The following is a 57,671-nucleotide window of genomic DNA, read 5'->3' on the forward strand; positions in this document are numbered from 1 at the left end:
AACCCTGGCCCGATCTGATTCTGCTTGACTGGATGTTGCCCGGCGGCTCCGGACTGCAGTTTATCAAACATCTGAAGCGTGAAGCGCTGACCCGCGACATCCCGGTGGTGATGCTCACGGCGCGCGGAGAGGAAGAGGATCGCGTGCGCGGTCTGGAGACCGGCGCGGACGATTACATTACCAAGCCTTTCTCCCCGAAAGAGCTGGTTGCCCGCATTAAGGCCGTCATGCGCCGTATTTCCCCGATGGCGGTCGAAGAGGTGATCGAGATGCAGGGCCTCAGCCTTGACCCAACGTCACACCGCGTGATGACCGGCGAAAATCCCCTCGACATGGGGCCTACCGAATTTAAACTCCTGCACTTCTTTATGACCCATCCGGAACGCGTTTACAGCCGCGAGCAGTTGCTGAATAACGTCTGGGGAACTAACGTGTATGTCGAAGACCGGACGGTTGACGTACATATTCGCCGCCTGCGAAAAGCGCTGGAACTGAGCGGTCACGATCGCATGGTACAGACGGTCCGCGGTACGGGTTATCGTTTCTCGACCCGTTTCTGAATAATGACAGGAGTGTGACGCGTGCTGGAACGTCTGTCATGGAAAAGGCTCGTCTTTGAACTGATCTTATGCTGTATTCCGGCCCTTCTTCTGGGGGCCTTACTTGGACATCTGCCGTGGTTTCTGCTGGTGGCGGTCACCGGGCTCTTAGCCTGGCATTTCTGGAACCTGCTGCGTCTCTCCTGGTGGCTGTGGGTGGACCGCAGTATGACCCCGCCGCCGGGAAGCGGCAGCTGGGAGCCGCTGCTGTACGGCCTGCACCAGATGCAGATGCGTAATAAAAAGCGTCGCCGCGAGCTGGGAAGCCTGATCAAACGCTTTCGCAGCGGCGCAGAGTCGCTGCCGGATGCGGTGATCCTGACGACAGAAGAAGGAACTATTTTCTGGTGTAACGGGCTTGCGCAACAGCTGCTGGGCCTGCGCTGGCCGGACGACAATGGTCAGAACATCCTTAACCTTCTGCGTTATCCCGAGTTCACGCTGTATCTGAAAAAGCGTGATTTCACCCGTCCCCACAATCTGAAGCTGAATAACGGTCGCCATCTGGAAATCCGCGTGATGCCCTACAGCGATCGCCAGTGGCTGATGGTGGCGCGCGACGTGACCCAGATGCATCAGCTGGAAGGGGCGCGTCGTAACTTCTTCGCCAACGTCAGCCATGAGCTGCGAACCCCGTTGACCGTGCTGCAGGGCTACCTGGAGATGATGCAGGAGCAAACCCTGGAAGGCGCGCCGCGTGAAAAAGCGCTGCATACGATGCGCGAGCAAACGCACCGTATGGAAGGGCTGGTGAAGCAGCTGCTGACGCTGTCAAAGATTGAAGCGGCGCCTTCTCTTGCGCTGAATGACACCATTGATGTGCCAATGATGCTGCGCGTCGTCGAGCGTGAAGCGCAGACGTTAAGCCATAAAAAACATCAGCTGACCTTTGACGTCGACAACACGCTGAAGGTGCTGGGCAGCGAGGATGAACTGCGTAGCGCCATCTCCAACCTGGTGTACAACGCGGTAAACCATACGCCGGAAGGAACGGATATCGTGGTGCGCTGGCAGCATACGCCGGCAGGCGCCGAGTTTAGCGTTGAGGATAACGGGCCGGGGATCGCCCCGGAGCATATTCCGCGCCTGACCGAGCGCTTCTACCGGGTGGATAAAGCGCGATCGCGGCAGACGGGCGGAAGCGGCTTGGGGCTGGCGATTGTGAAACACGCGGTGAATCACCATGAAAGCCGTCTTGATATCCAGAGTACCCTGGGTAAGGGAACCCGCTTTAGTTTCGTTATCCCGGAACGATTAATTGCCAAAAAGAGCGCCTGACGGCAGGCGTGTCATTTTACCTTTCCATGGGTCAGCCATCGCTGGCCCGTTTGCTTTGCAGTCAAGCGAAACGCGTGTGAATTTTATACGGCTGGCTGTTTTTTGTTCGCATGATTAGCCATGGGTTTTTCCTATAATTAGCGCATTGTTCTGGTGCGCGTTTTCATACTGGCATATTGTTCTGGTTTTGCGATCCCTCCTTGCCTTTAAACGTTATAAGCGTTTAAATTGCCCCCCAGATACTGTCAGACCGACTGTATTTGCGTGGTAAATCGAAAAACTATTCTTCTCCACGCCAGGACGGGAGCATTTCCCGCTAAAATTGAGCAAATTTTCGGCTGTATCGTCCCGTCAGGGACAGCGAAAATCTCAATGTTTTCAACACCACATCCACAGGCAGTAAGGTTTTATGACCCATCACTTAAAATCGCGTGACATCATCGCGCTGGGCTTTATGACATTTGCGCTGTTCGTTGGCGCAGGCAACATCATTTTCCCTCCAATGGTTGGCTTACAGGCGGGTGAACACGTCTGGACAGCCGCGTTCGGTTTCCTGATTACTGCCGTGGGCCTGCCGGTACTGACCGTTATCGCACTGGCGAAAGTCGGTGGCGGCGTGGATAGCCTTAGCACCCCGATTGGCAAAGTGGCTGGCGTTCTGCTGGCTACCGTCTGCTATCTGGCCGTTGGTCCGCTGTTTGCCACTCCGCGTACCGCGACTGTTTCCTTCGAAGTGGGCATCGCCCCGCTGACCGGCGACGGCGCGATGCCGCTGTTCATCTACAGCCTGATTTATTTCGCCATCGTGATTCTGGTTTCCCTCTATCCGGGTAAGCTGCTGGACACGGTAGGTAACTTCCTGGCGCCGCTGAAAATTGTAGCGCTGATCGTGCTGGCCGTGGCGGCCATCATCTGGCCAGCCGGCCCGATTAGCGACGCGATGGATGCCTATAAAAACGCCGCGTTCTCTAACGGCTTTGTGAACGGCTACCTGACGATGGATACGCTGGGCGCGATGGTGTTTGGTATCGTTATCGTTAACGCCGCGCGTTCCCGCGGCGTGACCGAAGCGCGTTTGCTGACCCGTTATACCATCTGGGCTGGCCTGATGGCCGGTGTGGGCCTGACGCTGCTGTATCTGGCGCTGTTCCGCCTGGGCTCTGACAGCGCGATGCTGGTTGATCAGAACGCGAACGGTGCGGCTATCCTGCACGCTTACGTTCAGCACACCTTCGGTGGGGCGGGCAGCATGCTGCTGGCGGCGCTGATCTTCCTGGCGTGTCTGGTAACCGCGGTTGGCCTGACCTGCGCCTGCGCAGAGTTCTTTGCGCAGTATCTGCCGCTCTCTTACCGTACCCTGGTGTTTATCCTCGGTATCTTCTCGATGGCGGTGTCTAACCTCGGTCTGAGCCACCTGATTCAGGTCTCTATTCCGGTGCTGACGGCGATCTATCCGCCGTGCATCGTGCTGGTGGTGCTGAGCTTCACCCGTCCGTGGTGGCATAACTCCTCACGAATTATTGCGCCAGCCATGTTTATCAGCCTGATTTTTGGTATCCTTGACGGGATTAAAGCATCAGCGTTCGCTGAAATTCTGCCAGCCTGGACACAGCGTCTGCCGCTGTCCGAGCAGGGCCTGGCCTGGCTGATGCCTACCGTTGTTGCACTGGTTCTGGCGGTTATCTGGGACCGTGCTGCAGGGCGTCAGGTTACATCGAACGCTCATTAATCAACGGCAACAAACTGTTTAACCACGGGGCTTAAGGCCCCGTGGTTTTTTGTTTTTTTCGTGTTGAATGGCAAGATTTAAATGGAAAGCACTAACAAACTTAAACGTGGATTGAGCACGCGCCACATCCGCTTTATGGCGCTGGGCTCTGCTATCGGCACCGGTCTTTTTTATGGCTCGGCAGATGCCATCAAAATGGCCGGTCCAAGCGTGCTGCTGGCCTACATCATCGGCGGTGTGGCGGCGTATATCATCATGCGCGCGCTGGGTGAGATGTCGGTTCACAACCCGTCTGCCAGCTCCTTCTCCCGCTATGCGCAGGAAAACCTCGGCCCGCTGGCCGGGTTTATCACCGGCTGGACCTACTGCTTCGAAATTTTGATTGTGGCGATTGCCGACGTAACCGCATTCGGCATCTACATGGGCGTCTGGTTCCCGGCGGTGCCGCACTGGATCTGGGTGCTGAGCGTGGTGTTGCTCATTTGCGCCGTCAATCTGATGAGCGTGAAGGTGTTCGGCGAGCTGGAGTTCTGGTTCTCCTTCTTCAAGGTCGCGACCATCATCATCATGATTGTGGCGGGTTTCGGGATCATCATCTGGGGGATTGGCAACGGCGGCCAGCCGACCGGCATCCATAACCTCTGGAGCAACGGCGGCTTCTTCAGCAACGGCTGGCTCGGGATGGTGATGTCGCTACAGATGGTAATGTTCGCCTACGGCGGCATCGAGATTATCGGCATCACCGCCGGGGAAGCGAAAGATCCGGAGAAATCCATTCCGCGCGCCATCAACTCGGTGCCGATGCGTATTCTGGTGTTCTACGTGGGTACGCTGTTCGTGATTATGTCCATCTACCCGTGGAACCAGGTGGGCACTAACGGTAGCCCGTTTGTCCTGACCTTCCAGCATATGGGCATTGCCTTTGCTGCCAGCATTCTGAACTTTGTGGTGCTGACCGCGTCGCTTTCGGCCATCAACAGTGACGTCTTTGGCGTGGGCCGCATGCTGCACGGCATGGCGGAGCAGGGCAGCGCGCCGAAGGTGTTCGCCAAAACTTCACGCCGCGGCACGCCGTGGGTGACGGTGGTGGTGATGACCGTAGCGCTGCTGTTCTCGGTTTACCTGAACTACATCATGCCGGAGAACGTCTTCCTGGTGATTGCGTCCCTGGCGACCTTCGCGACCGTGTGGGTGTGGATCATGATCCTGCTGTCGCAGATTGCCTTCCGCCGCCGTCTGTCGCCGGATGAGGCGAAAGCGCTGAAGTTTAAGGTGCCGGGCGGGGTGGCGACGACCGTGGTCGGGCTGATCTTCCTGGTGTTTATCATTGGCCTGATTGGCTACCATCCGGATACCCGCATTTCCCTGTACGTGGGCTGTGCGTGGATCGTTCTGCTGCTGATCGGCTGGGTGTTTAAGTGCCGCCGTGACCGTCAATTGGCAGAAGCACAGTAATATTTTTATCCCCCCTCCCTCGCGGGAGAGGGGATTTTTGCCTCCTCCCCCGTCCTCCTCCCCCAATAAATCTCGTCATGGTGAGCTATCCTTAACCACCCTGTGGCAAGGTGACGTCAATTTCATCAGAGGGGATTCGTGATGTTAAACGCCTGGCACCTTCCGGTTGCCCCATTTGTTAAGCAAAACAAAGACAACCTTGTGATTACGCTCTGGCTGGCGGGTGAAAATCAGCCGGAACGCGTGACGCTCCGCGCCGAAATTGATAACGAAGAGACCGGGCTGAAAATGCACAAACTGCGCAGCCAGCCGCAGCCGGGGATTACGGCGTGGCGGGCGAATATCGATTTGCGCACCGGGCAGCCGCGCCGTCGCTATAGCTTTAAGCTTTTATGGAACAACCGCCAGCTGTGGTTTACCCCGCAGGGGTTTAGCCGTTTCCCACCGGCCCGGCTGGAGCAGTTCGCCGTCGATTACCCGGATAACGGCCCGAAGTGGGTTAACGATCAGGTCTTTTATCAGATTTTCCCGGACCGCTTTGCGCGCAGCAAAAAACGCACCGCCGGCCAGGACAAGGTCTATTACCATCATGCCGCGGGTCACGACATCATCCTGAAAAAATGGGATGAACCGGTGACGGCGCAGGCGGGCGGCTCGACGTTCTACGGCGGCGATCTCGACGGCATCAGCGAAAAGCTGCCGTACCTGAAAAAACTCGGCGTGACGGCGCTGTACCTCAACCCGGTGTTTAAAGCCCCGAGCGTACACAAATACGATACCGAAGATTATCGTCACGTTGACGCGCAGTTTGGCGGTGACGAGGCGCTGCTGCGCCTGCGTAAGAACACCCAAAAAGAAGGCATGCGCCTCATTCTGGACGGTGTGTTCAACCACAGCGGAGATTCGCACGCGTGGTTTGACCGTCATAACCAGTCGATGGGCGGGGCATGTCATAACCCGGATTCGCCACAGCGCGACTGGTACAGCTTTAGCGAGGAGGGCCGCGCGCTGGACTGGCTGGGCTACCCGAGCCTGCCGAAGCTGGATTTCCAGTCGCCGTCACTGGTGAACGAGATTTACGGCGGGGAAGACAGCATCGTGCGTCACTGGCTGAAGGCACCGTGGAATATGGACGGCTGGCGTCTGGATGTAGTGCATATGCTCGGTGAAGCGGGCGGGGCGCGAAATAACCTTCAGCACGTGGCCGGGATCGCGCGTTCGGCGAAAGCGGCCCAGCCGGAGGCGTTTGTCTTTGGCGAACACTTTGGCGACGCGCGCCAGTGGCTGCAAAACGATGCCGAAGATGCGGCGATGAACTATCGCGGCTTTACCTTCCCGCTGTGGGGATTCCTGGCTAACACCGATATCTCCTACGATCCGAACCATATCGACGCCGAAACCTGTGCCGCGTGGATGGATAACTATCGCGCTGGCCTGTCGCATCAGCAGCAGCTGCGGATGTTTAACCAGCTCGATAGCCACGACACCGCGCGCTTTAAATCCCTGCTCGGCAAGGATGTGGCGCGTCTGCCGCTGGCGGTCACCTGGCTCTTCACCTGGCCGGGCGTACCGTGCATTTACTACGGAGACGAAGTGGGGCTGGACGGCAACAACGATCCGTTCTGCCGCAAAACCTTCCCGTGGGCACCAGAGAAGCAGGACAAAGTGCTGTTCAGCCTGTATCAGCGGCTGGCGAAGCTGCGCAAACAGAGTCTCGCCCTGCGCTACGGCGGTTGTCAGGTGGTGTACGCCCACGATAACGTGGTGGTGTTTGCTCGCGTCTATAACCAGCAGCGCGTGCTGGTGGCGATCAACCGGGGCGAGGCCTGCGAAGTGGTGCTGGATGATTCGCCGCTGCTTAAGGTGGCGACGTGGACGAACAAAGAGGGTAAGGCGACGATACAGGATGGCGTGCTGGCGCTGCCTGCGGTATCCGCGACGGTCTGGCTCGGCAGCTAATGCGCTAAAGTTTCCCCTTTTAAGATGGCGCAAATGCAACGATTTGTGTCAATCTTAACAGATCGTTTACGGTGAAGGTGGAAACATGGACGAGCTTTACATCCTTGGCTGTTTATTCCTGGTTTTTGCGCTGCTGGTTGCGCCCGTGCTTGCGGTTATCGGGTTTAATCGAAGCACGGCGGCGCAGCAGGAGATCGCCCGGCTACGCCAGCGCATTGAGGTGCTTGAGCAGCGCGGTGCAGCTCAGGTAGCGCCGGAGACAGAACAGGTGCAAGCGGTCACTCCGGCTGTCGTGACCGCGCCGGTGGCTGAGGACGCGCCCGCGCCTGTCGATCCCTGGCGTCCCGACATTCCTACAGCCGAGGCAAAACCCGCTCCGGCCCCTGAGCCTGCGGCTAAACAGCCTTCTGCCTTTGGTGGCATAGTGACGTCGCTGACGCGCTGGTTTATGCAGGGTAATCCCCTGGCGAAGCTTGGCATTCTGCTGCTCTTCCTCGGCCTCTCTTTCCTGCTGCGCTATACCGTTGAACACTCCCTGTTCCCGCTTGAGCTGCGCCTGGTGGCGACGGCGCTGTTTGCCATCGTGCTGCTGGCGGTTGGGTGGCGGCTGCGGCACAAGCAGCCGATCTACGCGCTTATCTTACAGGGCGGGGCGACGGGCATTCTCTACCTGACGGTCTTCGGCGCCTTCCGGCTCTGGCAGATGCTGCCGATGACGCTGGCCTTTGCGCTACTGGTGGTGATTTGCGCCGCGAGCGTTGGGCTGGCCGTGCTGCAGAAAGCGCTGAGCCTTGCCATGCTGGCGAGCCTCGGCGGGTATCTTGCGCCGCTGCTGCTATCTACCGGGGGCGGCAGCTTTGTGGCGCTGTTTTCCTTCTATCTCCTGCTTTCCATCGGCATTCTCGCCATCAGCATCTGGCAGCACTGGCGCGAGCTCAACCTGCTCGGGCTGCTGTTTACCTTTGGCGTGGGCGGCCTGTGGGGGCTAAGTGAGTACCAGCCTGAAGACTATTGGATCTGCCAGCTGTTCCTGATTGCCAATACGCTGATATTCGGCGTGCTGAGCGTGGCGCTGTCGCTGCGGGCGCAGGAGAAAGGAAAGCAGATTATTGACGGCGTGCTGCTGTTTGCCCCGCCGCTGATAGGCTTTGGGATGCAGTACGGTATGACCCGGCACTGGGAATATGGTCCGGCCCTGAGCGCTTTGGGATACGGCGCATTTTATCTTGCCCTCGCTTTCCTTGCGCTGCGCCGCTATCCGTCCATCGGGCGACCGCTGGTGATGGCGGCGCTGGCGATCGGCGGCGGGTTTGCCACGCTTGCGATTCCGCTCGCGCTCTCCGCGCGGTGGACGGCGATGGCCTGGGCGCTGGAGGGGCTGGGCATCCTCTGGCTGGGCGTGCAGCAGCACCAGCGGCGCATGAGCTATAGCGGGACGGCGCTGCTGGTGCTGGCGCTCGGCAGCGCGCTGTGGGCGCAGATGAATGGCGTTGCGCCGCTGAGCCTGCTGCTTATCTTCGCCATCCTTAGCCTTTGCTGGCTGGCTGCGGCCTGGCTGTGGCGGAACCTCTTTCTGCCGGTTAGCTGGGCGCTGCTGGCAGGCGGGCTGCTGTTCTGGCTCGTGGCGCTATTTGGCGCGTCGCGGCTGGTGTTGAAGCAGGAACTGCCTGTTCTGGCGGGCGTGCTGGCGCTGACGGCGGCGTCGGCCTGGGGCTGGCGGCAGGCTGCCGCTCGTCTGGCGTGGCGGGAGCTGGATGCCAGCAAATGGCTGCTGTGGCCGCTGATGCTGGTGATGGTGGGCTATCAGCTCTCGCACCAGCAGATGTTTGCCGCCGGCTGGTCAAATCTGGCCTGGGGTATTGCGCTTCCCGCCGCGCTAATGCTGCTGCGGCGCGACGGCGCCCGTTTAGCGCCGCGCATCTCTATGGGGCTGCATCTGGCGCTGTTCTGGATGATATTACTGGCGTTGGCGGCGGAGCTTTACTGGTTTGCCCGGTCGCTGCCGTGGGGCATGGCGGCCTGGGGCAGCGGGCTGGCGATGGCCGCAGGCGGCGGGGTGATTATGGCGCTCTCTGCGGCGGTGCGCCGTCGCGGGTGGCCGTTCCGGGAGTGGCCCGCGCTCTACGCGTGCATAGCACCGATCCCCGTGCTCGCGGCGCTGCTGGTATTGCTGGTGGTAACCAATTTCCAGGACGGCGTGGTTTATCGTCAGACCTGGCTGCCGCTGGTGAACCCGCTTGAAGAAGGCGCGGCGTTTGCGCTGCTGGGGCTGGTGGTCTTTTACCGGGCGGTGGATCGCTACTACCCGACGCAGCTCTTGCAGGCCCGTCCGTGGCCTGCCGTCGCGATTATGGCGTTTGGCTTCTGGTGGCTTAACGGTGCGCTGATGCGCGCTCTGGCCTGGTACGGCGACGTGGCCTGGAATATGGCGTCGCTGTGGGATTCGCGGCTGATCCAGACCACGTTTGCCCTGTTCTGGATGCTGAGCGCGCTGATGATCATGGTCCACGCCACCCGTAGGGCTTCCCGTCAGGAGTGGCTTGGCGGTGCCGCGCTGCTGGGCGTGGTGATGGTTAAACTGATGCTGGTGGACAGCGCGGGTGGAGGCGGTCTGTCGCGTGCGGTGGCGTTTATCGGCGTGGCAATACTGGTGCTGATCGTGGGGTATTTCTCGCCGCTACCGCCCAAAACAGGAGATGAAAAATGAAATGGATGAAAGCGGTAGCTTGTACCGCTCTGCTGGCGCTTGCAGGCCCGGCGTTCTGCGACGAGGTACAAACGGAATCGCCCCGGGACTATGCCTTTGGCCGCTCGCTGGATACGTCTGTCCCTTCCCAGTGGTATCGGGTGACGCTGCCGCTCGCCGTCTATACGCAGAGCACGTCGCCGGATCTGCATGACGTTCGCGTCTTTAACCAGTCGGGCGAGCCGGTTCCTTTCAGCCTGGTCACCGCGACGCGCCCGCAGGTGGCAGCGCAATCCACGGCGCTGCGCCTCTTTCCTCTGGACGCCTCACCGCTTGCGCCTGCGCGTGGGGATGAGGGCAGCGATAAGATCCTGCTCCGTTCCGGAAACGGCGTAGAGATTGTGCTGGAGGGGCAAAAAGCCGCCGCAGCCGGGCAGCATTATCTGCTGACCCTGCCGGAAAAGGCGTCGGAGGAGGTGGAAATATCCCAACTGCAACTGCTCTGGAATACCCCTCAGGCGCCGTGGCAGGGAACGGCGTCGGTCTACTACAGCGAGGATCTTAAGCGCTGGTATACCCTGCGCGAGGATATGCCGCTGCTGGACGTGATGAGCGGGCAGGATCGTCTTAAGCTCGATCGGATCGATACCGATATCGTTTTGTCTCCCGATACGAACCGCTATCTCCTGGTTGTGCTGAATGCTCAGAGCCAGGGGGTGACCTTAACCGGCGTTAACGCGATTAGCGCTCCTGCGCGGGCGACGCCGGACGCGATAGCTCTTGAGGGGATAGGGGAGCAGCTATCGACAAGCGAAGCGCAGTGGCACTGGGCGCAGCCGCAGCCGCTGAGTGCTATCAGCATTTTACTGAATGGCGACGGCGTCCTTCCCGTGGAGATAGCGTGGCGGAGTACGGAAAAAGACACATGGCACCCCCTGAAAAAAGAGGTGCTTTACCGTCTGGAGGGCAAAACGTCTTCACCGGTTTCGCTTAGCGGAGGCCTGGTGCAGGCGGTGAAAATCACGACGCTGAATGCGCGCCTGCCGGAATACCTGCCAGGCGTCACCGGGCATCGTGACCGCTATGATCTGGTGTTCAACGCGCAGGGAAAAGCGCCATACGTGCTTGCCTGGGGTAATGGCGCTGCAAAGCCTGCCAGCGTGGAGCCTGACATGCTGATCCCCGCCGATCTGCGCAAAACCTATGATATGGAGCACCTGCCGCAGGCCGACATTCTGGATGATGTCGCGTTAGGCGGCGAGGGGCGTCTGACCGCTACCTCTGCGTCTGAGCGGGAGAGCCGGATGAACGCGCTGCTGGTGTGGGGCGTGCTAATTGCGGGCGTAATTCTGCTGGCGGGAATGGCCTGGCGCATCTGGCGAGAGACGCAGCGTAAGGCATAAAAAAAGGCCCGCATAAGCGGGCCTTCTTCGTAAACCGTGCCGATTACAGGCTGGATACGTTCTCAGACAGGTATTTAGCAACGCCGTCTGGGGACGCAGCCATACCTTCTTTACCTTTTTCCCACTGAGCCGGGCACACTTCGCCGTGCTCTTCGTGGAACTGCAGCGCGTCAACCATGCGCAGCATTTCGTCGATGTTACGACCCAGCGGCAGATCGTTCACAACCTGGTGACGAACGATGCCGTTTGCGTCGATCAGGAAGGAACCGCGCAGCGCAACGCCAGCGTCCGGATGTTCGATACCGTAAGCCTGCTGGATTTCGCGTTTGATGTCCGCAACCATTGCGTATTTCACCGCACCGATGCCGCCGTTTTCGACAGGGGTGTTACGCCATGCGTTGTGTACAAATTCAGAGTCAAAGGAGACGCCAACCACTTCCACGCCACGCTTCTGGAATTCTTCATAACGTTTGTCGAACGCGATCAGCTCAGACGGGCAAACGAAAGTGAAGTCCATTGGCCAGAAGAACAGAACGGTCGCTTTACCGTTGGTGTGCTGTTTGAAGTTGAAGTTTTCAACGATTTCACCGTTGCCCAGAACTGCTGCAGCTGTAAAATCCGGAGCCGGACGAGTTACCAGAACCATATGATTCTCCTGTAGATACTAAGGTTATTTGGAACGCAACGCGAGCCAGTATAGAGAGTGTTCGTGGATAAGACAAAGAGGTGGTGACAATCGTTCCGCCAGCTTTTACCTATCAATGATCGTGCTGTCAGAGCTGCTTGTTTTTCGCCTGCGCCATCATGCGCGGATAGAACTGCCAGAATTGGCTCTCCAGCGCATCGTAATGCTCATCCAGGTCGTACCAGGAGTCGCGCAGCGCATCCAGCCGCGGGCGACGGCTCGCCATGCCATTCAGGACATTCTGGATAAAGTCCATCTCGCGATAGCGCTCCAGCCAGCGTTCCGACCACAGGTAGTTATTCAGATTCACAAAGCGCGGCGGCGAATCGGGCAGAATGATCGACACCTGCTGGTGGGCATAGCGCACAAACGCCGGCAACGGCATCTCCGGCGAGAGCTGTTCCCAGTGGCGAGACAGGAAGTGGTCCCACATTACGTCGAGCGTGATCGGCGCAACGCGGCGCGTTTCAGGGCGAAACCACGCTTTCGCTTCCGTCACCTCGGGCAGATTATCAGTGATGACATCAATGCGGCGGTGCATAAAAATCCCGTCGACAACCTCGGGAGAATACGCTTCAGCGGGGTTGCCGCGCACGAAATCGGCCAGCAAATTGCCGGAAAGGGAGCTGTCAGCGAGGTGAGCGAGATGCAGGTGAGCGAGAAAATTCATGCGTTTTATTTGTCCAGTGGCGGCTAGTTGTTGCAGCAAAAGGGTGTGAGCACTAGACTATGCCGCCTGTTTTTAAGTCACGAGTATACGTCATGCGCGTCGCCGATTTCTCCTTTGAACTACCTGAATCCCTGATTGCTCACTATCCCATGCCTGAGCGCAGCAGCTGTCGCTTACTGTCACTGGATGGGCCAACGGGCGAGCTGACGCACGGAACCTTCACCGATTTGCTCGACAAGCTCAACCCTGGCGATCTGCTGGTCTTTAATAATACCCGCGTGATCCCGGCGCGCCTGTTTGGCCGTAAGGCCAGCGGCGGCAAGATTGAAGTGCTGGTCGAACGTATGCTCGATGATAAACGTATTCTGGCACATATTCGCGCTTCCAAAGCGCCGAAGCCCGGCGCGGAGCTGCTGCTGGGTGATGACGAAAGCATCAAGGCGACCATGACCGCGCGCCACGACGCGCTGTTCGAGGTGGCGTTCGACGACGAGCGCACGGTGCTCGACATCCTGAACGCTATCGGCCATATGCCGCTGCCGCCGTACATTGAGCGCCCGGACGAAGAGGCCGATCGCGAGCTGTACCAGACCGTCTACAGCCAGAAGCCTGGCGCGGTCGCGGCGCCAACCGCAGGTCTGCACTTTGATGAACCGCTGCTGGAAAAGCTGCGCGCGAAGGGCGTTGAGATGGCGTTTGTGACGCTGCACGTCGGCGCGGGCACCTTCCAGCCGGTGCGTGTGGACAGCATTGAAGACCATATCATGCACTCCGAGTATGCCGAAGTGCCGCAGGATGTGGTGGACGCGGTGCTGGCGGCGAAAGCGCGCGGTAGCCGCGTCGTGGCCGTCGGTACGACGTCCGTGCGTTCACTGGAAAGCGCCGCGCAGGCAGCTAAAAACGGTCTTATCGAGCCGTTCTTTGGCGATACGCAGATCTTTATCTACCCGGGCTACCAGTACAAGGTGATTGACGCGCTGGTGACCAACTTCCATCTGCCTGAATCGACGCTGATTATGCTGGTCTCTGCATTTGCGGGTTATCAGCATACGATGAATGCGTACAAGTCTGCGGTAGAACAAAAATATCGCTTTTTTAGCTACGGGGACGCGATGTTTATCACGTACAATCCGCTGGCTTTGAATGAGCGTGTCGGGGAATAAGTCCGCGGCACCGTATGACAACGTTGGACTGTTTTTCTGACGTCGGAGAAAAAATGAAATTTGAACTCGATACCACCGATGGCCGCGCGCGTCGCGGTCGCCTGGTGTTTGATCGCGGCGTGGTGGAAACCCCCGCGTTTATGCCTGTGGGCACGTACGGCACCGTAAAAGGGATGACGCCGGAAGAAGTTGAAGCCACGGGCGCACAGATTATCCTCGGTAATACCTTCCACCTGTGGCTGCGTCCGGGTCAGGAGATCATGAAGCTCCACGGCGATCTGCACGATTTTATGCAGTGGAAAGGTCCGATCCTGACCGACTCCGGTGGCTTCCAGGTCTTCAGCCTGGGCGATATCCGCAAGATCACCGAGCAGGGCGTACACTTCCGTAACCCGATCAACGGCGATCCGATTTTCCTCGATCCAGAAAAGTCGATGGAGATTCAGTACGATCTCGGCTCCGACATCGTGATGATCTTCGACGAATGTACGCCGTACCCGGCAGACTGGGACTACGCGAAACGCTCTATGGAGATGTCTCTGCGCTGGGCGAAGCGCAGCCGCGACCGTTTTGACTCCCTGCAGAACAAAAATGCGCTGTTCGGCATCATTCAGGGCAGCGTTTACGAAGATTTACGCGATATCTCTGTTAAAGGTCTGGCAGAGATAGGTTTTGATGGCTACGCTGTCGGCGGTTTGGCTGTGGGTGAGCCGAAGGAAGACATGCACCGCATTCTGGAGCACGTCTGCCCGCAAATCCCGGCGGATAAACCACGATACCTGATGGGTGTGGGTAAACCCGAAGATCTGGTGGAAGGCGTACGTCGCGGCATTGATATGTTCGACTGCGTGATGCCAACCCGCAACGCGCGTAACGGTCATCTGTTCGTTACCGATGGCGTGGTGAAAATCCGTAACGCGAAGCATAAGAGTGACACCAGCCCGCTCGATTCCGAGTGCGATTGCTATACCTGTCGCAATTATTCTCGCGCGTATCTGCATCATCTCGATCGTTGTAATGAGATTTTGGGCGCGCGTCTCAATACGATTCATAATCTTCGCTACTATCAGCGCTTAATGTCTGGTTTACGCAAGGCTATCGAAGAGGGTAAATTAGAGAGCTTCGTGACCGATTTTTACCAACGTCAGGGGCGGGATGTTCCGCCGTTGAACGTTGATTAATATTAATAATGAGGGAATTTGAATGAGCTTTTTTATTTCTGATGCGGTAGCGGCAACAGGTGCTCCGGCGCAGGGCAGCCCGATGTCTCTGATCCTGATGCTGGTTGTGTTCGGTCTGATCTTCTACTTCATGATCCTGCGCCCACAGCAGAAGCGTACCAAAGAGCACAAAAAGCTGATGGACTCCATCGCGAAAGGCGATGAAGTGCTGACCAACGGTGGTCTGGTCGGTCGCGTAACCAAAGTGGCTGAAAGCGGCTACATTGCTATCGCCCTGAACGACACCACTGAAGTGGTTATCAAACGTGACTTCGTAGCTGCCGTTCTGCCGAAAGGCACCATGAAGGCGCTGTAATCCCAACTTTTCCCAAAGGGAACTGCCGTGTTAAACCGTTATCCTTTGTGGAAGTACATCATGCTGGTCGTCGTGATTATCGTCGGCCTGCTGTACGCGCTTCCCAACCTGTATGGTGAGGATCCGGCCGTTCAAATCACTGGCGCGCGCGGTGTCGCCGCCAGTGAGCAAACGCTGATCCAGGTCCAGAAAACGTTACAAGAAGAAAAAATTACCGCTAAGTCTGTGGCTCTGGAAGAGGGTGCAATTCTTGCTCGCTTCGACACCACCGACACGCAGCTCCGCGCTCGCGAAGCGCTGATGGGCGTGCTGGGTGACAAATATGTCGTGGCGCTTAACCTTGCTCCTGCAACCCCTCGCTGGCTGGCTGCGCTGAACGCAGAGCCAATGAAGCTGGGTCTTGACCTGCGTGGCGGCGTTCACTTCCTGATGGAAGTGGATATGGATACCGCGCTCGGCAAGCTGCAGGAACAGAATATCGACAGCCTGCGCAGCGATCTGCGCGACAAAGGCATCCCATACACTACCGTGCGTAAAGAAGATAACTACGGCATGAGCATCACGTTCCGCGACAGCGCGGCGCGCGATCAGGCTGTAGATTACCTGACCCAACGTCACCGTGACCTGGTGATCTCCTCGCAGGGCAGCAACCAGCTGCGTGCGGTGATGACCGATGCGCGTCTGAAAGAAGCGCGTGAATATGCCGTTCAGCAGAACATCAACATTCTGCGTAACCGTGTAAACCAGCTGGGCGTGGCTGAGCCGCTGGTACAGCGCCAGGGTGCTGACCGTATCGTGGTTGAACTGCCGGGTATCCAGGATACCGCGCGTGCGAAAGAGATCCTCGGTGCGACCGCGACGCTGGAATTCCGTCTGGTGAACTCCAATGTCGATCAGTCTGCCGCGGCGTCTGGCCGTATTCCGGGTGACTCCGAAGTGAAACAGACCCGTGAAGGTCAGCCGGTTGTGCTGTACAAGCGCGTGATCCTGACCGGTGACCACATCACCGACTCCACTTCAAGCCAGGATGAGTACAACCAGCCGCAGGTTAACATCTCGCTGGATAGCGCGGGTGGTAACATCATGTCTAACTTCACCAAGGACAACATCGGCAAACCGATGGCGACCCTGTTCGTGGAGTACAAAGACAGCGGTAAGAAAGATGCAAATGGTCGTGCGGTGCTGGTGAAAGAGGAAGAGGTGATTAACATCGCCAACATCCAGTCTCGTCTGGGTAACAGCTTCCGTATTACCGGTATTAACAACCCGAACGAAGCGCGTCAGCTCTCGCTGCTGCTGCGTGCCGGTGCGCTGATTGCGCCAATTCAGATTGTTGAAGAACGTACCATTGGTCCAACTCTGGGTATGCAAAACATCCAGCAGGGTCTGGAAGCGTGTCTGGCCGGTCTGGCGGTCTCTATCCTCTTCATGATCTTCTTCTATAAGAAGTTCGGTCTGATTGCGACCTCCGCGCTGATCGCAAACCTGGTGCTGATCATCGGCATTATGTCCCTGCTGCCGGGGGCGACGCTGACCATGCCGGGGATTGCGGGTATCGTTCTGACCCTTGCGGTGGCGGTCGACGCCAACGTACTGATTAACGAACGTATCAAAGAAGAATTGAGCAACGGTCGCTCTGTCCAGCAGGCGATTGACGAAGGTTATAAAGGCGCGTTCAGCTCTATCTTCGATGCGAACGTAACAACACTGATTAAGGTTCTTATCCTGTATGCAGTGGGTACTGGCGCGATCAAAGGCTTTGCGATTACCACCGGTATCGGTGTCGCAACGTCAATGTTTACCGCTATTGTCGGCACCCGTGCCATCGTGAACCTGCTGTACGGCGGCAAGCGCGTCAAAAAGCTGTCTATCTGAGGAGTGCGTTGTGGCACAGGAATATACTGTTGAACAATTGAACCATGGCCGTAAAGTCTGGGACTTTATGCGCTGGGACTACTGGGCTTTCGGCATTTCAGGTTTACTGCTGATTCTGTCCATCATCATTATGGGCGTGAAAGGCTTTAACTGGGGTCTCGATTTCACCGGTGGTACGGTCATCGAGATCTCCCTGGAAAAACCGGTCGATATGGACCAGATGCGCGAATCGCTGCAGAAAGCGGGCTTTGAAGAGCCGCTGCTGCAGAACTTCGGCAGCAGCCGCGACATCATGGTGCGTATGCCGCCGGTGCACGATGCCAACGGCAGCCAGGAGCTGGGCAGCAAGGTCGTACAGGTCATTAACGAGACCACCAGCCAGAGCGCGGCGGTCAAGCGTATTGAGTTCGTCGGCCCGAGCGTGGGTGCGGACCTGGCGCAAACCGGCGCCATGGCGCTGCTGGTGGCGCTGATCTCCATCCTGGTGTACGTCGGTTTCCGCTTCGAGTGGCGACTGGCGGCCGGTGTGGTTATCGCCCTGGCGCACGACGTGGTGATCACCATGGGCATACTGTCTCTGTTCCACATTGAGATTGACCTGACCATCGTGGCATCCCTGATGTCAGTAATCGGTTACTCACTGAACGACAGTATCGTGGTATCTGACCGTATCCGTGAAAACTTCCGTAAGATCCGTCGCGGCACGCCGTACGAAATCTTTAACGTGTCGTTGACCCAGACGCTGCATCGTACCTTGATCACCTCCGGTACTACCCTGATGGTGATCCTGATGCTGTTCCTCTTCGGTGGCCCGGTGCTGGAAGGCTTCTCGCTGACCATGCTGATCGGTGTCTCCATCGGTACGGCGTCGTCTATCTACGTGGCGTCCGCCCTGGCACTGAAACTTGGCATGAAGCGCGAGCACCTGCTCCAGCAGAAGGTCGAGAAAGAAGGGGCGGATCAGCCGTCCATTCTGCCGTAAGGCGACGTTTAGCGCGTTATCTGAATCCCGGTCTGTTGGCCGGGATTTTTTTTATCTGCTCCTGACAAACACTCCTGACAGTATGCTGTCAGGAGCCCTGCCGTAGACTCCTTCTGAACCCAAACAACAGGCAGGAGGATGTATGAAAAGCGTAATTAACTGGTTTGAAATTCCGGTTTCGGATATGGATCGCGCCATCAAATTTTATGAGCCGGTGATGCAGCTCACGCTGCGTCGCGAGAAAATGGACATTGCCGAGCTGGCGGTTTTCCCGCATGAGGATCCCGCCACCGGAGGAGCGCTGGCAAAATTTGACGGCGTTACGCCCTCTTTGCAGGGCGCTATTATTTACCTGCATACTGACAATCTGGCGGCCACGCTCGATCGCATTGCCTCTGCGGGCGGCGAGTGCGTGTTTGGGCCGCTGGAACTGCCGCATGGTATCGGCACTATCGCACTGTTTACCGACAGCGAGGGTAACCGCGTCGGCCTTCATCAACCTGCCTGAGAGCGAATGACGTTATGACCCGACGCGCTGACCGTTTGTTTCAGATTGTGCAGATCCTGCGGGGCAGGCGTCTGACAACGGCAGCGCATCTGGCGGACCGGCTTGGCGTGTCCGAGCGCACGGTCTACCGCGATATCCGCGACCTGTCGCTTTCCGGCGTGCCGGTGGAAGGCGAGGCGGGAAGCGGATATCGGCTGATGTCGGGTTTTGACCTGCCGCCGCTGATGCTGACAAATAAGGAATCCGAAGCGCTGATGGTCGCGATTCGCCTGCTCAAAACCTGGGGAGGTGAATCGCTGTCGCGCGAGCTGGAGTCGGCCCAGGAGAAGGTGCTGGCTATTCTGCCCGAGGAGAGCCGCAGAAAGGCGGAGCAGACGCGGATCTACGCCCCGGATTTTTGCATGCAAAGCCACTCCCGCAGCGATTTTGACATGATTCACCAGGCGATTTCCGCTCAGCGCGTATTGGCGCTGCATTATCGTGATGAAGCCGGGCAGCTCTCAAAACGTGAGGTGCAACCGCTGGGGTTGTTCTTCTGGGGGGAGCGCTGGCTGCTGGCGGCATGGTGTGAACGGCGCGATGACTACCGCTGTTTCCGGCTCGACCGATGTCTCAATGTTGTAATGACGGAGAGGCGGTTCAGTGAGAGTGCGGACAGGTCTTTGGCGGATTTTTTGCGCAAGGTGAAGCAGTAAAAAGCCGGGTGGCGAGGTAAAAGCAAAACGGCAACGACGTTGCCGTTTTTTGTGTTTGCGCCCTCTCCCGTGGGAGAGGGAAGGGGTGAGGGCACCAGCCCGCACAATCCCGCACTGATTAGAAGTTGTAACCCACGACCAGGTAACCACCCCAGCCGGTAGAGCGGACGCTGAAGTCGCCGTTACCGAAGTTCAGGCTCGCATCGTCGTTCCACTGGCCACCGTTGTGCCAGTAACGCGCAACAACAGAGTAGTGCCAGTGATCGTAGTTCAGCGCCAGGATGTGGCTGGAGGCGATGGAATCGTTGGTACGCGCTTTCTTGCCGTTCAGGTCACGGAAATCGTCGTCGCCCAGGTCTGAGCCCCAGTCAAAGTTAGTGAAACCGATGTAGCTCAGATTACCGCCCCACAGCTGGGTAATTGGCACGAAGTATTTCACTTTGAAACGGTAGCCGTCCCACTCGTTTTCATTCGCTGCGCCGTAGTTCTGCCACTGGTATTTTGCATACACGTTCAGGGACAGGCTCATCGGCAGGCCGGTGTCAATGTCAGTACCCAGACCCATATACCAGGTGCTCTGACGACCGGACTTATTGCGGCCCATGTCGTAGATGTAGTTGTTCGCGAAGTACCACTCTTTGAACGGACCAAACGCCAGGCTGGTACCGGTCAGTTTGTCGATGGAGAAGCGCGGTTCAATCTCCATGAACAGTGGGGAACCGTGGTTCCAGATACCTTTCGCATCGGTGTTACCACCGAAGAACACAGGCGCATCCATATAGCCGTAGAAATCAAACCAGTCTTTCTTGGCGAACGCTTCATATTCCAGGTAGGTATCGTTGCGGATCTGCGGTCCGAAACGGGTGTGGTAGCTGCCTACCACGTTAACGCTCTGGTGCCACCAGTCGGAGAGGTATTGTGGTTTCTCGTTTTCCGCTGCGTTAACAGTGAAAGAGGAGGACAGTGCCAGAACTGCACCGGCTGCGAGTAATGTTTTTTTCATAATCATGCCACTGATTGAAATTCCCTTCCGGGAGTGAAAAATGCGCGAATTGCGTTTCTAAATATTTCGTGTTTCTGCGGTGCCTATTATAGGAATCCCTGCTCACAAAAATATGTGTTGTTTCACATATCTCTCACACGCGTAATCGATTGCGTTCACGTTTGCGTACTTTAAACGGCCGGGATTGTAGCGGCAATCATTTCTGTTGCCAATCCATACGAAATGTAAATGTTAGCGGAGTGACATTTCACTCCGCTCAAAAGGAAGGGATTACTGCGCGGCAGGTTGGATGTCGTGAATGCGGATAAAGCCTAACTGCTCAGGCGTAAGTCCGCTTAGCTGAAGTGGAATATCCACATCGCTGGGCGCTAACACGCTGGCCGGAGCGGTGAACAGCTGGTTCTTCACGTTTACCTCCTGGTAGCTCTCCGTGGTGCCCTGGATCTGGCCCCACTCTACGGTGCCGCTGAAGGCGGGCAGCGGATCGTTGGACTCACCGTGAATACGTAATGTTGCGCGCGTACCATCCGCATTCGCCGCCACATTCACCAGAGACATCTTCAGCGTGCCAATCTGGCTGTTAAGCAGGGCAGGCGTATTCGCTCCTGGCAGCAGATATACCCCGCTGGTGGATTTAGCGTTCAGCGCGTTTTGCTGGGTGATCTTCACCGTTTCTTTGTTCAGTTTGTCCATCGCCGTGTTGAGCGTATTCACGCTTTGTTTCATCTGGCGGACTTCGGTTTGCTGTGCACAGGCACTAAGGGTGAAGAGGCTCCCCACCAGTAAAATTTTCAGGTAACGTCTTGTCATAGCGTTTATTCCTTGAAATGACGGATCCCCATAATGGTAGCCAGCAACGTATCGCCGGACATAGATCCTTTGTCTCAAAAAAGCTCCTCCTTTGTTGTCAGGCCAGATCAGGGTAAAATGAAAATCAGTTAACCAGATAACAGGGATACCGTATGCATTGCCCATTCTGCTCCGCTGTGGATACCAAAGTCATCGACTCTCGCCTTGTGGGCGAAGGGTCTTCTGTGCGCCGTCGTCGGCAGTGTCTGGTGTGCAACGAGCGTTTCACGACCTTTGAGGTTGCAGAGCTGGTAATGCCGCGCGTGGTAAAAAGTAACGACGTGCGCGAGCCGTTTAACGAAGAGAAACTGCGCAGTGGAATGCTGAAGGCCCTCGAAAAACGGCCCGTCAGCGCGGATGATGTCGAAATGGCGTTAAACCACATTAAATCTTACCTGCGTGGCCTGGGCGAGCGTGAAGTGCCGAGCAAAATGATCGGCAACCTGGTGATGGAGCAGCTGAAAAAGCTCGATAAGGTCGCCTATATCCGCTTCGCCTCTGTCTACCGCAGTTTCGAAGATATCAAAGAGTTTGGCGAAGAGATCGCCCGCTTACAGGATTAAGCCCATGCAGGATGAGAAGTACATGGCGCGAGCCATGAAGCTGGCGCAGCGCGGTCGTTTTACCACCCATCCTAACCCCAACGTCGGGTGCGTTATCGTGAAAGATGGCGAGATCGTGGGGGAAGGGTTTCACTATCGCGCAGGCGAGCCGCATGCTGAAGTGCATGCCCTGCGTATGGCGGGGGAGAAAGCGCGAGGCGCGACGGCCTACGTGACGCTGGAGCCATGCAGCCACCACGGGCGCACGCCGCCGTGCTGTGAAGCGCTGATTGCGGCAGGGGTTTCGCGCGTGGTCGCCGCTATGCAGGATCCTAACCCGCAGGTGGCGGGCCGTGGCCTGTATCGTCTGCAGCAGGAAGGGATCGACGTCAGCCACGGCCTGATGATGAAAGATGCGGAAGCCATCAACAAAGGCTTCCTGAAGCGCATGCGCACCGGCTTCCCGTTTATTCAGCTCAAGCTGGGCGCCTCGCTGGACGGGCGTACGGCAATGGCGAACGGTGAAAGCCAGTGGATCACCTCGCCGCAGGCAAGGCGCGATGTGCAACGTCTGCGTGCGCAAAGCCATGCTATCCTCACCAGCAGTGAAACCGTTCTGGCTGACGATCCGGCCATGACCGTGCGCTGGGATGAGCTGAATGCCGATACCCAGGCGCTTTATCCGCAGGAGAACCTGCGCCAGCCGCTGCGTATTATTATTGATAGCCAGAACCGCGTGACCCCGGCGCACCGCATCGTGCAGCAGCCGGGTGAAACCTGGATTGCGCGCACCAAAGAAGATACGCGCGAATGGCCGGAAGGCGTGCGCAGCATTATGGTGCCGGAGCATAACGGACATCTGGATCTCGTGGTGCTGATGATGTTGCTCGGCAAGCAGCAGGTGAACAGTATCTGGGTCGAAGCCGGTCCGACGCTCGCGGGCGCGCTGCTACAGGCGGGGCTGGTGGATGAACTGCTCGTCTACGTTGCGCCTAAACTTTTAGGTCATGACGCGCGCGGCCTGTTTGTGCTGCCTGGCCTTGAAAAACTGGCCGACGCACCGCAACTCACATTCAGCGAGATTCGTTCGGTGGGTCCGGATGTCTGCCTCCATTTAACGACAGCGTAATTGCTCCCGAAATAGGGAAGCAGTGCGCAAAGTATTATGATAAAATCCGCCCCCCTGCGGGGCCAAATGAACCCGTAAAGGAAGAGTATGAACATTATTGAAGCTGCTGTAGCTACCCCGGACGCTCGCGTCGCCATCACCATTGCGCGTTTCAACAACTTCATCAACGATAGCCTGCTGGAAGGTGCGATTGACGCACTGAAACGTATCGGCCAGGTTAAAGATGACAACATTACCGTTGTTTGGGTTCCAGGCGCTTATGAACTGCCACTGGCGGCGGGCGCGCTGGCGAAAACCGGTAAATACGACGCGGTGATTGCGCTGGGTACCGTTATTCGTGGCGGCACTGCGCACTTCGAATACGTTGCGGGCGGTGCAAGCAACGGTCTGGCACACGTTGCGCAGGATGCTGAAATTCCTGTCGCGTTCGGCGTGCTGACCACCGAAAGTATTGAACAAGCCATCGAACGTGCTGGCACCAAAGCCGGTAACAAAGGTGCAGAAGCTGCACTGACCGCGCTTGAAATGATCAATGTATTGAAAGCCATTAAGGCCTGATTTTTTTGTAAGGGGAATTCCGTGAAACCTGCTGCTCGTCGCCGCGCCCGTGAATGTGCCGTCCAGGCACTTTACTCCTGGCAGTTGTCCCAGAACGACATCGCTGATGTTGAATACCAGTTCCTGTCAGAACAGGACGTGAAAGACGTTGACGTTCTGTACTTCCGTGAACTGCTGTCGGGAGTGGCGACTAATAGCGCGTATCTCGATGGCCTGATGAAGCCATACCTGTCCCGTCTGCTCGAAGAGCTGGGCCAGGTTGAAAAAGCAGTGTTGCGTATCGCGCTGTTTGAGTTGTCTAAACGTGATGATGTGCCGTACAAAGTGGCCATCAACGAAGCGATCGAACTGGCGAAAACCTTCGGTGCTGAAGACAGCCACAAGTTCGTTAACGGCGTACTTGATAAAGCCGCACCTGCGATCCGTCCCCACAAAAAGTGATCCGCAAACCGGAGTTCTGCATTGCCTGACGGGCAGTGCGGCTCCGGTTTTTTCTTTTATTTGCTGAGGCATAACGTATGGCATGCGGCGAATTCTCCCTGATTGCCCGTTATTTCGACCGTGTCAGAACCTCTCGTCTTGATGTTGAAACCGGCATTGGCGATGACTGTGCACTTCTCAATATTCCTGAAAAGCAGACGCTGGCAATCAGCACCGACACCTTAGTGTGCGGACGTCATTTCTTACCTGATATCGATCCTGCCGATCTGGCGTATAAAGCGCTGGCGGTCAACGTCAGCGATCTGGCGGCAATGGGTGCCGACCCGGCCTGGCTGACGCTGGCCCTGACGCTGCCGGAGGTGGATGAAGCCTGGCTTGAAGCGTTCAGCGATGCGCTGTTTGAACAGCTGAACTACTACGATATGCAGCTGATTGGCGGCGATACGACTGCCGGGCCGCTGTCGATGACGCTGGCGATCCACGGCTATGTGCCGCTCGGTCGCGCGCTGAAGCGCTCGGGCGCTAAACCGGGCGACTGGATCTACGTGACCGGTACGCCGGGAGACAGCGCGGCAGGGCTGGCGATCCTTCAGGATCGCTTAAACGTGAAGGACGCTGACGATGCGGCGTATCTGGTGAAGCGCCATCTGCGCCCGACACCGCGTATTCTGCACGGTCAGGCGCTGCGCGAGCGGGCCAGTTCGGCTATCGATCTCTCTGACGGTCTCATCTCGGACCTCGGCCATATCCTGAAGGCCAGCGGGGTGGGCGCGCGCGTTGACCTGGATCTGTTCCCGCTGTCGGAGCAACTGCTTCGCCATGTGGAGCCTGAGCAGGCGCTGCGCTGGGCGCTCTCCGGTGGGGAAGACTACGAGCTGTGCTTCACGGTGCCAGAGCTGAACCGTGGAACGCTGGACGTAGCATTGGCCCATCTTGGCGCAAAGTTTACCTGCATCGGTCAGATCATGCCGGAGAGTGAAGGGCTGAAGTTTGTGAAAGACGGTGCGCCCGTTACGCTGGACTGGAAAGGGTACGATCACTTCGGGTAAGTTTGTGCGCTCAGTATTGCCGGGTAAGCGTACGCCACCCGGCAAGTGTTTACTTAAACCCCACCACCGGATGCTGCTGATACGGCGTCTCCAGCTCGGCAACCTGCTCCGGCGTCAGCGATAAATCCACCGCGCTTAACAACTCGTCCAGCTGTTCTTCCCGCGATGTACCAATAATCGGTGCGGCGACACCCCGCTTGCCCAGTAGCCACGCCAGCGCCACCTGCGCGCGCGTTGCGCCGATATCGTCGGCGATCCCGGCTAAACGTTCGGCAATCAGCGCATCGCTGGCTTCGGTACCGGAATAAAGATTTTTACCCACTTCATCCGATACCAGCCGCGCCGTGGTTTCTCCCCACGGACGGGTTAAGCGTCCGCGCGCCAGCGGGCTCCACGGGATCACCGCCACGCCTTCCTGGTAGCAGAGCGGCAGCATCTCGCGTTCTTCTTCCCGGTAAATCAGGTTGTAGTGATCCTGCATGGTGACAAAGCGTGCCCAGCCGTGCTGCGCCTGGAGATCGAGCGCCTGAGCAAACTGCGACGCGTGCATTGACGACGCGCCGATATAGCGCGCTTTACCCGCTTTCACGACATCGTTCAGCGCTTCAAGAGTTTCTTCAATTGGCGTGTTGTAATCCCAGCGGTGAATTTGCAGCAGGTCGACGTAATCCATGTTCAGGCGTCTGAGACTGTCATCAATGGAGCGCAGGATCTGCGCGCGCGAGAGGCCTTCAGCCAGATCGCCTGACGGGTAATACACCTTGGTGGCGACCACAATCTCATCCCGACGTGCAAAATCACGCAGAGCGCGGCCCACAATCTCTTCGCTGTTGCCGTCAGAGTAGCTGTTGGCGGTATCGAAGAAGTTGATGCCGCCGTCTATGGCGCGCTTGATGATAGGGCGGCTGCTCTCTTCCGGCAGCGTCCAGGCGTGATTTCCCCGGTCAGGCTCGCCAAAGGTCATGCAGCCCAGGCAAAGCCGGGACACCCTGAGGTCCGTTTTTCCTAATGTCGTGTATTGCATGGTTCCGCTCCTGCTGTTTAAACAATACGTTTAAGCATAGCAGGAGCAGAAAAGGGGAGGGATCAGGCCAGCCAGCTGCGGATTCTGGCTTCGATACCGGCGGCGTCCAGGCCGATGTCGGCACGCGCCTCGTCCTGAGTGCCTTGCGGGATGAAGTGGTCCGGCAGGCCGAGGTTCAGCACCGGAACCAATTTACGGTTCGCCATCAGTACCTCGTTAACGCCGCTGCCCGCACCGCCCATGATGGCGTTCTCTTCCAGCGTGACCAGCACGTCGTGGCTTTCTGCCATGCTCAGAATCAGAGATTCATCGAGCGGCTTCACAAAGCGCATATCCACCAGCGTCGCGTTCAGGGTTTCAGCGACTTTTGCCGCTTCCGGCATCAGCGTACCAAAGTTCAGGATCGCCACTTTTTCGCCGCGACGTTTCACCAGACCTTTACCGATGTCCAGCTTTTCCAGCGGCTGAAGTTCAACGCCAAGGGCATTGCCGCGCGGATAACGTACCGCGCAGGGGCCGTCCTGATAGTGGTAGCCGGTATACAGCATCTGACGACACTCGTTTTCGTCGCTTGGCGTCATGATGACCATGTCCGGGATGCAGCGCAGGAAGGAGAGATCAAACGCCCCCTGGTGCGTCTGGCCGTCGGCCCCCACGATGCCCGCGCGATCGATAGCAAACAGCACCGGCAGCTTCTGGATGGCAACGTCATGGATCACCTGGTCGTAGGCGCGCTGCAGGAAGGTGGAGTAAATCGCCACCACCGGCTTGTAGCCGCCAATCGCCAGCCCCGCCGCGAAGGTGACCGCGTGCTGCTCGGCAATGGCGACGTCGAAATACTGGTCCGGGTATTTTTTGGAGAACTCGACCATGCCGGAGCCTTCACGCATGGCAGGCGTGACCGCCATCAGCTTGTTATCTTTTGCCGCCGTCTCGCACAGCCAGTCGCCAAAGATTTTTGAGTAGCTTGGCATTCCGCCGCTGCTTTTCGGCAGGCAGCCGCTGGTATGGTCGAACTTTGGCACTGCGTGGAAGGTGATCGGATCTTTCTCTGCCGGTTCGTAGCCACGCCCTTTTTTGGTCATGATGTGCAGGAACTGCGGGCCTTTCAGGTCGCGCATGTTTTTAAGCGTGGTCACCAGACCCAGCACATCGTGCCCGTCCACCGGGCCGATATAGTTAAAGCCCAGCTCTTCGAACAGCGTGCCCGGCACGACCATGCCTTTGATGTGTTCTTCGGTACGCTTGAGCAGCTCTTTGATCGGCGGCACGCCGGAGAAAACTTTTTTCCCGCCTTCCCGCAGCGACGAGTAAAGCTTGCCGGAAAGCAGCTGCGCCAGATGGTTGTTCAGCGCGCCGACGTTCTCGGAGATCGACATTTCGTTATCGTTGAGGATAACCAGCATGTCCGGCTTGATATCGCCCGCGTGGTTCATGGCTTCAAAAGCCATCCCGGCGGTGATCGCCCCGTCGCCAATGACGCAGACGGTGCGGCGCTGCTTGTTCTCTTTCTCGGCGGCAACGGCAATACCGATGCCCGCAGAAATGGAGGTAGAGGAGTGGCCGACGCTCAGCACGTCATACTCGCTCTCACCGCGCCACGGGAACGGGTGCAGGCCGCCCTTCTGACGAATGGTGCCAATTTTATCGCGACGTCCGGTCAGAATTTTGTGCGGATAAGCCTGGTGGCCCACGTCCCAGATAAGCTGATCGAACGGCGTGTTATAGACGTAATGCAACGCCACGGTCAGCTCAACCGTGCCAAGCCCGGAGGCGAAGTGGCCGCTGGAGCGGCTAACGCTGTCGAGCAGGTAACGACGCAGCTCGTCACACAGCTTCGGCAGACTCTCTTTCGGCAACAGACGTAACTCCTGGGTGGAGTCAACTAACGCCAGTGTCGGGTATTTGGCAATATCAAAACTCATCAAAGGCTCATCGAGATATATAGTTTATTTATCACGCTGGATTATATAGTCCGCTAGCGCTTCCAGTGCCGAGGTATCCAGCGATTGCGCGGCCAGCTCATTCAGCGACTGGCGGGCATCGTCAATCAGATCCCGGGCTTTACGTTGGGCTTGCTCAAGACCCAGCAGGGCGGGATAGGTACTTTTGCCAAGCTGCTGGTCCGCACCCTGACGTTTACCCAATGTTGCAGTATCGCCCACCACATCCAGAATGTCATCCTGAACCTGGAATGCCAGACCGATACTTTCTGCGTATCTGTCCAGAATCGGCAGGGCTTTGCGCCCTTGCTCACCCGCGCTCAGCGCGCCCAGGCGAACGGCGGAACGAATAAGCGCGCCCGTCTTATGGCGATGAATACGCTCCAGCTGTTCCAGATTAACCTGACGTCCTTCCGCTTCAAGATCCAGCGCCTGGCCGCCGCACATGCCGGCCACGCCGCTGGCCATTGCCAGTTCGGAGATCATCGCCAGGCGGTCGCGGTCGGCCACTTCCGCCATCGGCGCATCACTGAGAATCGAGAACGCCAGCGTCTGCAAGGCATCGCCCGCCAGAATGGCATTCGCCTCGCCAAACTTAATGTGGCAGGTTGGCTGACCCCGGCGCAGATCGTCGTCGTCCATCGCCGGGAGATCGTCGTGGATCAGCGAGTAGGCATGGATGCACTCCACGGCGGCAGCCGGGGCGTCCAGCGTATTATCGCTGATGCCAAACATATTGCCCGTGGCATACACCAGGAACGGACGCAGGCGTTTACCCCCTAAGAGTGCGCCATAGTGCATGGCTTCAACCAGTGGAGTGTTCTGAAAAGGCTGCGGCGCAATAAAACGGCGCAGGGCGTCGTTGGCGCGAACGACGCGCGCCTGAAGCGCGTTGGTAAAATCCATTTACTCGGCGTCCGGTGTGAATGGCGTGGTTTTAGCGTCTTCGCTGTCGGAAAGCAGGATCTGCACTCGCTGCTCGGCCTGCTGGAGTTTTACCTGCCCCTGCCGCGCAAGCTGCACACCGCGCTCAAATTCGTTGAGGGCGTCTTCCAGCGGTAAATCGCCGCTCTCGAGGCGGGTAACAATCTGCTCAAGCTCACTCAGCGCAGTTTCAAAACTGGCCGGTGCGTCGTTCTTTTTCGGCATAGTGAATTAACTCTTATATTCTTCGCCCCAACATGGTAACGGACTCGGGGCAATTATCAAATAACGCGAGTGGCGCGATGGTGGTATACTTGCGCGCCTGGATGCAGCCACGGGTGTGGGCTGCTGTATCATTTTCCACTACAAGCCTTTATAAGCTTGCCTAAGAAACATTGCCGCCATGAAGTTTATCATTAAATTGTTCCCTGAAATCACCATCAAAAGCCAATCTGTGCGTTTGCGCTTTATTAAAATTCTCACCGGGAACATTCGTAACGTATTAAAACACTACGACGAAACGCTCGCCGTGGTGCGTCACTGGGACCACGTTGAAGTCCGCGCGAAAGACGAAAACAAACGTCAGGATATTCGCGACGCCCTGACCCGTATTCCGGGGATCCACCATATCCTGGAAGTAGAAGATGTCCCGTTCAGCGATATGCACGATATCTTCGAAAAAGCGCTGGTTCAGTACCGCGACCAGATCGAAGGCAAAACCTTTTGCGTGCGCGTGAAGCGTCGCGGTAAGCACGAATTCAGCTCCATTGAAGTGGAACGTTACGTTGGCGGCGGTTTGAACCAGCATGTTGAGACGGCGCGCGTGCGTCTGACTAACCCGGACGTCACCGTTAACCTTGAGATCGAGAACGATCGTCTGCTGCTGGTTAAGGGCCGTTATGAAGGTATTGGCGGTTTCCCGATCGGCACGCAGGAAGATGTGCTGTCGCTGATCTCAGGCGGCTTCGACTCCGGCGTCTCCAGCTACATGCTGATGCGTCGCGGCTGCCGCGTGCACTACTGCTTCTTCAACCTCGGCGGCGCGGCGCATGAAATTGGCGTTCGTCAGGTGGCGCATTACCTTTGGAACCGCTTCGGCAGTTCCCACCGCGTGCGTTTTGTGGCGATCAACTTTGAGCCGGTAGTGGGCGAAATCCTTGAAAAAGTGGACGACGGCCAAATGGGCGTGATCCTCAAACGTATGATGGTTCGCGCGGCGTCCAAAGTCGCCGAACGTTACGGCGTGCAGGCGCTGGTCACCGGCGAAGCGCTGGGCCAGGTCTCCAGCCAGACGCTGACTAACCTGCGTCTGATCGACAACGTATCAGACACGCTGATCCTGCGTCCGCTGATCTCCCACGATAAAGAGCACATCATCGACCTGGCGCGCGAAATCGGCACCGAAGACTTTGCCCGCACCATGCCGGAATACTGCGGCGTGATCTCAAAAAGCCCGACCGTCAAGGCAGTGAAGGCGAAGATCGAAGCGGAAGAAGAGAACTTCGATTTCAGCATCCTGGAAAGAGTGGTGGCAGAAGCGTCCAACATCGACATCCGCGAGATTGCCCAGCAGACCGAGCAGGAAGTGGTTGAAGTGGAAACCGTGAGCGGTTTCGGTGCGAACGATGCGATTCTGGATATCCGCTCCATTGACGAGCAGGATGACAAGCCGCTGAAGGTGGAAGGCGTGGAGGTAGTTTCTCTGCCGTTCTACAAGCTGAGCACTAAGTTTGGCGACCTCGATCAGAGCAAAACGTATCTGCTGTGGTGTGAGCGCGGGGTGATGAGCCGCCTGCAGGCGCTGTACCTGCGCGAGCAGGGATTCGCGAATGTGAAGGTGTATCGTCCGTAGCGTGCGGCCTGGTGCCCTCACACCGACCCTCTCCCACAGGGCTGAGGAATCCCCACAAAATAATACCTGCACGGACAACCCCCTCTCCCTTGAGGGAGAGGGCTGGGGTGAGGGGGAACATACGGCTCTGGTGGTCATTCCGTTCACTTTATGTTCCTTGCTACTCTGTAAGGACATGGCCGGTGAACGTGCCAGGGCGGCTCAATCGCCGCCGCCCTGGCGACCCGGGCTCCCGGCGGTAAATCGCCGCTTCGCGGTGCCTTCGGCTTATTCCTTTCGGCTTGTCGGGGGCGGGCGGAGGTAACGTCCCTGTAAAGCCCGCCCTCTCGGCGCATCCATGCGCCTCGCCCCGGCCTACAGGAAACGCCTCAGCGATTTACAGCCGGATCAGGACATCGCTGTTAGTTATTCATTTCTCTTAAGCAATGTTCATCGCTTCAGGAAAAAAATTACTGGGGATCCCTCAGCCCACAGGGAGAGGGCGCAACCAAAGGTTGCCGTTTTGCTTTTACCTCGCGCCACCCGGCTTTTTTTATGCACTACTCTTCATAGTAATTATAAATCCCCGCCGGCATCACCAGCGACGACGCCACTTCGTAGGCCTTCTCCCGCCCGACCAGCAGATCAATAATCTTTAAGCCAAAATCAATCGCGGTGCCGGGTCCCTGGCTGGTCAGCAGATTGACGCGCGGATCCCAGACGACGCGTTTATCCACCCAATGCTCCTCCGGGATCGTATCCTTAAGCCCCGGGAAGCCGGTCATATTGCCGATGGGGAAGATGTCGTGCGGAATCAGAACTGTTCCAGCGGCGGCACAGATTGCCGCGACGATGCGGCCGGACAGATGAAACTGACGCACGGTTTCAACCAGCAGCGGGCTGTCGCGGAAACATTCCGCGCCTTTTAAGCCGCCGGGCAGGACGATGATGTCGTAATCGCCGTCAGCAACCTGGACAAGCGGTGCGTCTGCCAGGATTTTCACCCCTCGTGAACAGGTGATTGCCAGATTGCCGTCGCTGGCTACGCTGGCGGTTGTTACCTTAATGCCGCCACGTACCATTAAATCAATAGTGGTGACCGCTTCCATCTCTTCGCTACCAGGAGCGAGGCAAATCAGTGCCGACGCGCTCATATTCACTCTCCTTACGTTTAACCAGGTCATACAGACGGGCGTTTTCCGGCACGGCGATGCCGTGCGAGCGGGCGCGCTTTAGCAGATAGCCGGTAATGTAATCTATCTCCGTATGGCGTAATGCCCGAACGTCCTGCAGCATCGAGGAGATGTTCTCAGCCGTACTCTCAATAACCTGCTCGACATAACAGCGTAAATCCTCTGCTGAGGTGTGCAGGCCTTCTCGCTCAATGACCGACGCGACTTCTGCACACAGGGACGCCACCTCCTGCGGATGGTTTTTCAGCTCCCCGTTCGGGCAGTTCCACAGCGCCGTCAGCGGATTGATCACGCAGTTTACGGCCAGCTTGCGCCACAGCTGAGGGCGGATGTTGTTGTGCCAGGCGACGTCCGGCAAGACCTTTTGCAGAACATCGGCCAGATAGCTGTAGTCGCCATCCTGTGTTCTGGCCGGGCCGATGTGCGTCACGCCGCTGGCGACATGCACGATAATAGTCCCGTCGCGACGCGCAGCGTGGGTGGTGGTCGCCATTAGCAGAGGCTGCGGGACGCTTTTCAGCTCATCAAGGGTTCCCATACCGTTATGCAGCAGCAGAATGGGGGACGTGGGGGGGAGCTGCGCGGCCAGAGTCTTAACCGCATCTGAGACCTGCCACGCCTTGAGCGTCACCAGCAACAGGTCGCTTTGCGCCAGGAAATCAGGATCGTTCGCGGTGAGGGATTCGTTAAAAATGCTTCCGTCTTCACCAATCAGGTTGACACTGCAATAGGGCTGGGGCACGCGCAGCCAGCCCTGAACCTCATGTCCGTGCTTGCACAGCGCGGTCAGCCACAGCTGGCCGAGCGCTCCGCATCCGAGCACCGTAATTTTCATTGTTCCTCCTCACCTGCAACTGCGCCAGGTGTTACAGCTTAATTATACAGCTAAGCTTCTGTTGAGTTATGCCTCGTAGCGGGTATTATGCAACGCAACAAAAGTGAAGGGAGAAGAAAAGATGCCATCTTTCGATATTGTTTCCGAAGTTGATATCCAGGAAGTTCGCAACGGCGTTGAGAACGCAACCCGCGAAGTTGAGTCACGTTTCGATTTTCGTGGCGTTGAGGCGTCGTTTGAGCTGAACGACGCAAATAAGACCATTAAGGTGCTGAGCGAGTCTGATTTCCAGGTGAATCAGCTGCTCGACATTCTGCGCGCCAAGCTGTTAAAACGTGGCATCGAAGGAACGTCTCTGGACGTGCCGGACGAGTTTGTCCACAGCGGTAAGAACTGGTTTGTAGAAGCCAAACTGAAGCAGGGCATCGAGAGCGCGGTGCAGAAGAAGATCGTGAAGCTTATTAAAGACAGCAAGCTGAAGGTGCAGGCGCAGATCCAGGGCGAAGAAATTCGCGTGACCGGTAAATCTCGCGATGACCTCCAGTCCGTGATGGCGCTGGTGCGCGGCGGGGATTTGGGACAGCCGTTCCAGTTTAAAAACTTCCGTGATTAAGACAAAAAAGCCCGGTTCAACCGGGCTTTTTTTCAGGCCTTCAGCGCCTGCTCCACCTCAAAGCGGTTCGTCACTTTGCTGTCAATTTTGACATAAGCGCTGCGCTCTTCGGGAACAATCAGCACCTCTGTGACCCCTTCTTTTCCTTCCAGACGCTGCTTCAGCGCGTCGCTAATCTCCACGTCATCCGGGATTTCTACCCGCAGGCTGCTCACGTAACGTGGCTCTTTCATGGTGCTGGCGACCAGCAGCCAGACTGTTGCCAGCAGCGCGCCCGCGAGAAACACGGTTTGTGAATCAAACAGGCCGTCGACCCAGCCGCCAAGCGAGCCGCCGATCGCCACGCCGAGGAACTGGCTGGTGGAGTAAATGCCCATTGCCGTGCCTTTGTAACCGGCGGAGGACTCTTTGCTGATCAGTGACGGCAGCAGCGCTTCCATCAGATTAAACGCCAGGAAGAACAGCTGCACGCCTGCGATCAGCTCCCAGAAGTGCGGGCCGGCACCCCACAGCACGATCTCGGCAATCAGCAGTAACGCCACGCAGCCCACGAAGACGCGTTTCATTTTGCGCTTCACTTCGGCGTAGATGATGAACGGCACGACAGAGACAAACGAAATCAGCATCGTGACCAGATAAATTTTCCAGTGCTCGGCCGCCGGGAAACCTGCTGCGGCAAGCTGACCGGGCAGGGCGACAAAGGTGGACATCAGCAGAATATGCAGGCACATAATGCCGAAGTTAAGCTTTAGCAGACGCGGCTCGGCGATGACTTTGCTAAAGCAGCCTTTAACCATCCCGGATTCACGGTTAAGGACATGATTTTTACTGTCTGGCACAACCCACAGGGTGAGTGCGATCCCGATGGTCGCCAGCACCGCAATCATCCAGAACAGGGCGTGCAGACCCAGTTTGTGCGTAATGATGGGACCGAGCACCATCGCAATCGCAAACGTTACGCCAAAGCTCACGCCGATGAACGCCATCGCTTTGGTGCGGTTTTGCTCGCGGGTTAAATCTGACAGCAGCGCCATCACCGCGGCGGCAATCGCACCGGAGCCCTGCAGGGCGCGGCCCAAAATAATGCCCCAGATGGAGTGGGAGAGGGCGGCAATAACGCTCCCGAGCACAAAGACCAGCAGCCCGCCGACAATCAGCGGTTTGCGACCGACGCGGTCGGAGAGCAGGCCAAAGGGGATCTGGAACACCGCCTGCGCCAGACCGTAAATGCCAATAGCAAGGCCAATCAGCGCTTCGCTGGCACCCTGTAACGCCATGCCGTACGTGGTCAGAACGGGCAGGACCATAAACATGCCAAGCATCCGCAGCGAGAAAACAGTCCCTAAACCCCAGGTCGCACGCAACTCGCCCGGCGTCATTTTATAATCGTTCATTACCACCTCAGTTTAAAAGCAGGCCATAGTGTAGTGCGGGGAAGGGGCGGGGTAAATAAAGGCTTATTTAACAAATATTACATGCGTAATTAATAGATTTCGTGAATAAAAAAGGGTGCCGAAGCACCCTTTTCATCATCACATAAACTTACCAGACGTAAGTCAGCAGGTTTTGCGAGTCCGGCACCATGAAGTCTACGGACATCATCACGGACAGGGAGGTGATGGCGACAATCGAGAACACAAACAGCTTGCGTGCCCAGACTTTGTCATCTTCCACCTTGTAGCCGCGCAGGGCCATGCCGAGCCACCAGACGCTCACCGCGGCTGCTACCACCAGATATTTATATCCGGCGTAACCGCCCAGAGAAAGCATCAGCGTTGCCACGGCAAAAGCGATGATGTAGAGCGTGATGTGGTTCTTGGCAACTGAAATGCCCTTCACGACCGGCAGAACCGGAATATTCGCTGCCTGATAATCCTTGAAGCGGAAAATCGCGATGGCATAGGAGTGCGGCATCTGCCACAGGCTAAAGATAGCCAGCAGGATGAGCGCACCGCTGTCGAACTCGTTCGTGACGGCGCAGTAGCCAATCACCGGCGGCGCAGCGCCGGAGAGAGAACCAATCAGCGTGCCGTAGACGGAGTGACGCTTCATATACAGGCTGTAGACGCCTACATACACCACGAACCCCATCACCCCCAGCCAGCAGGCCAGCGGGTTAGCACCAAACCACAGCAGCATAAAGCCAGCAATACCCAGCAAGGTGGCGTACACCAGCGAGACGGAAGGGGCAATCAGGCCTTTAACCAGCACCCGATTCTTGGTCCTTTCCATCTTCTTGTCGATATCCATGTCGATGTAGTTGTTAAATACACAACCGGACGCAACCACCAGTGACACACCGACCAGCGTGTAAATAAAGAGGGTGTAATCAATGCTGCCTTTAGAGGCCAGCAGGAACCCTCCGATTACGGAGATCAGGTTGCCAAAGATGATGCCTGGTTTCGTGACTTGCAGGTATTGCTTAAACATACTCGCCGCTCTTAGTGAACCATCATGTTGTAGTTGAGGTTCCACATAATCCAGATGGAACCGACTACCAGGATAGCGATGATAATCACGGTAAAGATAAAGGCAGTCATATTCCAGCCTTCATCGGACTTGGTGTTCATGTGCAGGAAGCAAACCAGATGCACCAGAATCTGAATCACCGCGGTCACCAGGATTGCTCCCAGGATAACCGGCTTGGACGCAGAACCGCTCATCACCATCCAGAACGGGATCACCGTCAGGATGATCGACAGGATGAAACCTGTCATGTAGGTTTTTACGCTGCCGTGGGAAGCGCCATGATCGTTAGAATGACTCATTACATCGCCCCCATCAGATAGACAACAGAGAACACGCAGATCCATACCACGTCCAGGAAGTGCCAGAACAGGCTCAGGCACATGATACGGGTACGGTTAGTGCTGGTCAGGCCGCGGCGGGAGATCTGGAACATCAGTACTGCCATCCAGATCAGACCCGAGGTCACGTGCAGACCGTGGGTACCCACCAGCGCGAAGAACGCGGACAGGAAGCCACTGCGATCCGGACCGAAGCCTTCCATAATCAGGTGGTGGAATTCATAGATTTCCATCCCGATAAAGCCAGCACCAAACAGCCAGGTCAACGCCAGCCAGGAGACAACCTGGCTCTTGTTGTTTTTGTACATGGCGATAGCCGCCATGCCGTAGGTGATGGAGCTGAATAACAGCAGTGCGGTTTCAACCAGAACGAACGGCAGTTCAAAAATGTCCTTGCCGGTCGGGCCGCCCGCTGTGCCGTTCACCAGAACGGCATAGGTCGCGAACAGACAGCAGAACAGAATGCAGTCGCTCATCAGGTAGATCCAGAAACCGAAGACTTTGGTCGGTCCTGTATCATGGTGCGCATGTTCATGCGCGTGGGCAGTTGAGTGCGCCAGAGTATCAGTTGCCATTTTTCAGCCCCGCTTTAGAAATCTCGTCGAAATGCTGATTTTCCAGCTTTTCAACTTCACGGACTGGTACGTAGTAGTCCACGTCCTCGTCAAAGCTCTTCACAATCCAGCTGATTACGATGCCAGCGAAGCCAACAATCGCCATCCACCAGATGTGCCAGATCATTGCGAAACCAAATACCGTTGCGAAAGCGGCAATCACGATGCCCGCAGCGCTGTTTTTCGGCATATGGATCTCTTCGTAATGCTCAGGTTGCTTGTACGCTTCACCTTTTTCTTTCATTTCCCAGAATGCGTCACGCTCGTGAATGTGCGGCACTACGGCAAAGTTATAGAACGGTGGTGGAGAAGAGGTTGCCCACTCCAGCGTACGGCCACCCCAAGGGTCACCGGTCAGGTCGCGGTTCAGGTTACGGTCGCGGATGGACACGTAGTACTGAATCAGCTGGCACAGAATACCGCAGGCAATCAGCGCTGCACCGCCCGCTGCAACCATCAGCATTGGGTGGAACTGCGGATCGATCTGCTGGCTCAGACGACGGGTCATACCCATGAAGCCCAGCACGTACAGCGGCATAAACGCCACGAAGAAGCCAATGATCCAGAACCAGAACGCGCGTTTACCCCAGGTTTCGTTCAGCGTGAAGCCAAACGCCTTAGGCCACCAGTAAGTCACACCTGCGAAGCAGCCGAAGACCACGCCGCCGATGATAACGTTATGGAAGTGCGCAATCAGGAACAGGCTGTTGTGCAGAACGAAGTCAGCACCTGGCACCGCCAGCAGTACGCCGGTCATCCCACCTACGGAGAAGGTCACGATGAAGCCGATGGTCCACAGCATTGCTGAGTGGAACACGATACGGCCCTGGTACATGGTGAACAGCCAGTTGAAGATCTTCACCCCGGTAGGGATGGCGATAATCATGGTGGTGATACCGAAGAAGGCGTTTACGTTCGCGCCCGCACCCATGGTAAAGAAGTGGTGCAGCCAAACGATGAACGACAGAACGGTAATACACACGGTTGCCCACACCAGAGAGGTGTAACCAAACAGACGCTTACGCGAGAAGGTTGCCGCGATTTCGGAGAACACACCGAAAACAGGCAGAACCAGAATGTACACTTCCGGGTGACCCCAGGCCCAAATCAGGTTGATGTACATCATCATGTTGCCACCCATATCATTCGTGAAGAAATGGGTGCCCAGGTAGCGGTCCAGGGTCAGCAGCGCGATGGTGACGGTCAGAATTGGGAACGACGCGATAATCAGTACGTTGGCGCACAGAGATGCCCAGGTAAATACTGGCATCTTGAACATCGTCATACCTGGTGCACGCATCTTCAGGATGGTCACGAAGAAGTTGATACCGGTCAGGGTGGTACCGACACCGGAGAGCTGAAGCGCCCAAATCCAGTAGTCAACGCCTACACCCGGACTGTACTCAATTCCCGAAAGCGGCGGGTAAGCCAGCCAGCCGGTCTGTGCGAATTCGCCCACGCCCAGTGACAGGTTAACCAGGATTACACCGACAACCGTGAACCAGAAGCTCAGGTTGTTCAGGAACGGGAACGCTACGTCGCGCGCGCCAATTTGCAGCGGAACGACAACGTTCATCAGACCGATTACCAGCGGCATCGCCACGAAGAAGATCATGATAACGCCGTGGGCGGTAAAGATCTGATCGTAGTGGTGCGGTGGCAGGAAGCCGGCTTCGCCCGCAGACGCGAGTGCCTGCTGGCTACGCATCATGATTGCATCCGCAAAGCCACGAATTAACATGACGATACCGACGATGCAGTACATGATACCGAGTTTTTTGTGGTCAACCGAAGTCAGCCACTCATTCCACAGGTAGCTCCACTTACCGAAGTAAGTGATCAGGCCAACTAAGGCCGCGCCACCAATGATAATTGCAGCCACCGTAACCATGATAATCGGTTCATGGTAGGGCACTGCATCCAGTGTCAATTTTCCGAACATTTTCTTCCTCGGCCCCTTAGTGAGCGGTTTCCGCGTGGCTCATGTCCATGCCTTCCATACCTTCGTGCGCGCTGTGCTCGCCTTCTGGCTGGGTCATGTCCATGCTCTTGCCGTGATCCATAAATTTGCCAATAACGTCTTTGAACAAATCTGGTTTCACGTTAGAGAAGTACTCCACCTTGTTGTATTCGCTAGGTGCAGCCACTTTTTCGAACGCCGCCATGTCAGACATGGTGTTTGGAGACTGCTTCGCTTTTTCAACCCACTGGTCGAAAGCGGCACGGTCCGGCGTCGCAATAGCTTTGAACTTCATACCTGAGAAGCCCGGGCCGCTATAGCTGGCGGAGATACCATCGTAGGTGCCTGCTTCATTCGCGATCAGATGCAGGTTCGTCTGCATACCGGCCATCGCGTAAATCTGGCTACCCAGACGCGGGATGAAGAAGGAGTTCATTACGGAGTTGGAGGTCACTTTGAACTGAACCGGAGTGTTCGCCGGGAAGGCGATTTCATTCACGGTAGCAATGCCCTGCTCTGGATAGATGAAGAACCATTTCCAGTCCATGGAGACCACTTCAATGGTAATAGGTTTTTCATCGTGAACCAGCGGCTTGCTTGGCTCAAGTGCGTGAGTGGTTTTCCAGGTCAGTACGGCAAGGAACAGGATGATCAGGATAGGTACCGTCCAGACCACAGCTTCAACTTTGTTGGAGTGTGACCAGTTCGGGCTATACTTCGCATCTTTATTGCTCGCACGATACTTCCAGGCGAAACCAACAGCCATCAAAATGGCAGGAATAACCACAATCAACATCAGGCCAAAAGCCGTCAATATCAGTGAACGTTGTTCCAGTCCAATCTGTCCTTTGGGGTCTAGTAGTGCAGAATCACAGCCACTGAGTAATACAGTACCTGCGAATAATGACAACCATCCCAAACTTTTATTGTATTTCCTGAGTCTCATTTAACGACCTCAATTCCACGGGAGTCTGGTGGCGTTTAAAGTGTGCGGGCATTTTACGGGAAGGTTACATTACTGTAAACATCATTAGGCCTGTGTCAGGAAGGTGTTACCGGGTTCTGCCGCACATGTCACAAGTGTTGCAGATTATGTCGGTTTTTATGACCGAAGCCGCATGATATGGGCTTTATAACGAAAGGACCCCCAAGCATACCCTAAAAGGGGCAATTGGTATAACCATTGTTAAAAATATACAAAAAATTAACAATTAATTATCAATAAAAAGACATCTAAAAAACGAAAAATCAAACTTTCAAATGCTGAATCGTTTAATGAAAAATAGCGTTTTGGAATTGGCTCCAATAATTTCCAAATCCTATCCCGCACAAAACAACAAATATTTTTTTAGCGGCTGTTGGCTATTTCACCGTTATAATTTCGGTTAGTGATTACAACGGGAAATAACCTTTCACTTTTTCTTCAGGTCATCTGCGTTTTACGCAATGCCATAAAATCGAGCAAACCGCCCGTCAGGATCCCGGTGATGGCCAGCAGGGCTCCTGCGTCCAGCAGAAGGGCTTCGAGGGGGAGCGCCAGAGACGTACTGGCGTTAACGATAAGTACCACAAGCCATAGCGCCAGCGCGCCGCAGCCCGCCATTAGCAGACGTAACGCAAATCGGTAGGCGCGGTGATATTCAGTACGCGGCATAAAGTGTTCGGTCCGCTGGGTATATTCCAGCGTCTGGCGACACACCAGCAATAATAAAATCCCCGGCACGGCAGCCGCGACCGAGAAGAGATAAAACGTTGGCCAGCCGTGGGCTTCTACAAACCAGCCAGCAATCGGACCTACGTACACGCGCCCAACGGCCGAGAGCGCCGAGAGCAGCGCAAACTGCGTGGCGGAAAACGATTTATTGCACAGGGTCATCAGCAGGGCGACAAATGCCGCCGTCCCCATGCCGCCACAGAGATTTTCAAAGAACACCGCCGCGGCCATGCTGAACATATGCTTGTCCGTCACCGACAGCAGCCAGTAGCCCGCGTTAGATGCGCCCTGCAGGATGCCGAAGATCAGCAGCGCGCGGAACAGCGTCAGGCGCTGCATCAATACGCCGCCATAAAGCGCACCGACGATGGTCGCAAACAGCCCCAGCGTTTTATTCACCACTCCCACTTCACCGGCATCAAAACCGACGCCGCGGATCAGGAAGGTGGTGGTCAGGCTCATGGCAAAGGCATCGCCCAGCTTATAAAGGACGATGAGCAGCAGGATCAGCCAGGCATTGTTGCGGCCAAAAAAGTCACGCAGCGGTTCGGCCACGGCCTGCTCCAGCGAGCGGGGAACCGGAATGACGTCGCTCGGTTCGGGTGCAAATAGCGTAGCGATAATGCAGGGGATGAGCAGGGCAGCCATCAGCCAGTACATACCCTGCCAGCCGAGATAACGGTCGGCCAGCCACAACGCCAGCCCGCCGGAGACCAGCATCCCGAGGCGATAGCCCAGCACGCTGATCGCCGCACCGGCACCGCGCTCTTCCGCAGGTAACACGTCCGTCTTCCAGGCGTCGAACACGATATCCTGAGAGGCGGAACAGAAGGCTATCACCACCGCAAGCGCGGCCATCCAGCGGAGCTGTGTGGTCGGCTCAAGAAAGCCCATCGCCGCAATCGCCAGCAGCAGCAGGACCTGTGTCATCACTAACCAGCCGCGACGACGCCCCAGAAACAGCGGCGTATAGCGATCCATCACCGGCGACCACAGGAACTTAAAGACATACGCCTGACCGACAAGCGAGAAGAAACCAATGGTTTTGAGATCGATGTTCTCAACCGTCATCCACGCCTGAAGCGTGCCGGAGGTGAGCGCGAGGGGTAAACCGGAGGCAAAGCCGAGGATCAGCAGAATCGCTGATTTCGGTTGCTGGAAAATGCGTAAGTAGTGACTGGACATGTTCTTATGAACTGACCCGGTGAAGCACCGGGTCAGTGAGCAGGATTAACGTGCGTTCTGCTTGATAAAGTCGTGAATGCTGGTGTCCTGCGCCATATCGGCGATGGTGTCCGTCAGCACGCTATTAACGGCGTTAGCAATATTCTTGTTAGAGGCCTGGAACGCGCCTTCAACAGAGTAGCTGGCGCGGTAGTTTTTGGTCATCTTGTTGCCGTTCTTCGCGGTGGCAATGATGGCGATATCCGCTTTGGTCGCAATGTTGTAGCGCACGTTGCCCTGAGAGACGTCTGCGTACAGGTTGTTGACGATAATCTGCAGATCAACCGCGCCGCTTGGGCCAATCATGTAGCCGCGAGCGGTCATTTGCTTCTCAAGCACTTCCTGCAGCAGGAAGCGCAGGTCGCGGGACGCGGTCAGCGTCACCTGCTGGTTGTCGCGGGTCACTTTTGCCAGCGCCTGGTCCTGACGCTGATCGGCACCGTTAATGCTCACGGTGACGCCCATCAGGCTTGGGTCCTGCTGAGGCAGGGTGATTTTTGGTGAAACATCAATAGTGGTAGGCGGAGTCGCACAGCCTGCCAGCATAAAAAGGGCTACCAACGGAAAGAAGAGTTTTTTAAACATTTTCAGGTTCTCAACGAATCGTAAGCATTAAAGAGAGAAAAATTGCCGCCATCATATCATCGACTACGGCCAGGGGAAGTGGTCAACGCATGTAAATTCATCGTCTTGTCTGAAAACTGACCAGCTCATCCTTTTTCTCCTCCCGCGAGAGACGACAGGTATGAGTCTCACAGTGAACTTCATCCATTTGAATGAGAAAATCAGACGAAAGCTAAATATTTGTTGTCAAGGTGTAATGGAAACGGTAAAAGCGGCTAACATTTAAAGGGATGGGTGACATCTTAGCGTTGTCGGAGGAGTAATTTCATGATGATACGTGAACAGATAGAAGAAAAATTAAGGGCAGCGTTCAACCCTGTGTTCCTCGAAGTCGTCGACGAAAGCTATCGTCATAACGTGCCGGCAGGTTCTGAAAGCCACTTTAAAGTGGTTCTGGTTAGCGATCGCTTCACGGGAGAACGTTTCCTGAACCGACATCGCCTGATCTACAGCACCTTGACGGAAGAACTCTCCACGACCGTGCATGCGCTGGCACTGCATACCTACACCATTAAGGAATGGGAAGGCTTGCAGGATACGGTTTTTGCGTCGCCGCCTTGTCGCGGTGCAGGCACCATCGCCTGATAAATCGGATTTGCAACGGCTGGAGCTTTTCCAGTATGTTGCTTACAGATTTCCTCAAAACGGCCTCCGGGCCGTTTTGTTTTGTCTGAGTTTTGAGCGGATGGTGCGATTTTAAGGCTAAAAATAGCCTTAAAGTGTGAAAAAAGCCGCAGCAACATGCTCCAACCGTTCTCGACTCACCTAAGTGATGCCGCTATAATGCCGCGTCTTATTGAATGTCTTCGGGATGATTCTGGCGACAGGGAATGTGAATCTGCACTAAGAGAGCATCCCGGTATAACAGACAGATTCAGAGTTGACCGAGCACTGTGATTTTTTTGAGGTAACAAGATGCAAGTTTCAGTTGAAACCACTCAAGGCCTTGGCCGCCGTGTAACGATTACTATCGCTGCTGACAGCATCGAAACTGCTGTGAAAAGCGAGCTGGTCAACGTAGCAAAAAAAGTACGTATTGACGGCTTCCGTAAGGGCAAAGTACCAATGAATGTTGTTGCTCAGCGTTATGGTGCTTCCGTGCGTCAGGATGTGCTGGGTGAACTGATGAGCCGCAACTTTATCGACGCGATCATCAAAGAAAAAATCAATCCAGCCGGCGCGCCAAACTACGTGCCAGGCGAATACAAACTGGGCGAAGACTTCACCTACTCCGTAGAGTTTGAAGTGTACCCGGAAGTTGAGCTGAAAGGCCTGGAATCTATCGAAGTTGAAAAACCGATCGTTTCCGTGACTGACGAAGACGTTGACGGCATGCTGGACACCCTGCGTAAGCAGCAGGCGAACTGGAAAGAGAAAGAAGGCGCTGTTGACGCGGAAGACCGCGTAACCATCGACTTCACCGGTTCTGTAGACGGCGAAGAGTTCGAAGGCGGCAAAGCGTCTGACTTCGTACTGGCAATGGGCCAGGGTCGTATGATCCCAGGCTTCGAAGACGGCATCAAAGGCCACAAAGCGGGCGAAGAGTTCACCATCGACGTGACCTTCCCTGAAGAGTACCACGCTGAAAACCTGAAAGGTAAAGCAGCGAAGTTCGTCATCAACCTGAAGAAAGTTGAAGAGCGCGAACTGCCAGAACTGACTGAAGAGTTCATCAAGCGTTTCGGCGTGGAAGATGGTTCTGTTGCTGGCCTGCGTACCGAAGTGCGTAAAAACATGGAGCGCGAGCTGAACGGTGCTGTGCGTAACCGCGTGAAATCTCAGGCGATTGAAGGTCTGGTAAAAGCGAACGAAATCGACGTTCCTGCTGCCCTGATCGACAGCGAAATCGACGTGCTGCGCCGTCAGGCTGCACAGCGCTTCGGTGGCAACCAGCAGCAAGCGATGGAACTGCCGCGCGAGCTGTTCGAAGAGCAAGCGAAACGCCGCGTTGTTGTTGGCCTGCTGCTGGGCGAAGTGATTCGTACCCACGAGTTGAAAGCTGACGAAGAGCGTGTGAAGGGCCTGATCGAAGAGATGGCGTCTGCATACGAAGATCCATCAGAAGTGATCGAGTTCTACGGTAAGAACAAAGAGCTGATGGACAACATGCGCAACGTCGCACTGGAAGAGCAGGCTGTTGAAGCGGTACTGGCGAAAGCGAAAGTGACCGAAAAAGCGACCTCTTTCAACGAACTGATGAACCAGCAGGCGTAATTTCGCTCTAACGGTTTAAAGTTTGAACAAAAAACCCGTTGCCTTCCGGCGACGGGTTTTTTTTATCGCTGCATGGGTTCTGGAAGGGTGCTAAAACGCCCTTTCAGTGTTAGCGTTACAACAAAAGGTTGTTATGCTTGAAATAGGGCGTGGCGAACCCCATAAGTATGTAATCACGATGATTGAGACTGGCTGATAATCCGTCCATAAGGTTACAATCAGTACAGCAGGTGTTTTCAATTTTGAACCAGGAGACGGAAATGTCATACAGTGGCGAACGAGATAACTTTGCACCCCATATGGCGCTGGTGCCAATGGTTATTGAACAGACCTCACGCGGTGAGCGTTCTTTCGATATCTATTCCCGTCTGCTCAAGGAACGCGTTATCTTTCTGACCGGCCAGGTAGAAGACCATATGGCTAACCTGATCGTGGCGCAGATGCTGTTCCTGGAAGCGGAAAACCCGGAAAAAGACATTTACCTGTACATCAACTCGCCTGGCGGTGTGATTACGGCGGGCATGTCCATTTATGACACCATGCAGTTCATCAAGCCAGATGTCAGCACTATCTGTATGGGGCAGGCTGCATCCATGGGGGCCTTCCTGTTAACCGCAGGGGCGAAAGGTAAGCGTTTCTGCCTGCCTAACTCCCGCGTGATGATTCACCAGCCGCTGGGGGGTTACCAGGGGCAGGCGACGGATATCGAAATCCACGCCCGCGAAATTCTGAAAGTAAAAGCGCGCATGAATGAACTTATGGCGCAGCATACAGGTCAATCTCTTGAGCAGATCGAGCGCGATACCGAGCGCGATCGCTTCCTCTCTGCTCCAGAGGCAGTTGAGTACGGCTTAGTCGACTCCGTATTGACCCATCGTAATTGATGCCTGCGACGCGAGTGTGCCGCTATACTAAGGTAGGGCGGCACGCTGCTTAAAGCACACGCGTCTTAGAATGGCATTTGCGTCGTCATGTGCGGCACAAAGAACTTAAAAAGAGGTTTGGACTCATGACAGATAAACGCAAAGATGGTTCGGGCAAACTGCTGTACTGCTCTTTTTGCGGCAAAAGCCAGCATGAAGTGCGTAAACTGATTGCCGGGCCGTCCGTGTATATCTGCGACGAATGCGTCGATTTATGTAACGACATCATTCGCGAAGAGATTAAAGAAGTTGCGCCGCACCGTGAGCGTAGCGCATTGCCAACGCCGCATGAGATTCGTCATCACCTTGACGACTATGTCATCGGTCAGGAGCAGGCCAAGAAAGTGCTGGCGGTGGCAGTATACAACCACTACAAACGTCTGCGTAACGGCGACACCAGCAATGGCGTAGAACTGGGCAAAAGTAACATTCTGCTGATCGGGCCAACCGGCTCCGGTAAAACGCTGCTGGCGGAAACCCTGGCGCGCCTGCTGGATGTTCCGTTTACCATGGCGGATGCCACCACCCTGACCGAAGCCGGTTATGTGGGTGAAGACGTTGAGAACATCATTCAGAAGCTGCTGCAGAAGTGCGATTACGACGTTCAGAAAGCACAGCGCGGGATTGTTTATATTGATGAGATCGACAAGATCTCCCGTAAATCAGACAACCCGTCCATCACCCGTGACGTGTCGGGTGAAGGCGTGCAGCAGGCCCTGCTGAAGCTGATCGAAGGTACGGTTGCGGCCGTTCCGCCGCAGGGTGGACGCAAACATCCGCAGCAGGAGTTCCTGCAGGTCGATACCTCCAAGATCCTGTTTATTTGCGGCGGCGCGTTTGCTGGTCTGGATAAAGTCATTTCCCACCGTGTTGAAACCGGCTCCGGCATCGGTTTTGGCGCAACGGTGAAGGCGAAGTCCGAGAAAGCCAACGAAGGTGAACTGCTTTCGCAGGTTGAGCCTGAAGATCTGATCAAATTTGGTCTGATCCCTGAATTCATTGGCCGTCTGCCGGTTGTGGCAACGCTGAATGAGCTGAGCGAAGACGCGCTGATTCAGATCCTGAAAGAGCCGAAAAATGCGCTGACCAAGCAGTATCAGGCGCTGTTCAATCTGGAAGGCGTTGAGCTGGAATTCCGTGACGAAGCGCTGGATGCGATTGCCAAGAAAGCGATGGCCCGTAAAACCGGTGCGCGTGGTTTGCGCTCTATCGTTGAAGCTGCATTGCTCGACACCATGTACGATCTGCCGTCGATGGAAGACGTCGAAAAAGTGGTTATCGACGAGTCCGTGATCGGCGGCCAATCCAAGCCGCTACTGATTTACGGTAAACCGGAAGCCCAGCAGGCATCTGGCGAATAATTCACCAAATCATACAAGCAGTTAATCAAAAAGGGGGGATTTTATCTCCCCTTTACTTTTTCCGTATTCATAGCGTTGAATGTGTGGGAAACATCCCCATATACTGGATACATGTTAATGGTTATGTGAAGCACTGTGACATGACCAGCTTACCTGGCGGACACTAAACTAAGAGAGAGCTCTATGAATCCTGAGCGTTCTGAACGCATTGAAATCCCCGTATTGCCGTTGCGCGATGTGGTGGTTTATCCGCACATGGTCATACCCTTATTTGTAGGGCGGGAAAAATCTATCCGTTGCCTCGAAGCCGCCATGGATCATGATAAAAAAATCATGCTGGTGGCCCAGAAAGAAGCATCAACGGATGAGCCGGGTGTAAACGATCTTTTCACCGTCGGGACCGTGGCCTCTATTTTACAAATGCTGAAGCTGCCGGACGGCACCGTGAAGGTGCTGGTCGAAGGCTTACAGCGTGCGCGTATTACCACGCTGTCAGATGATGGCGAACACTTCTCTGCCAAGGCAGAGTACCTTGATTCGCCTGAACTTGATGAGCGCGAGCAGGAAGTGCTGGTACGTACCGCGATTAGCCAGTTCGAAGGCTATATCAAGCTGAACAAGAAAATCCCACCAGAAGTGCTGACGTCGCTGAACAGCATCGACGATCCTGCGCGTCTGGCGGACACCATCGCTGCACACATGCCGCTGAAGCTGGCTGACAAACAGTCCGTGCTGGAGATGTCCGACGTTAACGAACGTCTGGAATACCTGATGGCGATGATGGAGTCTGAAATCGATCTGCTGCAGGTTGAGAAGCGCATTCGTAACCGCGTGAAAAAGCAGATGGAAAAATCTCAGCGTGAGTACTATCTGAATGAGCAAATGAAGGCCATTCAGAAAGAGCTGGGCGAGATGGACGACGCACCGGACGAAAACGAAGCGCTGAAGCGTAAGATCGACGCGGCGAAGATGCCGAAAGAGGCGAAAGAGAAAGCTGAAGCAGAACTGCAGAAGCTGAAAATGATGTCTCCGATGTCGGCTGAAGCAACCGTCGTGCGCGGCTACATTGAGTGGATGGTGCAGGTTCCGTGGAACGCCCGCAGCAAGGTCAAGAAAGACCTGCGTCAGGCCCAGGAGATCCTCGATACTGACCACTACGGCCTGGAACGTGTGAAAGACCGCATCCTTGAGTACCTCGCGGTACAGAGCCGTGTAAACAAAATTAAAGGCCCAATTCTGTGCCTGGTCGGACCGCCGGGGGTGGGTAAAACCTCTCTGGGCCAGTCCATCGCCAAAGCGACCGGACGTAAGTACATCCGTATGGCGCTGGGCGGCGTGCGTGATGAAGCGGAAATCCGTGGTCACCGCCGTACCTACATCGGTTCTATGCCGGGTAAACTGATCCAGAAAATGGCGAAAGTGGGCGTTAAAAACCCGCTGTTCCTGCTTGATGAGATCGACAAAATGTCGTCGGACATGCGCGGCGACCCGGCGTCTGCTCTGCTGGAAGTGCTTGATCCAGAACAGAACGTGGCGTTCAGCGATCACTATCTGGAAGTGGACTACGACCTCAGCGATGTAATGTTCGTGGCGACCTCTAACTCCATGAACATACCGGCACCGCTGCTGGACCGTATGGAAGTGATCCGCCTCTCCGGTTATACCGAAGACGAAAAGCTGAACATTGCTAAACAGCACCTGCTGCCGAAGCAGATTGAGCGTAACGCGCTGAAAGCCAACGAGCTGACCGTCGAGGACAGCGCGATTATCGGCATCATTCGCTACTACACCCGTGAAGCGGGCGTGCGTAGCCTTGAGCGCGAAATATCTAAGCTGTGCCGTAAGGCGGTAAAACAGCTGCTGCTGGATAAGAGCCTGAAGCACATCGTGATTAATGGTGACAATCTGCATGCCTACCTGGGCGTTCAGCGCTTCGACTATGGCCGCGCGGATAACGAAAACCGCGTGGGTCAGGTGACCGGTCTGGCATGGACGGAAGTGGGCGGCGATCTGCTGACCATCGAAACCGCCTGTGTGCCGGGCAAAGGCAAGCTGACCTACACCGGCTCGCTGGGTGAAGTGATGCAGGAGTCCATTCAGGCTGCGCTGACCGTGGTGCGCGCGCGCGCGGAAAAACTGGGTATCAACCCGGATTTCTACGAAAAACGCGACATTCACGTTCACGTTCCTGAAGGGGCGACGCCGAAAGATGGCCCAAGCGCGGGTATTGCCATGTGTACCGCTCTGGTTTCCTGTCTGACGGGCAACCCGGTACGTGCCGATGTGGCAATGACCGGTGAAATCACCCTGCGCGGTCAGGTCCTGCCAATCGGCGGGTTAAAAGAAAAACTGCTGGCGGCACACCGCGGTGGGATCAAAACCGTATTGATCCCGTACGAAAATAAACGCGATCTGGAGGAGATTCCGGACAACGTGATTGCCGATCTGCAGATCCATCCTGTTAAGCGAATTGAGGAAGTTCTCAGTCTCGCACTGCAGAATGAACCCTCCGGAATGCAGGTTGTAACCGCAAAATAGTGACCTCGCGCAAAGAGCGTCAATAAAAACAAGGCTGGTAAGTCATTTCGCACTTGCCAGCCTTTTTTTGTATAGCTAATTTAGATTGCTGATTAGGTCAGCCATCAACAACGGGTGTTGTAAGGTCATGGCAGGCCTGATATAACTGCTGCGCGGTCGCGTTGTGAAGGACTCAGGCGCGATATAAATTATAAAGAGAGGAAGAGAACAGTGAATAAATCTCAACTGATTGACAAAATTGCTGCTGGTGCTGATATTTCTAAAGCTGCAGCTGGACGTGCGTTAGATGCATTAATTGCTTCTGTTACTGAATCTCTGCAGGCTGGGGACGACGTTGCACTGGTAGGCTTCGGTACTTTTGCTGTTAAAGAGCGTGCTGCCCGTACTGGCCGCAACCCTCAGACCGGTAAAGAGATCACCATTGCTGCTGCTAAAGTGCCGGGTTTCCGTGCAGGTAAAGCGCTGAAAGACGCAGTAAACTGATTGCTTTCCCGTTTCAGGGAAGCCGGATAGTACAAGGGCGCATCGTTTGATGTGCCTTTTTTGTTTGTCCAGACCTGATTTGTGCGAGTTTATGCGAGTTGTGGGCTGACAATCGCCCCGTTTTCTTGTCACAATACGCCTTCACGCGCGACGGGCAGGATTTTCCGTCAGCGTCAGGTAACCAGTCACCTACAGCGGAGTGTTGTTACACCATGATGGACAGCTTACGCACGGCTGCTAACAGTCTCGTGCTCAAGATTATTTTCGGTATCATTATCGTGTCGTTCATATTGACCGGCGTGAGCAGTTACCTTATTGGCGGTGGCGCGAACTATGCCGCAAAAGTGAATGGCCAGGAAATCAGCCGTGGTCAGTTCGAGAATGCTTTTGCCGGTGAGCGTAACCGTATGCAGCAACAGCTGGGCGACCAATTCTCTGAACTGGCGGCGAATGAAGGGTACATGAAAACCCTGCGCCAACAGACACTGAACCGTCTTATCGACGAAGCGCTGCTGGATCAGTATGCCAAAAAGCTGGGCCTTGGCATCAGCGACGAGCAGGTCAAAAAAGCGATCTTCGCCACTCAGGCATTCCAGTCTAACGGTAAATTCGACAACGCGCGTTACAACAGTATCGTTAACCAGATGGGCATGACGGCGGATCAGTACGCGCAGGCGCTGCGTAACCAGCTGACAACCCAGCAGCTCATTAACGCTGTCGTGGGTACCGATTTCATGCTTAAAGGTGAAACCGACGAACTGGCCGCGCTGGTGGCCCAGCAGCGCGTGGTCCGTGAAGCGACCATTGATGTGAACGCCCTGGCGGCGAAACAGCAGGTGAGCGACGCAGACGTTAATGCTTACTACGAGCAGAATAAAAACGCCTTTGTTTCTCCGGAGCAGTTCCGCGTCAGCTACATTAAGCTGGATGCAGCTGCGCTGCAGGAAACCGCGTCTGATGCCGAGATCCAGTCTTACTACGACCAGCATCAGGATCAGTTCACTCAGCCGCAGCGTAACCGCTACAGCGTGATTCAGACCAAAACTGAAGCAGATGCTAAGGCGGTACTGGATGAGCTGAACAAAGGCGCTGATTTCGCCACCCTTGCGAAAGCGAAATCCACCGACATTATCTCTGCGAAAAACGGCGGTGATATGGGCTGGCTGGAAGACGCAACCACGCCCGACGAGCTGAAAAATGCCGGCCTGAAAGAGAAAGGCCAGCTGTCTGGTGTGATTAAATCATCCGTTGGTTTCCTGGTCGTGCGTCTGGACGACATCACCCCGGCGAAAACCAAGCCGCTGGCTGAGGTTCGTGATGATATTGCCGCGAAAGTGAAACAGGAAAAAGCCCTGGATGCCTACTACGCGTTGCAGCAGAAGGTGAGCGATGCTGCCAGCAACGACAACGAATCTCTGGCAGGTGCAGAGCAGGCGGCGGGTGTGAAAGCGGTTGAGACCGGCTGGTTTGGTCGCGACAACCTGCCGGAAGAGCTGAACTTCAAACCGGTTTCTGATGCCATCTTTAACGGTGGTCTGGTGGGCGAGAACGGCACGCCGGGCAGCAACTCTGACATCATTACCGTTGACGGCGATCGCGCCTTTGTTCTGCGCGTCAGCGAGCACAAGCCAGAAGCGGTCAAACCGCTGGCGGAAGTGAAGGATCAGGTCGTCGCTCAGGTTAAGCATAACAAAGCAGAACAGCAGGCTAAACTGGACGCTGAGAAGATTCTGGCCGATCTGAAAGCGGGTAAACAGGACGCGCTGAAAGCGGCAGGTCTGAGCTTCGGTGAGGCAAAAACGCTTAGCCGCACCGGTCAGGACCCAATCAGTCAGGCCGCGTTTAGCCTGACGCTGCCGGCAAAAGACAAGCCAAGCTTCGGTACCACCACCGATATGCAGGGTAACGTTGTTCTGCTGGCGCTGGACGACGTGAAAGCCGGCACTCTGCCAGAAGCGCAGAAGAAGGCGATGGTTCAGGGCATTACTCAGAACAATGCTCAGATTGCTTTCGAAGCCATGATGAGCAACCTGCGTAAAGACGCCAAAATCAAGCTGGGCGATGTCATGACCCAGCAGCAGTAATTACGTGTCTGCTCGCAGATTTTCGTAACGCTCTGCAAAAACTAGAGGCCGCTTTCGCGGCCTTTTCCATTTCTGCAATCTGCTGTTTGTGCCTGTTTTCGCAGGCGGCTATCGTTGCGTGGCTGTCAACAAACAAGGAGATAACAGCATGAAATGTGGAATCAAAGCACTGTTAATTACGCTGGCTATTGCCACCACCGGGATGAGCGCGGGCGCGCAGGCGGCGGCGACCGCCGCCAAACCACAGGCTACGCAGAGCAAGTCTGACGCGGCCGCGCCGGTACAAGGGCAGACCAAAGCGGCTGACGTCGGTAAAAATGCGGATGATGACGGTACGCGGGTCAGCATTAACTCGGCCTCGGCAGAGGATCTCGCCCGTGCAATGAATGGCGTGGGCCTGAAAAAAGCGCAGGCTATCGTCAGCTATCGTGAAGAGTACGGCCCATTCAAAACGGTCGACGATCTCAAACAGGTTCCGGGCATGGGCAGCGCGCTGGTTGAGCGCAACCTCTCACACCTGACACTGTAATAACGCAATTTCTTGCACTGCGGCAAAAGTTTGCCAGGATAAAGAGGTCATACCAGTTATGACCTCTGATCCTATAACAATGAAAGGCTATTGCGCTATGCAGACAAAAATCAAAGTACGCGGTTTCCATCTTGATGTTTATCAGCACGTCAATAACGCTCGCTATCTCGAGTTTCTTGAAGAAGCGCGCTGGGACGGGCTGGAAAACAGCGAAAGCTTTCAGTGGCTGACCGCGCACAACATCGCGTTCGTGGTCGTCAATATCAACATTAACTATCGCCGTCCGGCCGTGCTGGGCGATGTGCTCACCGTGACCAGCCAGGTACAACAGCTAAACGGCAAGAGCGGCGTGTTAAGCCAGGTGGTGACGCTCGATCCAGAAGGGCAGGTGGTGGCTGATGCACTGATCACCTTTGTCTGTATCGATCTGAAAACTCAGAAAGCGCTGCCGCTGGAAGGGGAATTGCGGGAAAAGCTGGAGTTGATGATCGTATAAGACATATTAAGGCGCACTCGTGCTGTCGACACCTGTTTTGCGACAGCACGGTCAAAAAACGCTATTTAAGTCCGGTCTTTTGCTTCATTGCCGCCATCACGCCGACTTTATCAGCCAGGTAATGGTTAAGCCCGTTAGCGCGCAGATTACAGGCGGCGCACTGGCCGCAACCGTCGCCTTTGATGCCGTTATAGCAGGTGAGGGTTTCGCTGCGAACCAAATCCAGCTTGCCCCAGTAGTCGGCCAGCGCCCAGGTTTCGGCTTTATCCAGCCACATGAGCGGGGTTTCAAAGCGCGTCTCTTTCGCCATCCCCAGATTGACGGCGTGGTTGAGCGCTTTGACAAACTCATCGCGGCAGTCCGGGTATCCTGAGAAGTCGGTCTCGCATACGCCCGTAATTACCGCTTCGGCTTTTACCTGATAGGCATAAATCGCCGTCAGGGTCAGGAACAGAATATTACGCCCCGGCACAAACGTGTTCGGAATGCCGCTGGCATCGGGTTCGTAGTCCGGTACAGGAATACTGTCCCGGGTGAGGCTGCTGACGGCCAGTTCATTTAACAGCGTAACGTCCAGCACCTTGTGCGCGCGTGCCCCCAGTTTAAGGGCCAGTTCACGGGCAACGTCGATTTCAGCGCGGTGACGCTGGCCATAATCGAAAGTCACACAGTGAACTTCATCATACTGATGAAGGGCCTGAACCAGGCAGGTTGTAGAGTCTTGTCCTCCGCTGAACACGACGACGGCACGTTTCATAAATCATCTCGACTGTTACGGTAAAAACGTTATGTTACCGTCTGGCTACGGCGGCGACCAGCTTCTTCACGATTTGGGGGCGGGAAGCCAGGCTTCGGTAAAATCAAACCAGCCGCGGGTGTTGAGGCGTATGCCGTTGACTCCCGGCGGGGCGCTGATTTGATATTGATAGTTAAAAAGCGGCGTCAGCACCGCATTCTCCATCAGGCGGTTGAAAATGGCTTGCAGACCGGCGTGTCGGTCCCGAGCTTCGGCCTGAGACTGCACCGCATCCAGCGTGGCTTGCAGATGGGCGTAGGCCGGTGCGCTTAACACGTGCGGCCACAGGGCATCGCAGCGCAGCCACTGCTCAAGCGTATACGCTGGCGCTTCGCCAATCAGCCTGTCCCCCATCATGATGTCTGCATCGGCAAGCTGCTGGCATCCGTCCCACGTCTTGGCGTCGTGGAAGATGACGGTCAGGTCACAACCCTGTCGCGCCAGGTACGCCTTTAACTGGCTGGCCATGGTGTGAAGCTCAACGGGAAGATGGTAAACCAGCGTCAGCGCCTCAGGCAGGGCAACGTCCGTTAAGTCAGGCCATTCGGGGATTGTCCAGCCGGGAAGCAGTTCCTCGGTGGGCGTAATGAGTCCTTCGTTGAGCGGAAGCGTGTGCAGAAGCCTGGAGAGATGGATGATATTGATAAGCCGCTTCGCCTGGATCTCACTCAGACGCGCGCTCTGTTTCAGCGTGAGGTAACAGAAGCCCAGGCTGGTGCTGCTGCTGACCAGCCTCAGGGTTTCAAGCTCATCGGCCTCGCCAATCGCGATTTGCACCGGGTGACGACAGCTGGTGCCCAGCCTGTAATCAAACAGCTGGGGGGTGATCCAGTATTCGATGGCTTTGAGCAGCGGATGGCTCAGGTGGTATTGCTCATGGCTTTCCAGACGAACCAGGTCGGGCTCAAAGGCGGCCAGCCGGAAGGGGCCGCAGCCAAGTTCAGGATAGTCGGGATGCGCCAGACGGCTGCAGTAGGTTGCCAGCCTGTGCGCCAGCCAATAGTCCGGTTGATGCAGCATAAATGTCAGACACTGTGGATGCGTTGTTTCGAGACGTAAAACGCTCCTGAACAGGGTGCGCAGGGCGGGAAGCGTCAACAGTGCCGTCAGGCTTCGCTGGAGCTGCGCCGTTTCTATTTTATCGCCGTTATGCCAGTGCAGGGTGGAGCGAATGTAGAAATGCCAGCGCAGCCCGTCAGCAGAGACCTCCCAGTGATGCGCGAGATCGCCCGTGGGTTCACTGCTGTTACCGTTAAAACGCGTCAAGCCTGAAAATACCTGTCCCGCCAGATGCTGCTCCGCCCGGCCAGGCAAAAAGCCCGGCTGAAGCGGCTCCAGCGAGCGATAGTAGGGGATGCGCAGCGTCGGCGTGTCGTTTTGCCACTGTCCGCCTAAAAACGGACGCAACAACGATCTCAGTGCTTCAGGAGCAAGCTGGGCCAGCTCCAGCGCGTTATGCTGCTGCCCGCTCTTCAGCGCCTCTTCCATCATCGCATTGCGCAGTGACTCCGGGCTGGCATGGAACGTCAGCTCACCGCGCTTGCCGCGACCAGACCGCGCGTGCCAGCTGAGCCAGCCCGCCTCCTGAGCCTGACGCAGCAGGGTGCGGACATGCCGCTCGCTACAAAAACAGCGGCTGGCAAGCTCACTTATGGTGACCTGCTGTGGAGCGCCAGCGGAAGGTTGCCACAGGCGTTGATACTGGTTAAGACGGTTAAGCTGGCGCATAAGAAACCCGGAACAATAATTTTCATCTATTCACTATTACTTCCGTATATCTCACACGATACTGATGCACAAGTTAATCGCATCACATTTCAGGAGTAATCATGGCCCGCCTCGCTGCATTTGATATGGACGGTACGTTGTTAATGCCGGATCACCGTCTGGGGGAGAAAACGCTGAGTACCCTGAAGCGTCTGCGCGAGCGTGATGTCACCCTGACGTTTGCCACTGGCCGCCACGTGCTGGAGATGCGTCATCTGCTGGGCACGTTTTCCCTGGATGCGTTTTTAATCACGGGTAACGGAACGCGCATTCACACCGTTGAAGGAGAGGTGCTGCACCGCCAGGATCTCAACCCGGAAGTGGCGGATATTGTTCTGCACAGCACGTGGGACACGCAGGCCAGTATCCACGTATTCAACGATCAAGGCTGGTTTACCGGAAGCGAAATCCCCGAATTGTTGCACGCGCATGTTTATAGCGGCTTCAAATACCAGCTTATCGATCTGCGCCGGATCCCTGCCCACGCGGTGACCAAGATTTGCTTCTGTGGCGATCACGACGATCTTTGCCGCTTACGCATTCAATTAAATGAGGCGCTGGGCGACCGGGCGCACCTGACCTTCTCGGCGGTGGATTGTCTTGAAGTCCTGCCGGTGGGCTGTAACAAAGGTTCAGCCCTGGCGGTGCTCAGCGACCACCTGGGCTTAACGCTGCAGGAGTGTATGGCGTTTGGCGACGCCATGAATGACCGTGAAATGCTGGGCAGCGTGGGGCGCGGCCTGATTATGGGGAATGCGATGCCGCAACTGATCGCAGAGCTTCCTCATCTACCGGTTATCGGACACTGCGGCAACGAAGCGGTGTCCCATTTTTTGACGCATTGGCTGGACAACAACAACCTCCCATATTCCCCCGAATAGTGAGACCCTTCCAGCAAGCCAGACTTCGGTCTGGCTTTTTTTTATTCCAGCAGCTGCGCAATCTGCGCTTTCCACGGGGTGATGTCGCCGATGTTGGCCTGTACCCACTCCGCATTGTAGTAGGTCTCAAGGTAGCGCTCGCCGCTGTCGCACAGCAGCGTGACGATGGAGCCGGTACGGCCTTCCTCGCGCATGCGTGCCGCAAGCTGCAGTGCGCCCCACATGTTGGTGCCCGTTGATGCGCCCACCTTGCGGCCGAGCTGCGTCTCCAGCCAGTGCGCGGTGGCGACGCTGGCGGCGTCCGGCACGCGGAGCATTTCGTCGACAACGTCAGGAATGAACGACGGTTCCACGCGCGGGCGGCCAATTCCTTCAATTTTACTGCCCACCGGACTGCGCAGGCCGGCATCGCGGCTTTGCCAGTAGTCGAGGAACACGGAGTTCTGGGGGTCAACCACCATCAACTGGGTATCGTAGCCCTGACAGCGAATGTAGCGTCCGATAGTGGCTGACGTGCCGCCCGTACCGGCGCTCATCACAATGTACGACGGAACCGGATGCGGTTCGTGGGTCATCTGGCGGAAAATACTGTCGGCAATGTTGTTATTGCCGCGCCAGTCCGTTGCGCGCTCGGCAAAGGTGAACTGGTCCATATAGTGGCCGTTTAGCTCGCGGGCGAGCATTTCAGAGGCGGCGTAGATTTCGCAGGCGCTTTCCACAAAATGGCAGCGTCCGCCGTAAAATTCGATCTGCTCGATTTTGCGTTTTGCGGTGCAGGAGGGCATCACGGCGATAAACGGCAGGCCCAGCAGACGAGCGAAATAGGCTTCAGACACCGCCGTTGAACCGGATGAGGATTCAATAATGGTCGTGCCTTCTTTGATCCAGCCGTTGCACAAACCGTATAAAAACAGAGAGCGCGCCAGGCGATGCTTCAGGCTACCGGTAGGATGGGTGCTTTCATCCTTCAGGTAGAGCTGAATACCGTCAAATCCCGGCAGGGGGAGGCGAATCAGGTGGGTATCCGCCGAGCGCTGGTAGTCGGCATTGATTTCGCTGATGGCATGTTTAACCCAGGTGCTATTCATCGTAGTTATCCGTTTGTCATTTTGTGCCCAGCATAGCGAAAAGCACAGAAAAAATTGTTGCTATCTGGCCTTTAAAATAGAATGAAGGGAGAAAAATTTTCTCTATGAGGTGGGTATGCTAGATAAAATTGACCGCAAGCTCCTTTCATTGCTGCAAAGTGACTGTACCCTCTCTTTGCAGGCGCTGGCAGATGCCGTTAATCTGACCACCACACCGTGCTGGAAGCGCCTAAAAAAGCTGGAAGATGACGGCATTCTTCTGGGGCGCGTCGCATTACTCGATCCCGAAAAACTGGGGCTTGGGCTGACGGCATTTGTGCTGATAAAAACCCAACACCACAGCAGCGAGTGGTATTGCCGCTTCGTCACTCAGGTGTCTGAGATGCCCGAGGTGCTCGGCTTCTGGCGTAT

The 57,671-nt window shown here is 56.0% G+C and carries 53 protein-coding genes (2 of these 53 running past the window's edge); 32 read left to right on the forward strand and 21 right to left on the reverse strand.

What is annotated here, in order from left to right; all coding sequences use genetic code 11:
- From phoB to IB212_RS04925, 7 genes are all read left to right on the forward strand, one after another.
- Positions 1–560, forward strand: partial view of a phosphate response regulator transcription factor PhoB gene (phoB, locus tag IB212_RS04895; protein WP_008503265.1) — the 3' portion only. 130 nt of this gene lie to the left of the window's left edge; the window shows 560 of its 690 coding nt (coding positions 131–690); the start codon falls outside the window, past its left edge; it ends in the stop codon at positions 558–560.
- A gap of 21 nt (positions 561–581) precedes the next feature.
- Complete coding sequence (phoR, locus tag IB212_RS04900) at positions 582–1,877, forward strand: phosphate regulon sensor histidine kinase PhoR (protein ID WP_041911099.1); 1,296 nt, start codon at positions 582–584, stop codon at positions 1,875–1,877.
- A 409-nt stretch (positions 1,878–2,286) separates the two neighbouring features.
- A complete protein-coding gene (brnQ, locus tag IB212_RS04905) occupies positions 2,287–3,606 on the forward strand; it encodes a branched-chain amino acid transporter carrier protein BrnQ (protein WP_028012134.1) in 1,320 nt (439 codons plus the stop codon).
- Between the two features lie 81 nt (positions 3,607–3,687).
- Complete coding sequence (proY, locus tag IB212_RS04910; RefSeq protein ID WP_028012135.1) at positions 3,688–5,061, forward strand: proline-specific permease ProY; 1,374 nt, start codon at positions 3,688–3,690, stop codon at positions 5,059–5,061.
- A gap of 141 nt (positions 5,062–5,202) precedes the next feature.
- Positions 5,203–7,020, forward strand: coding sequence for a maltodextrin glucosidase (gene malZ / locus IB212_RS04915; protein WP_041911098.1), 1,818 nt, complete (start codon positions 5,203–5,205; stop codon positions 7,018–7,020).
- A gap of 85 nt (positions 7,021–7,105) precedes the next feature.
- Complete coding sequence (locus IB212_RS04920; protein WP_041911097.1) at positions 7,106–9,727, forward strand: DUF2339 domain-containing protein; 2,622 nt, start codon at positions 7,106–7,108, stop codon at positions 9,725–9,727.
- Complete coding sequence (locus IB212_RS04925) at positions 9,724–11,109, forward strand: DUF3999 domain-containing protein (protein WP_041911096.1); 1,386 nt, start codon at positions 9,724–9,726, stop codon at positions 11,107–11,109. The genes IB212_RS04920 and IB212_RS04925 overlap by 4 nt, the downstream gene beginning before the upstream one ends.
- Before the next feature lie 43 nt (positions 11,110–11,152).
- Here IB212_RS04925 and IB212_RS04930 read toward each other — a convergent pair whose 3' ends face one another.
- Positions 11,153–11,755, reverse strand: a complete 603-nt coding sequence (locus tag IB212_RS04930) for a peroxiredoxin C (RefSeq protein WP_003859113.1) — start codon at positions 11,753–11,755, stop codon at positions 11,153–11,155.
- Between the two features lie 127 nt (positions 11,756–11,882).
- The gene (gene acpH / locus IB212_RS04935; protein ID WP_041911095.1) at positions 11,883–12,464 is read right to left on the reverse strand and encodes an ACP phosphodiesterase; all 582 of its coding nucleotides are present in this window, start codon (positions 12,462–12,464) and stop codon (positions 11,883–11,885) included.
- Between the two features lie 92 nt (positions 12,465–12,556).
- On the opposite strand from acpH, the gene queA reads away from it, so the two are divergent.
- From queA to IB212_RS04970, 7 genes are all read left to right on the forward strand, one after another.
- Entirely contained in the window at positions 12,557–13,627 is a 1,071-nt protein-coding gene (gene queA, locus IB212_RS04940; RefSeq protein WP_028012140.1) for a tRNA preQ1(34) S-adenosylmethionine ribosyltransferase-isomerase QueA, read from the forward strand.
- Positions 13,628–13,680: 53 nt separating this feature from the next.
- A complete protein-coding gene (gene tgt, locus IB212_RS04945; RefSeq protein ID WP_041911094.1) occupies positions 13,681–14,808 on the forward strand; it encodes a tRNA guanosine(34) transglycosylase Tgt in 1,128 nt (375 codons plus the stop codon).
- Positions 14,809–14,830: 22 nt separating this feature from the next.
- Positions 14,831–15,163: a preprotein translocase subunit YajC gene (gene yajC / locus IB212_RS04950; protein WP_000007630.1), complete on the forward strand. Its 333-nt coding sequence runs from the start codon at positions 14,831–14,833 to the stop codon at positions 15,161–15,163.
- A gap of 27 nt (positions 15,164–15,190) precedes the next feature.
- Entirely contained in the window at positions 15,191–17,038 is a 1,848-nt protein-coding gene (gene secD / locus IB212_RS04955) for a protein translocase subunit SecD (protein WP_062935949.1), read from the forward strand.
- 10 nt (positions 17,039–17,048) lie between these two features.
- Positions 17,049–18,020 (forward strand): protein translocase subunit SecF, encoded by a 972-nt coding sequence (gene secF / locus IB212_RS04960; protein ID WP_041911092.1) that lies wholly within the window; start codon positions 17,049–17,051, stop codon positions 18,018–18,020.
- Positions 18,021–18,162: 142 nt separating this feature from the next.
- Entirely contained in the window at positions 18,163–18,528 is a 366-nt protein-coding gene (locus tag IB212_RS04965) for a VOC family protein (protein ID WP_041911091.1), read from the forward strand.
- 14 nt (positions 18,529–18,542) lie between these two features.
- Positions 18,543–19,223, forward strand: coding sequence for a YafY family protein (locus IB212_RS04970; RefSeq protein ID WP_041911090.1), 681 nt, complete (start codon positions 18,543–18,545; stop codon positions 19,221–19,223).
- Positions 19,224–19,341: 118 nt separating this feature from the next.
- On the opposite strand, the gene IB212_RS04975 is transcribed toward IB212_RS04970, so the two are convergent.
- Positions 19,342–20,226, reverse strand: a complete 885-nt coding sequence (locus IB212_RS04975; RefSeq protein WP_028012146.1) for a nucleoside-specific channel-forming protein Tsx — start codon at positions 20,224–20,226, stop codon at positions 19,342–19,344.
- A gap of 270 nt (positions 20,227–20,496) precedes the next feature.
- Positions 20,497–21,036 carry a DUF3251 domain-containing protein gene (locus IB212_RS04980; protein WP_028012147.1) on the reverse strand — a complete coding sequence of 180 codons (540 nt, stop codon included), beginning with the start codon at positions 21,034–21,036 and terminating at the stop codon, positions 20,497–20,499.
- A 152-nt stretch (positions 21,037–21,188) separates the two neighbouring features.
- Between IB212_RS04980 and nrdR the strand changes: the two genes are divergently transcribed.
- The 5 genes from nrdR (at position 21,189) to thiL (ending at position 24,794) form a co-directional block, all read left to right on the forward strand.
- Entirely contained in the window at positions 21,189–21,638 is a 450-nt protein-coding gene (nrdR, locus tag IB212_RS04985; RefSeq protein WP_008503337.1) for a transcriptional regulator NrdR, read from the forward strand.
- Between the two features lie 4 nt (positions 21,639–21,642).
- On the forward strand, positions 21,643–22,746 hold the full coding sequence (ribD, locus tag IB212_RS04990; protein ID WP_041911089.1) for a bifunctional diaminohydroxyphosphoribosylaminopyrimidine deaminase/5-amino-6-(5-phosphoribosylamino)uracil reductase RibD: 1,104 nt from the start codon (positions 21,643–21,645) through the stop codon (positions 22,744–22,746).
- An 87-nt stretch (positions 22,747–22,833) separates the two neighbouring features.
- Positions 22,834–23,304, forward strand: a complete 471-nt coding sequence (ribE, locus tag IB212_RS04995; RefSeq protein ID WP_006176874.1) for a 6,7-dimethyl-8-ribityllumazine synthase — start codon at positions 22,834–22,836, stop codon at positions 23,302–23,304.
- Between the two features lie 21 nt (positions 23,305–23,325).
- Positions 23,326–23,745 carry a transcription antitermination factor NusB gene (gene nusB, locus IB212_RS05000; protein WP_006809908.1) on the forward strand — a complete coding sequence of 140 codons (420 nt, stop codon included), beginning with the start codon at positions 23,326–23,328 and terminating at the stop codon, positions 23,743–23,745.
- Positions 23,746–23,822: 77 nt separating this feature from the next.
- Positions 23,823–24,794 (forward strand): thiamine-phosphate kinase, encoded by a 972-nt coding sequence (thiL, locus tag IB212_RS05005; protein WP_041911088.1) that lies wholly within the window; start codon positions 23,823–23,825, stop codon positions 24,792–24,794.
- 49 nt (positions 24,795–24,843) lie between these two features.
- Here thiL and IB212_RS05010 read toward each other — a convergent pair whose 3' ends face one another.
- From IB212_RS05010 to xseB, 4 genes are all read right to left on the reverse strand, one after another.
- Positions 24,844–25,818: an aldo/keto reductase gene (locus tag IB212_RS05010; protein ID WP_041911087.1), complete on the reverse strand. Its 975-nt coding sequence runs from the start codon at positions 25,816–25,818 to the stop codon at positions 24,844–24,846.
- Between the two features lie 62 nt (positions 25,819–25,880).
- Positions 25,881–27,743 carry a 1-deoxy-D-xylulose-5-phosphate synthase gene (dxs, locus tag IB212_RS05015; RefSeq protein ID WP_041911086.1) on the reverse strand — a complete coding sequence of 621 codons (1,863 nt, stop codon included), beginning with the start codon at positions 27,741–27,743 and terminating at the stop codon, positions 25,881–25,883.
- Positions 27,744–27,767: 24 nt separating this feature from the next.
- Positions 27,768–28,667 (reverse strand): (2E,6E)-farnesyl diphosphate synthase, encoded by a 900-nt coding sequence (gene ispA / locus IB212_RS05020; RefSeq protein WP_041911085.1) that lies wholly within the window; start codon positions 28,665–28,667, stop codon positions 27,768–27,770.
- Complete coding sequence (gene xseB, locus IB212_RS05025; RefSeq protein WP_003859094.1) at positions 28,668–28,910, reverse strand: exodeoxyribonuclease VII small subunit; 243 nt, start codon at positions 28,908–28,910, stop codon at positions 28,668–28,670.
- A gap of 178 nt (positions 28,911–29,088) precedes the next feature.
- Here xseB and thiI point away from each other — a divergent pair, with 178 nt between their 5' ends.
- Positions 29,089–30,537 carry a tRNA uracil 4-sulfurtransferase ThiI gene (gene thiI / locus IB212_RS05030; RefSeq protein ID WP_041911084.1) on the forward strand — a complete coding sequence of 483 codons (1,449 nt, stop codon included), beginning with the start codon at positions 29,089–29,091 and terminating at the stop codon, positions 30,535–30,537.
- Positions 30,538–31,076: 539 nt separating this feature from the next.
- Here thiI and yajL read toward each other — a convergent pair.
- Both yajL and panE read right to left on the reverse strand, forming a co-directional pair.
- Complete coding sequence (yajL, locus tag IB212_RS05035) at positions 31,077–31,670, reverse strand: protein deglycase YajL (protein ID WP_028012154.1); 594 nt, start codon at positions 31,668–31,670, stop codon at positions 31,077–31,079.
- The gene (panE, locus tag IB212_RS05040) at positions 31,633–32,544 is read right to left on the reverse strand and encodes a 2-dehydropantoate 2-reductase (protein ID WP_041911083.1); all 912 of its coding nucleotides are present in this window, start codon (positions 32,542–32,544) and stop codon (positions 31,633–31,635) included. The genes yajL and panE overlap by 38 nt, the downstream gene beginning before the upstream one ends.
- A gap of 121 nt (positions 32,545–32,665) precedes the next feature.
- Between panE and IB212_RS05045 the strand changes: the two genes are divergently transcribed.
- On the forward strand, positions 32,666–33,157 hold the full coding sequence (locus tag IB212_RS05045) for a YajQ family cyclic di-GMP-binding protein (protein WP_023293165.1): 492 nt from the start codon (positions 32,666–32,668) through the stop codon (positions 33,155–33,157).
- Positions 33,158–33,189: 32 nt separating this feature from the next.
- Here the strand turns inward: IB212_RS05045 and IB212_RS05050 are convergent, their stop codons facing one another.
- From IB212_RS05050 to IB212_RS05085, 8 genes are all read right to left on the reverse strand, one after another.
- Entirely contained in the window at positions 33,190–34,551 is a 1,362-nt protein-coding gene (locus IB212_RS05050; protein ID WP_041911082.1) for an MFS transporter, read from the reverse strand.
- A 148-nt stretch (positions 34,552–34,699) separates the two neighbouring features.
- Positions 34,700–35,587, reverse strand: coding sequence for a heme o synthase (cyoE, locus tag IB212_RS05055; RefSeq protein ID WP_003859062.1), 888 nt, complete (start codon positions 35,585–35,587; stop codon positions 34,700–34,702).
- 11 nt (positions 35,588–35,598) lie between these two features.
- Positions 35,599–35,925, reverse strand: coding sequence for a cytochrome o ubiquinol oxidase subunit IV (locus IB212_RS05060; RefSeq protein WP_006176899.1), 327 nt, complete (start codon positions 35,923–35,925; stop codon positions 35,599–35,601).
- Positions 35,925–36,539 carry a cytochrome o ubiquinol oxidase subunit III gene (locus IB212_RS05065; RefSeq protein ID WP_003859057.1) on the reverse strand — a complete coding sequence of 205 codons (615 nt, stop codon included), beginning with the start codon at positions 36,537–36,539 and terminating at the stop codon, positions 35,925–35,927. Before IB212_RS05065 ends, IB212_RS05060 begins: the two co-directional genes overlap by 1 nt.
- Complete coding sequence (cyoB, locus tag IB212_RS05070; protein ID WP_028012157.1) at positions 36,529–38,520, reverse strand: cytochrome o ubiquinol oxidase subunit I; 1,992 nt, start codon at positions 38,518–38,520, stop codon at positions 36,529–36,531. The genes IB212_RS05065 and cyoB overlap by 11 nt, the downstream gene beginning before the upstream one ends.
- 16 nt (positions 38,521–38,536) lie before the next feature.
- On the reverse strand, positions 38,537–39,484 hold the full coding sequence (gene cyoA, locus IB212_RS05075; protein WP_008503322.1) for a cytochrome o ubiquinol oxidase subunit II: 948 nt from the start codon (positions 39,482–39,484) through the stop codon (positions 38,537–38,539).
- 477 nt (positions 39,485–39,961) lie between these two features.
- Positions 39,962–41,437 carry a muropeptide MFS transporter AmpG gene (gene ampG / locus IB212_RS05080; protein ID WP_041911081.1) on the reverse strand — a complete coding sequence of 492 codons (1,476 nt, stop codon included), beginning with the start codon at positions 41,435–41,437 and terminating at the stop codon, positions 39,962–39,964.
- A gap of 45 nt (positions 41,438–41,482) precedes the next feature.
- Positions 41,483–42,061, reverse strand: coding sequence for a lipoprotein (locus IB212_RS05085; RefSeq protein ID WP_028012160.1), 579 nt, complete (start codon positions 42,059–42,061; stop codon positions 41,483–41,485).
- Positions 42,062–42,367: 306 nt separating this feature from the next.
- Here IB212_RS05085 and bolA point away from each other — a divergent pair, with 306 nt between their 5' ends.
- The 9 genes from bolA (at position 42,368) to IB212_RS05130 (ending at position 52,728) form a co-directional block, all read left to right on the forward strand.
- Positions 42,368–42,685, forward strand: coding sequence for a transcriptional regulator BolA (gene bolA / locus IB212_RS05090; protein ID WP_003859051.1), 318 nt, complete (start codon positions 42,368–42,370; stop codon positions 42,683–42,685).
- A 330-nt stretch (positions 42,686–43,015) separates the two neighbouring features.
- Positions 43,016–44,314, forward strand: a complete 1,299-nt coding sequence (tig, locus tag IB212_RS05095) for a trigger factor (RefSeq protein ID WP_008503318.1) — start codon at positions 43,016–43,018, stop codon at positions 44,312–44,314.
- A gap of 260 nt (positions 44,315–44,574) precedes the next feature.
- Complete coding sequence (gene clpP / locus IB212_RS05100; RefSeq protein WP_014069126.1) at positions 44,575–45,198, forward strand: ATP-dependent Clp endopeptidase proteolytic subunit ClpP; 624 nt, start codon at positions 44,575–44,577, stop codon at positions 45,196–45,198.
- 125 nt (positions 45,199–45,323) lie between these two features.
- Positions 45,324–46,598 carry an ATP-dependent protease ATP-binding subunit ClpX gene (clpX, locus tag IB212_RS05105; RefSeq protein ID WP_028012161.1) on the forward strand — a complete coding sequence of 425 codons (1,275 nt, stop codon included), beginning with the start codon at positions 45,324–45,326 and terminating at the stop codon, positions 46,596–46,598.
- A gap of 183 nt (positions 46,599–46,781) precedes the next feature.
- Positions 46,782–49,136, forward strand: coding sequence for an endopeptidase La (lon, locus tag IB212_RS05110; protein ID WP_023334706.1), 2,355 nt, complete (start codon positions 46,782–46,784; stop codon positions 49,134–49,136).
- A 210-nt stretch (positions 49,137–49,346) separates the two neighbouring features.
- Complete coding sequence (gene hupB / locus IB212_RS05115) at positions 49,347–49,619, forward strand: nucleoid-associated protein HU-beta (RefSeq protein WP_002444653.1); 273 nt, start codon at positions 49,347–49,349, stop codon at positions 49,617–49,619.
- Between the two features lie 212 nt (positions 49,620–49,831).
- On the forward strand, positions 49,832–51,703 hold the full coding sequence (gene ppiD, locus IB212_RS05120; protein WP_041911080.1) for a peptidylprolyl isomerase: 1,872 nt from the start codon (positions 49,832–49,834) through the stop codon (positions 51,701–51,703).
- A gap of 148 nt (positions 51,704–51,851) precedes the next feature.
- Positions 51,852–52,232, forward strand: a complete 381-nt coding sequence (locus tag IB212_RS05125; RefSeq protein WP_041911079.1) for a helix-hairpin-helix domain-containing protein — start codon at positions 51,852–51,854, stop codon at positions 52,230–52,232.
- A 97-nt stretch (positions 52,233–52,329) separates the two neighbouring features.
- Entirely contained in the window at positions 52,330–52,728 is a 399-nt protein-coding gene (locus IB212_RS05130) for a YbgC/FadM family acyl-CoA thioesterase (RefSeq protein WP_014830880.1), read from the forward strand.
- A gap of 61 nt (positions 52,729–52,789) precedes the next feature.
- Here the strand turns inward: IB212_RS05130 and queC are convergent, their stop codons facing one another.
- On the reverse strand, positions 52,790–53,485 hold the full coding sequence (gene queC / locus IB212_RS05135) for a 7-cyano-7-deazaguanine synthase QueC (RefSeq protein WP_023332238.1): 696 nt from the start codon (positions 53,483–53,485) through the stop codon (positions 52,790–52,792).
- Between the two features lie 66 nt (positions 53,486–53,551).
- Entirely contained in the window at positions 53,552–55,252 is a 1,701-nt protein-coding gene (locus tag IB212_RS05140) for an SgrR family transcriptional regulator (RefSeq protein WP_041911078.1), read from the reverse strand.
- 101 nt (positions 55,253–55,353) lie between these two features.
- Here IB212_RS05140 and cof point away from each other — a divergent pair, with 101 nt between their 5' ends.
- Positions 55,354–56,172 carry an HMP-PP phosphatase gene (cof, locus tag IB212_RS05145; RefSeq protein WP_028012168.1) on the forward strand — a complete coding sequence of 273 codons (819 nt, stop codon included), beginning with the start codon at positions 55,354–55,356 and terminating at the stop codon, positions 56,170–56,172.
- Positions 56,173–56,213: 41 nt separating this feature from the next.
- Here the strand turns inward: cof and IB212_RS05150 are convergent, their stop codons facing one another.
- Positions 56,214–57,260, reverse strand: coding sequence for a PLP-dependent cysteine synthase family protein (locus IB212_RS05150; protein ID WP_041911077.1), 1,047 nt, complete (start codon positions 57,258–57,260; stop codon positions 56,214–56,216).
- Between the two features lie 115 nt (positions 57,261–57,375).
- On the opposite strand from IB212_RS05150, the gene IB212_RS05155 reads away from it, so the two are divergent.
- Positions 57,376–57,671, forward strand: the 5' portion of a protein-coding gene (locus IB212_RS05155; protein ID WP_008503307.1) for an Lrp/AsnC family transcriptional regulator. Its footprint extends 163 nt past the window's final position; only the first 296 of its 459 coding nucleotides appear in the window; it begins with the start codon at positions 57,376–57,378; its stop codon lies beyond the right edge, outside the window.

Source organism: Enterobacter sp. E12 (assembly GCF_014596715.2).
Lineage (GTDB): Bacteria > Pseudomonadota > Gammaproteobacteria > Enterobacterales > Enterobacteriaceae > Enterobacter > Enterobacter bugandensis.

Coding starts and splice junctions, on each gene's coding strand:
- ribD (WP_041911089.1), top strand. CDS start 21,643: ATGCAGGATGAGAAGTACATGGCGCGAGCCATGAAGCTGGCGCAGCGC.
- IB212_RS05060 (WP_006176899.1), bottom strand. CDS start 35,925: ATGAGTCATTCTAACGATCATGGCGCTTCCCACGGCAGCGTAAAAACC.
- IB212_RS04980 (WP_028012147.1), bottom strand. CDS start 21,036: ATGACAAGACGTTACCTGAAAATTTTACTGGTGGGGAGCCTCTTCACC.
- cyoB (WP_028012157.1), bottom strand. CDS start 38,520: ATGTTCGGAAAATTGACACTGGATGCAGTGCCCTACCATGAACCGATT.
- thiI (WP_041911084.1), top strand. CDS start 29,089: ATGAAGTTTATCATTAAATTGTTCCCTGAAATCACCATCAAAAGCCAA.
- IB212_RS04930 (WP_003859113.1), bottom strand. CDS start 11,755: ATGGTTCTGGTAACTCGTCCGGCTCCGGATTTTACAGCTGCAGCAGTT.
- ispA (WP_041911085.1), bottom strand. CDS start 28,667: ATGGATTTTACCAACGCGCTTCAGGCGCGCGTCGTTCGCGCCAACGAC.
- IB212_RS05150 (WP_041911077.1), bottom strand. CDS start 57,260: ATGAATAGCACCTGGGTTAAACATGCCATCAGCGAAATCAATGCCGAC.
- ribE (WP_006176874.1), top strand. CDS start 22,834: ATGAACATTATTGAAGCTGCTGTAGCTACCCCGGACGCTCGCGTCGCC.
- brnQ (WP_028012134.1), top strand. CDS start 2,287: ATGACCCATCACTTAAAATCGCGTGACATCATCGCGCTGGGCTTTATG.
- yajL (WP_028012154.1), bottom strand. CDS start 31,670: ATGAGCGCGTCGGCACTGATTTGCCTCGCTCCTGGTAGCGAAGAGATG.
- tgt (WP_041911094.1), top strand. CDS start 13,681: ATGAAATTTGAACTCGATACCACCGATGGCCGCGCGCGTCGCGGTCGC.
- IB212_RS05010 (WP_041911087.1), bottom strand. CDS start 25,818: ATGCAATACACGACATTAGGAAAAACGGACCTCAGGGTGTCCCGGCTT.
- lon (WP_023334706.1), top strand. CDS start 46,782: ATGAATCCTGAGCGTTCTGAACGCATTGAAATCCCCGTATTGCCGTTG.
- dxs (WP_041911086.1), bottom strand. CDS start 27,743: ATGAGTTTTGATATTGCCAAATACCCGACACTGGCGTTAGTTGACTCC.
- cof (WP_028012168.1), top strand. CDS start 55,354: ATGGCCCGCCTCGCTGCATTTGATATGGACGGTACGTTGTTAATGCCG.
- queC (WP_023332238.1), bottom strand. CDS start 53,485: ATGAAACGTGCCGTCGTCGTGTTCAGCGGAGGACAAGACTCTACAACC.
- panE (WP_041911083.1), bottom strand. CDS start 32,544: ATGAAAATTACGGTGCTCGGATGCGGAGCGCTCGGCCAGCTGTGGCTG.
- acpH (WP_041911095.1), bottom strand. CDS start 12,464: ATGAATTTTCTCGCTCACCTGCATCTCGCTCACCTCGCTGACAGCTCC.
- bolA (WP_003859051.1), top strand. CDS start 42,368: ATGATGATACGTGAACAGATAGAAGAAAAATTAAGGGCAGCGTTCAAC.
- malZ (WP_041911098.1), top strand. CDS start 5,203: ATGTTAAACGCCTGGCACCTTCCGGTTGCCCCATTTGTTAAGCAAAAC.
- queA (WP_028012140.1), top strand. CDS start 12,557: ATGCGCGTCGCCGATTTCTCCTTTGAACTACCTGAATCCCTGATTGCT.
- IB212_RS04975 (WP_028012146.1), bottom strand. CDS start 20,226: ATGAAAAAAACATTACTCGCAGCCGGTGCAGTTCTGGCACTGTCCTCC.
- IB212_RS05125 (WP_041911079.1), top strand. CDS start 51,852: ATGAAATGTGGAATCAAAGCACTGTTAATTACGCTGGCTATTGCCACC.
- yajC (WP_000007630.1), top strand. CDS start 14,831: ATGAGCTTTTTTATTTCTGATGCGGTAGCGGCAACAGGTGCTCCGGCG.
- cyoE (WP_003859062.1), bottom strand. CDS start 35,587: ATGTTTAAGCAATACCTGCAAGTCACGAAACCAGGCATCATCTTTGGC.
- thiL (WP_041911088.1), top strand. CDS start 23,823: ATGGCATGCGGCGAATTCTCCCTGATTGCCCGTTATTTCGACCGTGTC.
- clpP (WP_014069126.1), top strand. CDS start 44,575: ATGTCATACAGTGGCGAACGAGATAACTTTGCACCCCATATGGCGCTG.
- proY (WP_028012135.1), top strand. CDS start 3,688: ATGGAAAGCACTAACAAACTTAAACGTGGATTGAGCACGCGCCACATC.
- IB212_RS04965 (WP_041911091.1), top strand. CDS start 18,163: ATGAAAAGCGTAATTAACTGGTTTGAAATTCCGGTTTCGGATATGGAT.
- IB212_RS05065 (WP_003859057.1), bottom strand. CDS start 36,539: ATGGCAACTGATACTCTGGCGCACTCAACTGCCCACGCGCATGAACAT.
- IB212_RS05140 (WP_041911078.1), bottom strand. CDS start 55,252: ATGCGCCAGCTTAACCGTCTTAACCAGTATCAACGCCTGTGGCAACCT.
- ppiD (WP_041911080.1), top strand. CDS start 49,832: ATGATGGACAGCTTACGCACGGCTGCTAACAGTCTCGTGCTCAAGATT.
- clpX (WP_028012161.1), top strand. CDS start 45,324: ATGACAGATAAACGCAAAGATGGTTCGGGCAAACTGCTGTACTGCTCT.
- IB212_RS04970 (WP_041911090.1), top strand. CDS start 18,543: ATGACCCGACGCGCTGACCGTTTGTTTCAGATTGTGCAGATCCTGCGG.
- xseB (WP_003859094.1), bottom strand. CDS start 28,910: ATGCCGAAAAAGAACGACGCACCGGCCAGTTTTGAAACTGCGCTGAGT.
- nrdR (WP_008503337.1), top strand. CDS start 21,189: ATGCATTGCCCATTCTGCTCCGCTGTGGATACCAAAGTCATCGACTCT.
- IB212_RS05130 (WP_014830880.1), top strand. CDS start 52,330: ATGCAGACAAAAATCAAAGTACGCGGTTTCCATCTTGATGTTTATCAG.
- ampG (WP_041911081.1), bottom strand. CDS start 41,437: ATGTCCAGTCACTACTTACGCATTTTCCAGCAACCGAAATCAGCGATT.
- IB212_RS05045 (WP_023293165.1), top strand. CDS start 32,666: ATGCCATCTTTCGATATTGTTTCCGAAGTTGATATCCAGGAAGTTCGC.
- IB212_RS05050 (WP_041911082.1), bottom strand. CDS start 34,551: ATGAACGATTATAAAATGACGCCGGGCGAGTTGCGTGCGACCTGGGGT.
- IB212_RS05085 (WP_028012160.1), bottom strand. CDS start 42,061: ATGTTTAAAAAACTCTTCTTTCCGTTGGTAGCCCTTTTTATGCTGGCA.
- cyoA (WP_008503322.1), bottom strand. CDS start 39,484: ATGAGACTCAGGAAATACAATAAAAGTTTGGGATGGTTGTCATTATTC.
- IB212_RS04920 (WP_041911097.1), top strand. CDS start 7,106: ATGGACGAGCTTTACATCCTTGGCTGTTTATTCCTGGTTTTTGCGCTG.
- IB212_RS04925 (WP_041911096.1), top strand. CDS start 9,724: ATGAAATGGATGAAAGCGGTAGCTTGTACCGCTCTGCTGGCGCTTGCA.
- tig (WP_008503318.1), top strand. CDS start 43,016: ATGCAAGTTTCAGTTGAAACCACTCAAGGCCTTGGCCGCCGTGTAACG.